Source organism: Streptomyces sp. NPDC087901 (genome assembly GCF_044742205.1).
GTDB lineage: Bacteria > Actinomycetota > Actinomycetes > Streptomycetales > Streptomycetaceae > Streptomyces.
Window position 1 is genome coordinate 453,211 of the sequence record NZ_JBIUUC010000005.1, and the last position, 57,671, is coordinate 510,881.

Genomic DNA, 57,671 nt, shown 5'->3' on the forward strand with positions numbered 1-57,671 from the left:
GAATCGCGACCACGGTCGACGGAGTCAACGGTCCGGACAAGGAAACCTGAGGATTCCTCAACTTCCCCGAACTCCCGTGCGGTTGAGGCTAGTTGAGGGCTGATCGCATGCCGAATAGACCGGCCGGCCGGCCGGGTCCGCCCGCCACCGTTCCGGACGGACGGCCCGGCCGTCCGGCTGTTCGTCAGGCCACGCCGCGGATGCGGTTGACGAGGAGACCGCCGATGAGGATGACCAGGGCCGCGGTGGCGTAGAGGCCGGTGTAACCGCCGAGGTGGGTGATGATCGGCGAGGCGAGGGCGGGGGCGAGGACCTGCGGGCCGGAGTTGGCGATGTTGATGACGCCGAGGTCCTTGGCACGGTCGGTGGCCTCTGGCAGGACCTGGGTGACCAGGGCCTGGTCGACGGCGAGGTATATGCCGTAGCCCGCGCCGAGGACGGCAGCGGCAGCGATGGTGGACGGCCAGGTATGAAGCAGGGACAGCAGCACTGCCGCTGCGGCCATGACCAGCGAACAGAGGACGACGAAGACCTTGCGGCGTCCCATGCGGTCGGACAGGACACCGGCGGGAACGGCCGTGAGTGCGGCGCAGAGCGTGTAGACCACCGTGAGGATCAGTACGCCGGTCCCGGGGTCGCCGTAGTGGACGGCGTCGGCGAGGAAGTAGAACAGATAGAGGGTGCCGAGGGCGTTGCCGAGGTTGATCAGGAAGCGGGTGAGCCAGGCCCAGCCGAAGTCGGGGTGCCGCCGGGGGCTCACCCAGAGCGAGCGGGTGAAGGCACGGGCGTCGAAGGCGGGGCGCAGCGCCCGGGTCAGAGGCGGCTCGGAGTGGCGCAGCACGAAGGGGAGGGCGAGTGCGACGGTGAGCACGGCGAGGGTGGCGTAGCCGGACCGTACGCCGGTGATCAACAGTGTGGTGATCAGCGCGCCGAGGACGAGGCCGAAAGACTGCGTGAGGCCGGTCCAGCCGGATACCTGAGCGCGTTGGGTGAGCGGCACACGGTCGGCGATCGGGGTGGTGACCCCGGCCAGCATCGCGTTCAGACCTGCCTGCGCGAGGCACCAGCCGACGGCGACCCCGGCCACTGTGTGCTGAGTGGCGGTGATCGACAACCCTCCTGCCCCGACGAGGGCACCGCCGAGTATCCAGGGCCGACGGCGGCCGAACCGGCTTGTGGTGCGGTCCGACCATGCCCCGGCGAGCGGGTTGGCGAGCACCGCGACAAGCGCGCCGAAGCCGGTGACGAGCGAGAGCGCATCGTTCTTGCCGTGCGGATCGATGTGCTCCAGCTGAAGTGGCAGCAGGATCTGAATGGGGGTCATGAACGCCATGAAGACGGCCAGCGTGGCCAGCGAGAGGTCCACCGTCCACACGGCCCCGACCGGGGAGGTGGGCTCGGCGTAGACGGCGGCGTCGTCCGCTGCGGGGGCGTGGGACATGACGGCTCCGTTACTCAGGACCGCTGGGAGGCGATCAGGTCGCGGTACCACTCGAAGCTCGCCCGGGGCGTGCGACGTCGGGTGGTGAAGTCGACCTCGACCAGGCCGAAGCGCTGGTGATAGCCCTCGGCCCACTCGAAGTTGTCGAGCAACGACCAGGTGAAGTAGCCGCGCACGTCCACCCCGCGGGACACGGCGTGGGCGATCGCGGTGATGTGTCCGGCGAGGTACTCGATGCGCGCCCGGTCGTCCAGCCCGGCCGGCTGCGAGCAGCCGTTCTCGGTGATCCACACCGGTGGGAGGGCGTTGCCGTAGCGGGCTTTGAGGCCGGTGAGCAGTTCCGTGAGCCCGTCGGGAACCACCGGCCAGTCGAACGCGGTTCGCTCGTACGGCTCCGCGGGCTCGGCCAGGTCGAAGGGCAGCGGGGAGGCAGGATCGGCCGGGGCGGTGACCCAGGTGGGGTTGTAGTAGTTGACGCCCAGCCCGTCCAGCGGTGCGGCGATCGTGGCGAGATCTCCCTCGCGCACCACCCCTCCCCAGCTCGGGTCGGCCATACCGTAAGCCGACAGGTCGGGATAACTCCCCAGCAGCAGCGCATCGTTGAAGAGTCGGTTGTGCAGGGCGTCGTAGGCGGAGGCCGCGGCCACGTCCTCGTCCCGCTGGGCGTCGTGGCGCAGGCGGACGGGCGTGCAGTTGTTGGCGAGCAGTATCTGCCCGCCCGGGACGGCGGCTCGCAGCGCCGCGGTGGCGAGGCCATGGCCGAGCAGCTGGTGATGTGCGACGGGCAGTGCGTCCAGCATCAGTGCGCGGCCCGGGGCGTGGACACCGAAGCCGTAGCCGAGAGACATGTGGACGAAGGGCTCGTTCAGGGTGATCCACCGCTTGACCCGGTCCCCCAGCCGTTCCGCGACCACGGCCGCGTACTCGGCGAACCGATGGGCGGTCCCGCGGTTCAGCCATCCGCCCTCGTCCTCCAGGGCCTGCGGCAGGTCCCAGTGGAACAGGGTTGGTGTGGGCTCGATCCCGGCGTCGAGCAGCGCGTCGACCAGGCGGTCGTAGAAGTCCAGTCCACGCGGTTCGATCCTGCCCGCGCCGGTGGGCAGGATGCGGGGCCAGGAGACCGAGAAGCGGTACGCGTCGAGCCCGAGTCGGCGCATCAGTGTGACGTCCTCGTCGAACCTGTGGTGGTGGTCGCAGGCGATGTCACCGGTGTGGCCGTCACGTACGGCTCCGGGGCGCCGTACGAAGGTGTCCCAGATGGACGCCCCCTTGCCGTCCTCGTCGGCGGCGCCCTCGATCTGGTACGCGGCGGTCGAGGCGCCCCAGGTGAAGTCGGCCGGGAGCCGGGGAAGTCGAGTGGCATCGGTGGAACTCGTCGTCACTGGCGCCTGCCTTCATCGGTGATGCGCGAGTCGCCCAGGCTCGGTCGCCCGCGCGCGGCTCCGGAATCCTGCCGAAGGCCGCGCTTCGACGCCCCAACGGCAGCCTGGAGGCGGCTGTTCGTGACCGGGGCACGCCGTCCGAGGTGGGCCGCAACATAACATGAACTCTCGTTCACGTTCTATGGGTCGGACCTGGCCACGATCTGGCCGGCGGGGAGGGGCGGGGAGCGGCTCGGGCAGTGGCAGCGCCGACCGGGATCCGGGGCGAGTGCCGAGGCCGAAAGCACGGTCCACAGCGGCGGGCCCCAGATGGCGGCAGAGCGGGGTGGCCGACTCTGCGAGCCCCGGAACCGGCCCCCGGCCAGAGGACCTCGGGCGGCCGGGCTCGGCGCGCGCGAGTGGCCGGGCAGGGCCTGGCCTGGATGACTGTCCGTGTCACGACGCCCAGGGTGCGAGCCGGTCAGCCGCGGTGCCGGCCGGCCCGGCAGTCCGGGCCCGCGGCCCGAAGCCCGGCGAGCCGCCGAGCGCCTCGGTTCACCCTTGAGCGGCCGTCAGCCGGCCTCGCAGGTCCTCCCAGTAGGCATTCAGCATCCGCTTGAGCTCGTCCACTGTCTCCAGGTCCGGCTCGCCCTCGCTCTTGAACACTTCGTGCAGCACCGCGTTGGCGGCCCACACCACCATCCGCGTCGCCCGTTGCGCCCGTTGGCCGCCGGGTCCGCCGGTCAGGTGTTCCACGATGCGCTGCAGGCCCTCGGCGATGTGCGTGTTGCTCGCCTCGTCCGCCCGGGCGAGCTCGGGACTGAGGTGCCGCCCTGCCCACAGAGCCATGCCGCCCGCCTGGGACCGGAACAGCTCGGCGTAGACACCGACCATCATGCCGACCGGGTCGGACAGTTCGCCCTCGACCGTACGCTCGACGAGTTCGTCGATGGCGGCCTTGAAGGCATCGAGGTACCGCTGACCCAGCGCGTCCACGACGGCGCTCTTGTCCGCGTAGAACTGGTAGATGCTCCCGACCGGCGTGCCCGCCTCCTCGGCGATCCGCCGCATCGTCAGCGCCTCGTACCCCTCCTGGGACAGGATCCGGTCGGCCGCGGCGAGGATGGCCTCGACCCGGGCCCGGCTGCGTGCCTGCTGAGGCTGCCGCCGTAGCCGCGCCCGCGATGCCGGCTGCTGCTCGCCTGCTTCCGTCACCACGTGCCCCCGGTCGTCCGATGCCGCGAACGTTACACGCGGCCACGGAGCGGGGGCCGGCCATGCTGCCGCCCGCCGGCCAGGACGCCCCGACCGGCTTCGGCACCACCACGTCACCCACATCACCCCCGTCACCGCCGCCCGCCCCGCACCGGACACAGACGCGGAGCCCGGCGAAGCGCTACTGGGCGGCGTCGTTCCGGCGGTGTCCTGCCGCTCCACGCCGAACCCGGAGCGCCGCGAGAGGATCTCGACGGTCTGCTCGATCTCCTGGGCCCGGCCGGGAAGCGGTCGAGCATCTCGCTGAAGGGGTCGGACGGACCGAAGGGCGAACCGAACGCCATCGAGGGCCCGCGCCGTAACGGCCCGGGCGACCGGAGACACCCGCGATCACGGCCGGGCAGGACGGCGGATCCTCACCGAGACCCCTGCCATTCAGGTTAGGCTAAGCTAACTTTTCGAACGGGGTGGGGTAGACATGAGACCGGTCCTCGCAGATCGAATGAACCCGGAAACGGATTCCTCGACCGGGGCCGCGGAACCACGGCACCGCGTGGTCGTCGTCAAGTTCGGCGGCAACGCCATGGTGGACGCGAACCTGCAACGCCTCTTCGCGCAGGACGTCGTGGAGCTGTGGCACGCGGGCCTGCGCCCGGTCGTCGTGCACGGCGGCGGGCCCCAGATCAGCGCGATGCTCGACCGCCTCGGCCTGGAGAGCCGCTTCGAGGCGGGCCTGCGCGTGACCACGGCGGAAACCATGGAAGTGGTGCGCATGGTGCTGTCCGGCCGCGTCCAGCGGGAGCTGGTCGGCCAGATCAATGCCCACGGGCCCTTCGCCGTGGGCATGACCGGCGAGGACGCGCACACGATGACGGCGGTACGGCGGCCGGCCTATGTGGACGGCCGCCCGGTGGACATCGGTCTCGTCGGGGACATCGTGGACGTGAACCCGGACATGGTGCGCACGCTCCTGGAACAGGGGCACATCCCGGTGGTCTCCCCCGTGGCCCGCGGCGAGGACGGCCAGGTCTACAACGTCAACGCCGACCTTGCCGCGTCCGCGCTTGCCGTGGCCCTCCGAGCGGAACGGCTGGTCATGCTCACCGATGTGGAGGGGCTGTACGCGGATTGGCCGCGCAGCACCGAGGTGATCAGCCATCTGCCGGCCGACGCACTGGCCGAGCTGCTGCCGGGGCTCGCGAGCGGGATGCTGCCGAAGATGGAGGGCTGCCTGCGGGCCGTCCGCGGCGGCGTGCCCCGGGCGCAGGTGCTCGACGGCCGGGTGCCGCACGCGGTGCTGCAAGGCGTACTCGGCGAGAACGGTCCCGGCACCACTGTGGTTCCAGGCACCGCCGTCGCACCCGGCACCGGCCCGGACCGCGACCTGAGCACCGTATGACCACACCGCCGGTGACGGCGCGCCGCGGACCGCCACTCGGCGTCAGGGGCGGGACAGTCACGGCACCCCGCCCCTGACGCCGCCACGCTGCACCGCCCTCTACACGGCCCTCGCGAGGATCCGCGCGTTGCGCCGCGGATCCAGCGACTCCGCCCAGGGCCGGGGCGCCAGACATGCGGCCGTCGAGGTGAACCCGTACCGCTGGAACAGCCGTCCGCCGCCGGTCGTCGCGGTGAACAGCGCACCGAGTGACAGGGCGCGCGCCCTCGTCAGCGCGGTGCGCAGCAGCACCGCTCCTACTCCGCACCCTTGCTGACGCCCTGCCACACAGAAGTTGTACAGAACGCCCGCGGGTGCACCGCACCCGGCCGGACCGGCCGGGTACACGCACAGGCCCACGCAGCCTTCGAGCCGGCCTCCGGGACCCACGGCCACCAGGAAGTCGGCCGCTTGGGCGGCGTAGAGCGAGACCGGCCGCTCCCGCAGGGCGCCCGAACGAACGAAGGGCCGGGAAAGCTGGGCGAGTTCGGCAGCATCCTCCGCAAGGCCGAAGCGCACGGAGGGCGCCGGCGCGCGGAGCACACGCGCCGGAGGGGCGGGGCTCGACGTGGCCGTGGTCAACGTGTCAGGCGTCCATGGACGCCGCGAGGGACCGCGGCCGCAGATCGGTCCAGTTGGTCTCGACGAAGTCCAGGCACGCCTCCCGGGTGTTCTCGTCGAAGGCGATCGTCCATCCTCCGGGCACCTCCGCGAAGGACGGCCACAGCGAGTGCTGGCCCTCACCGTTCACCAGGACCGTGAACCGGCCCTCGGGGTCGTCGAACGGGTTGGTGCTCATGCGTCAGTACCTCCTCGGTTCCGACGGGCCGGTGAAAGCCGCGTCGAGCGTGTGCGTCAGCCCGCCGGGCTGGAAGGAGCAGTCAAGCTTAGGTTAGGCTCCCCTAATTGATGCGAGCTTAGCCTTTCCTGCTTCCCTCTCACAAGGAGACGTTCATGCCCCCGGTGACCGAACGGATCCGCACCGAGAACGGCTTCGCCGCGTTCGGCCTGCCCGGCGCACCCGGTACCGACGCGTTCTGGGCGGCGGCGCGGGGGCCCGCTTCGGTACCGGCCGGCGACGGCGGCTGGACAACCCTGTTCCTCTGGCGCGGCTCCCCCGCGACCATCGGCTTCGAGAGCTGGTCGGAGCCGGTGCCCCTGCACCGGTGGGGCGACACCGACTGCTGGTACGCACAGGTGCCCATGCCCGCACGGCTGCGGGTGACGTACCAGTTCCTCGTCGCCGACGAGGCGTACGCCGACCCGTTCAACCCGGCCGGGGCCGGCGTCGACCGTTCCGTCGTCGCGACCCCGGACGCCCCGGCGCAGCCGCACTGGCCCGTCGTCGGCGCCGACGACGTCCTCCCCGTCCCCCGCACCCGGCTGCGCTGGAACAGCGAACGGCTCGGCGGACGGCGGACCGTGCGCGTCCACCCGGTGGGTGGCGGCGGACCGGTGGTCCTGCTGCTCGACGGCGACGACTGGCTGTACCTGCACCCGGCCATGAGCGCGTTCGACTCGGCCGCCGCGAGTGGCGAGATGCCGCCCGTCACGCTGGTCTTCCTGCCGGCCAAGGACCGGGCGGCCGAATTCGCGTACGGCACCGCGCTGTGGGAGGCGGTCCGGGACGAACTGCTGCCGCTGGTGGCGGAGTCCGGAGTGACCGCGGACCTGGACCGGCTGGTGGTCGCGGGCCAGAGCCTCGGCGGGCTGAGCGCGTTGAGCGCGGCACTCGAGTTCCCGGAGCTGGTCTCGCGCGTCGCCTGCCAGTCGGGGTCGTTCTGGTGGACACCCGGAGCGCTGGACGGGGACCCGCTGGGCGGCCCGCCCGGCGGCGCGATGGCCGCACGTCTGCGGGAACGCCCCGACCTGTCCGGTCTGCGGATCGCGTTCGACGCCGGGGAGCACGAGACGCGCATGCTGCCCCACTGCGAGCCGGTCGAGACCCTGACCGAACAGGCGGGCGCGACCGTACGGGTGTCACGGTCGGCGTCCGGCCACGACCGGGCCGGCTGGCGGCACGCCCTGCTCAGGGATGTCGCCTGGGCACTCGGCTGACGACCTCGTGCACGACAGGAACCGTCGCCGCATCCGTGCAGGTCAAAGGCTCAGGCGCCGCGAGGACGCAAGCCGCTGACCTGCGGCGACGCCTATCGTGCGGGAGGCCGTGAGAGCTGTCCCGCAGTTCCTGGTGGATCAGCGCGCGGCCTCGGATGCGGTACGTCGCAAGGCGGAGGGACGCCCGGACACCGGATGTGTTCGGGCGTTCCGGCAACGCGGCGAGGTGCCGTTGTTGTCGTCGCCCGCCCGCCCGCCCGCCCGTCAGGAATGGCGGGACAGCCCTGAGCGCCCTACCTGGCCACCGCCCGGCAGTAGGCCTCGTCCGTGGCGAGGAGGTTGCGATGGGTGTCCTCGGCCGTGATGACGCCGTCGTCCAGGACGAGGACCCGGTCGGCGGCGTCCAGTACGGCCGGGCTGCTGGTGATCACGACGGTGGTACGGCCCCGGCGCAGCTTCGCGAGGTTGCGCGCGATGAGCTGTTCGGTGACCGCGTCGACTGCCGTGGTCGGGTCGTGCAGGACCAGGACGTCGGTGTCGGCGGCCAGGGCGCGGGCGAGGGACAGCCGTTGGCGCTGCCCCCCGGACAGGTTCGCGCCGCGGTCGCGGACGCCGTGGTCGAGCCCTGCGCGGTGCAGGGCGACGACGTCGGTCAGCATCGACGCCTCGACGGCCTCGGGAACGGTCCGGCTGGTGCCCGACGGATCGATGTTCGTCCGGAGGGTGCCCGCGAAGATCTCGGCGTCGTACGGGTTGACCAGCATGTGCTCGCGGACCGCCTCGACCGACAGGTCCGCGAGCTCCCGCCCGCTGATCCGTACCGCTCCCTCGTAGTCCTGCGGCGGGACGTTCACCGCCAAAACCGAGGCGAAGTCGGCTGCGGCGCGCGGCTGGTAGGCGGCGATCGCGATGAACTCGCCGGCGGGAACCCGCAGCTTCAGCCCGCGCAGCGTCCCGTACCGGACGCCGTCGATCTCCAGGTCGCCGCCCTCGGAGGGGCGTTGCGGCCCCGGCTCCGCCACCGGCGGGGCGGACAGCACCAGCGCCATCCGTTCGGCCGAGGCCCGCGCCATCATCACGTACTTCGGCATCTCCGAGAACATCTTCAGCGGTTCCATGATGAACTGCGCGAGGCCCACCGCCATGACGAGTTCCCCGATGGTGATCTGACCGTCGAAGGCCAGCCAGCCCGCCGTCAGGGTCACGGCGGCGGCCAGGACCGCGTTGAGGGCCTGCGCGGCGCCGGCGTACACGCCGTTCACTCCGGCCACGGTGATCGCCTGGTGCCTGGCCTCCGTGCTGACCTTCCGGTAGGACACGAACGCCGCGTGGTTGCCGCCGAAGCCGTGCAGCGGGCGCAGGCCGGTGATCAGGTCGGCGACCTTCGCACCCGCCCGCGCCACCCGGGCCTGCTGCTCCTGGGTACTGGCGCCGATCCGCTTGGACATCACACTCAGGATCGACAGGATCACCACGGTTCCCATGATCACCAGCAGTCCGAGCCGGAGGTCCGCCAGGCCGAGTGCGACGGCGGCGACCAGCACCGCGACCAGCGAGCTGATCAGCAGCGGCACCACCTCGATGATGTCGGCGGTCGAGTCCGCGTCCTCGGTGGCTATGGTCAGCACCTCACCGGACTTCAGACCGATGTCCCTGTCCACCGGCTGGAGTCCGCACGCCGCGACTTGCACCCGCCACCGGTGTGCCTCGGTCGTGTTGGCCTTCTGCAGGACGCGCATCCCGAACCGCCACGACAGCGACACGGTCGTGATGATCACGGCCAGCGCGCCGATCGACAGCCCGAGCGAACCGGGGCTCCGGTTCTGCAGGGTGTGTTCGACGATCAGACCGAGGGCGATGGGGAAGGCGGTCTCGCCGGCCTGGTACAGGCCCATGAGAACCGTGCCCCAGGTCATGGCGCCGACATTGCGGCGCAGCGCGGTCCGCAGGATGTCGGCTCCCCGGAGGGTCCGGCGGGTGTCAGGAGTTGGCATCGAGGTGACCGGCAATCGCTTCGGGGGTTCGCAGGGTGAACAGATCACGGATCGTGATCACTGGACCGTACTCCCGGCGGAGCAGCCCGATCAGACGAACCGCCAGCATGGAGTGCCCGCCCAGGGACACGAAGTCACTGACCGCGCTCACCTCGTCGTCGTCCAGGTCCAGCGCCTCGGCGAAGAACTCGCACACCGTGATCTCGGTCCCGGTCTCCGGTGCGCGCTCGGCGCCGGTGGTCAGCACGCCCAGCGGCCTGGCCTCCGGCAGCGCCTTGGTGTCGGCCTTCCCGTTCACGGTCAGCGGGATGCCGGCGACCTCGGCGTAGTGCGTCGGCCGCAGGAAGTCGGGGAGAGCCGCGCCCACTTCGGCGGCGACGGTGGCCGTATCGGAACCGTCGAGCACCAGGTAGGCGGCCAGCCGGTAAGCGCCGTCGACCTGCGGGTCGGGCTGGGCGACCGCGGCGGCGAACCGCACCGCCGTATGGGCGGCGAACGCCGCCTCGACCTCGCCGAGTTCGACCCGGTGGCCCCGGATCTTGACCTGCTGGTCGGTGCGGCCCAGATACATCAGGTTTCCGTCGGGCCGCCGGATCACCAGGTCCCCGGTGCGGTACATGCGCTCACCGGGTTCGCCGAACGGGCACGCGATGAACCGGTGCGCCGTCTGCGCGGGCTGCCCGAGGTAGCCGCGCGCGATGCCGATGCCGGAGACGTACAGCTCGCCGGGAACCCCGTCCGGCAGCGGACGCAGCCACGGGTCCAGCACGTACACCTCGGTGTTGTCGATCGCGACGCCGACGACCGGGTCCTCGCACTCGAAGGTGCCGACACCAAGGGTGTTGATGGTGTACTCCGTGGGTCCGTACAGGTTGTAGCCGTCCGTCCCCCCGGTCTCCGCGAGCCGCTGCCACAGCGTCGGGGTGACGGCCTCACCTCCCAGCAGCACCAGCGCGGGCCGTCGTCCGGGCTGGTCGAGCAGTCCCTCGGCCACCAGTTGCTGCGCGTAGGTCGGGGTCACGTTGATGACGTCGATGCCGTGCTCCAGGCAGTACTCGACCAGCCTGGGCGCGTCACGGCGCAGTTCCTCGTCGCAGATGTGCACCTCGTGTCCGTCGGCGAGCCACAACAGCTCCTCCCACGACATGTCGAAGGCGAACGACACGGTGTGCGCGATCCTGAAGACCCGGTTGCCGTGCTGCGCCAGTACCGGTTCGAAGATGCGGCGCTGATGGTTGATCAGCATGTTGGTGAGCCCTGCGTACTCGGTCACCACGCCCTTGGGCTTCCCGGTCGATCCGGAGGTGAAGATCGTGTACGCGGGATGGCGCAGCCGGTCCGGGTCGTCGGGCGCGAACGTCACGTACGGCTCGGCCTCGGGCAGCGGGCGGTCGAGCTCTATCAGGTCGCCGGTCAGCCGGGGCGATACGGCGCTCACGGTGAGGGTCACGTCCGGGCGGGCGTCGTCGACGATCGCGGCGATCCGCTCGTCCGGGTGGTCGAGCTCCAGCGGTACGTACGCGGCGCCGACGCGCAGCACGGCGAACAGTGCCACGATCGACTCGAGCGAGCGCGGGATCGCGAGGGCCACGGTCCGCTCCGGTCCGATGCCGCGCCGGGCAAGCACCCCCGCCACCGCACGGCTCCGGTCCCGGAGTTGGGCGAAGGTCATGGCCGAGCCGTGGGCGACCAGGGCGACGCGCCGCGGGTCGCGGTCGGCCGCCCGGTCGAACCGGTCGACGACGGTGTCCGTCCCGATGTCCGTACGTCCGGCGTGCTCGGGAGCCGGGCCCGGGCCCGGCAGGGATCCGACCGGGCCGGTCGTCCTGGCCAGGTCCTCCAGCACACGCAGGTAGTCGTCGAGGAGGCGACGGGCGTTCGCGGGGTCGTCGTCGCGGTGCTCCAGCTTGACCGTGAGCCGGTCGCCGGGCGTGACGACCCAGGTGAACGGGTAGTGGGTGGAGTCGTCGGCCTGCACCGAAGTGATGCCGTGCCTGGTGTTCATGGCGGCGAAGGCATCCAGGTCCAGGAAGTTCTGGAGCACGAACAGGTTATCGAACAGGCTGTCGTGGCCGCCCGCCCGCTGGATCTCGCCGAGACCCAGGTGCTCGTGCTCCATCGCCTCGACCCGGGCCGTCTGAACGGCCGTCAGGTACTCCCGGACTGTGTCGCCTGGCCGGGCCCGTGTCCACATGGGCACGGTGTTGAGCAGTACGCCGACGATGCCGGACAGGCCCTCGCCCTCCCGGCCGGAGACGGTGACACCGAACACCGCGTCGCTCCGGCCGGTGTGCGCGCCCAGCAGGAGCCCGAACGCCCCGGTCAGCACCGAGTTCAGCGTGACGCCGTGCTCCTTGGCCGCGTCCCGCAGCAGGTCCGACAGTTCGGCGGACATCGTGTGCACGAGCGCACGCGGCAGCGCGTCCGAGACGGCCGGCCGGGGTCCGGCGAGCAGGGTCGGCCCGGTGAGACCGGCCAGGTGCTGCGACCAGAAGCGTTCCGAGTCGGCGGGGTCCTTGACGGCCAGTGTGCGGGCGTAGTCCTCGAAGCCCGGCGAGAGCGGGGTCGCGTCCAGCGGTTCTCCCGCGACGACGGCCCGGTAGGCGTCGAACAGGTCCCGCAGCAGGATCTCGCGGGACCAGCCGTCCCACAGCAGGAGGTGGTAGCTCAGCAGCAGGCCGTCCCGGTCGTCGGGCAGACGCACCACGGTCAGCCGGACCAGCGGCGGCGCACCCGGGTCGAAGCCGGTGTCGCGGTCCCTGGCCCGCAGGGCCTCGGCCTCCGCTTCCGTCTCCAGGGCGACGGTGCGGACATCGACGCGCCGGCCCGCCTTGAGGACCTGGACCGGGTTTCCGCGGTCGTCGGTGGTGAAGCCCGCGCCCACGACCGGGTGCCGTGCGATCACGTACGCCATCGCCTCGGCCAGCGCGTCGGTGTCCAGGCGGCGGTCGAAGGTGAAGTAGCTCTGCGCGACGTAGTGCCCGGCCGTACCCGCCATCTGAGCCTGGAAGTACAGGCCCCGTTGGAGGGGGGTGACCGGTGCGGTGCGCTCGGCCGTGGCGGAGGCGTCCGCGATGTGTTCCAGTGCGCTCCGCCAGTGCCCGGTGATCTCGTCGGGGATGCCGTCGGCGAGGGTGAATGCCGCGTGCAGGCTTCCGGTGGCGTCGTCGGTCCACGCGTTGACCTCGACGGCGTACGGGCTGCGCTGATCCGCGCCCGTGATGTGCAGCGCCTGCGACTCGCCGCCCCGGCCGAGGTAGTTGAACAGCACCTGCGGCTGGGCGGTCAGCAGCGGGGCCGTCTGCGGGTTGAGGTACCTGAGCCGGCCGTAGGCGACGTGCCCGTCCTCGTCCGGCTGACGTGCGGCGGCTTCGCGCGCCGCCTCGACGGGGTCGGTGTGCGCGGTGAGCCGGACGGGCGCGATGGCGGTGAACCAGCCGACCGTACGGGTGTAGTCGTGGTGTTCCAGGACGGGGACCCGGCCGTGCCGCTCCAGATCGATCGCGAGATCGGTGGGCGAGGGCTGGACCCGGGTCAGCGCGGCGCGGAGCGCGCCGCACAGCAGCTCCGTGAGACCGACGCCGAGCGCGGCGGGCGCGGTACGCGTCACCCGGTCGCTCGCCTCGGGCGTGAGCACGACGGTGGTCTCGCGCAGGCCCTCCACGGAGGGCAGCAGCACGGGCGCCCCGAGCGTGGTCAGCCAGTCCCCGAGCCCGGCCGTCCGGGCGGACCGGGCGCCCATCGCTTCCGCGTACTCGGCGTAGGACGTGGTGGGCGGTGCCAGGGGCGCGCCGCGCAGGGCCGTGGCCAGGTCGTCCAGCAGGACCAGCCAGGACACCGCGTCGACGGCGAGGTGGTGCACGGTGACGACGAGGGTCCTGCTCGCCGCGAGCCAGGAGAACGCGATGACGTCTCCGGACTCGGGGTCGAGGCGCCCGGCGGCTTCGTTCGCGGCGGTTGTCACGTCGGCCGTCTCCGCCTGGACGACGGTGACCTCATGGCCGGGTTCGGTACGCAGGGCCCATACTCCGTGCGTAACGTCCAGCCTCAGCCGGAGGACCGGGTGCGCGGCCACGACGGCGTTCACGGCGCGCCCGATGTCGGCGAGCCCGGCGTTCTCCGGGACCACCAGCGACCTGGCCTGGGCGAACCGGTCGAGCGAGCCGCCCAGTTCCCGTCGGCGCAGGATGACCGGTGTCGGGGCGAGCGGGCCGTCCGCACGGCGAACGGGTCCGACGGCGGCGGCCTGCGGCGTGCGTGTCTCCAGCTGCTCGGCGAGCGCGCGGGGGGTCTTGAACAGGAAGACGTCCCGCGGCGCGATCGACAGTCCGAGGGCCCTGGCCCGGTTGATGACGGTGATGGCGAGGATGCTGTCGCCGCCGGCCATGAAGAAGTCGGTGTCGGCGTCCACGCCCGAGCCCGGCAGCGTCTCGCCGAAGATGCCGGTCAGTGCGGCGAGCGCGGAGCCGGTCGCGGCCTCCGGGACGGCGTCCTGCGCGGCACGCGCGGTCAGAGCCTTCCGGTCCAGTTTGCCGTTGACCGTCAGGGGCAGCGCGTCGACCGTCAGTACCTGGCCCGGCACCATGTGCCCGGGCAGCGTCGCGGCCAGGAGGCCGGTGAGGTCACCCGGCGCCCGGCCCACGACGTGCGCGACCAGATGGTCGCCGCTGTCCGCCACGGTGACGGCCACGTCGGTCACTCCGTCGAGTTCCCTGATCGCGGACTCCACCTCGCCGAGCTCGATCCGGAATCCCTTGAGCTGGACCTGGTCGTCGGCCCGGCCGGCGAACTCCAGCTCGCCGTCGAGCGTCCGGCGGGCGAGGTCGCCCGTGTGGTACATGCGGGAGCCGTCGCCCGCGAACGGGTTCGCCACGAACCGGCCCGCGGTCAGCCCCGGCCTGCCGAGGTAGCCGAGCGACACCTGATCGCCCGCGACGTAGATGGCTCCCACCCGCCCGGGCGGCACCGGCCGGAGCCGGTCGTCGAGCAGATAGGTGTCCAGACCGGGGATCGGACCGCCGATCGGGCTGACGGCGGCGTCGGCACCGAAGTCCTCGTCGGTGAGCACTCGGTGGGTGACGTGGACGGTGGTCTCGGTGATGCCGTACATGTTGACCAGTTCGGGCGAGGCGGTGCCGTACCGCTCGGTCCAGCCGCGCAGCCGCGCGGGATCGAGTGCCTCGCCGCCGAAGATGATCCGGCGCAGAGCGGTGGCGGGTTCACCGGCATGCCGGTCGGCCTCGATGAACCGGTAGAACGCCGACGGGGTCTGGTTGAGCACGGTGACTCCACGCTCGCGGACCAGCCGGTGGAAGTCCACCGGGGAACGGGTCAGCGCGTAGTCCGGCACCAGCAGCTCGGCGCCGTGCGCCAGCGCGCCCCACAGCTCCCAGACGGCGAAGTCGAAGGAGTACGAGTGGAACTGGACCCACACGTCGTGCGGGCCGAATCCCATGTCGGGCCGGGTGTTCGCGAGGAGCGTCACCACGGCGGTGTGCGGGACGACGACGCCCTTGGGCCTGCCCGTCGATCCGGACGTGTAGATCACGTACGCGGGATCGTGCGGGCCGGGCCGTGCGGTCACCGGCACCGGCTCGTCCGCCTGCGGCAGTTCGTCCCCGAGCACGAGCACACGGGCCTGTACGCCCGCCCGGGTCAGCAGCCCGGTGAACCGCTCGCGCTGCTCACGGTCGACGAGGACGGCCTGCGGCGCGGCGTCGGCGAGGATGTACTCCAGCCGTTCGTCCGGGTAGGCCAGGTCCAGCGGTACGTACGCGCCGCCCGCGGTGACGATGGCGACCAGGGCGACGACCTGTTCCAGGGAGCGCGGGACGGCTACGGCGACGCGTCTGCCCGGTCCGACGCCGGCTGCCCGCAGAACCGCGGCCAACTCATCCTTCGCCGTGGCGAGTTCACCGTATGTGAGCGAATCGGTGCCACCGTCGAGGGCGCACTGGGTCACAGCGACGGCGGTCGGGTCGCGGTGTGCGGAGGCGTCGAACAGCGCGTCCAGTGTCGTCGGGGCGACCGGTGCGGGGCGCCGGGTGTCCTCGGCTGCGAAATCCTCGATCAGGGTGTCCGGCCGGGTGAGCAGGCCGGTGAGGGTGCGGGTGAACGTACGCAGGATCGTCTGGGCGGTCGGATCCCGGAGCAGTTCCCCATCGTAGATCAGGTTGAAGCGCGGGCGTCCGTCGAGGGCGCGTTCCACGACCAGCGTCAGCGGGTAGTGCGGGGCTCCCTCGTTCACGATGCCGGTGATGACCAGTTCGTCGCCGGGCACGCGCAGGGAGGTCACGTCGGTCGCCACGTCGAACACCACCAGGGTGTCGAAGCGTGCGCCGGCGCCTGCCTGCCGGCCGATCCTCGCCAGCGAGACGTGCTGGTGCGGCAGCACGGCGCTCTGGTGCTCCCGCACCGAGGCGAGCAGGCCGGACGCCGTCGTGTCCGCACCCCACCGGGCGCGTACGGGAATCGTGTTGATGAACAGGCCCACCATCTCCGCGATGCCGGGCACCTCCGCGTCACGTCCGGACACGGTGGAGCCGAACACCACGTCCCTGCCGTGCAGGAGGCCGCCGAGTGTCACCGCCCAGGCGCTGTGCACGGCGACGCTCAGCGGCACGCCGGCCGACCTGGCGGCCACGTCGATGTCGTCGGCCGGCTCCACGGCCGTGTCGGCGAAACGGTCGGACGGGGTGTGGTCCTCGGCGACCAGTGAGGGGCCGGGCAGTCCGGCGAGCTGGTCGCGCCAGACGCGGTCGCTCTCGTCGTCGTCCCGTGCGGCGAGCCAGTGCACGTAGTCGGGGAAGCCGCCGACCTGGTAGGCGGTCCCCGGCCGGTGGTACTCGGCCAGCAGCGTGCGGAGCATCGGCGGTACCGACCAGCCGTCGGCGATGATGTGGTGCACGGTCTGCACCAGCACGTTGCGGCCGGGGCCCTGGCGGATGAGCGTGTAGCGCATCAGCGGTCCGGTGGCCAGGTCGAACCCCGCGCGACGGTCCCGCTCGGCGTAGTCGTGGATCTCGGTGTCGGAGATGCCGGGACGGTCCAGCGTGGTGAAGGGTGCCTCGGCTCCGCTTTCCAGCACGGAGACGACGCGGCCGTCGGCGAGGGCCACGAACCGGGCGGCCAGGTTCGGGTACAGGGTGAGCAGGCGGGTGGCGGCCGCCGCGAGGCGTCCGGCGTCCACCTCGCCGTCCAGCGTCAGCAGCTGCTGCTCCACGTAGCTGCCCGCCGAGTCGTCGTCGAAGACCGAGTGGAAGTACAGGCCCTCCTGCAACGGGGTCAGCGGCAGGATGTCGCGCAGTCCGGGGCCGTCCAACGCGTCGACGTCGGTCTGGGTGAGCGGCACCAGGCCGAAGTCGCTGGGCGAGTGGCCGCCCTCGTCGAGTGCGGCCAGGCCGGCCAGGGCCTCCCGCAGGTACTCCCCGACCGTCGTGATGTCCTCGTCGGTGAACATGCCGTCGGGCCAGGAGATGGTGGTGACCAGTTCGTACGCGCCGGTCGCCGCCGGTTCCGCGATGAGGTTGAACTCCAGGGCACGCGGCAGGCGCATCCTCGGGTCGCGCTTCTCTCCCAGCTGCCCCGCGGTTCCCGCGAGCTGCCAGTCCCCGGAGGTGTCCGAGTCGAAGCGGCCCAGGTAGTTGAACAGCACCTGGGGTGCCGGTGCGTCGAACCGGGTGTCGTTCAGGTACCGCAGGGCGCCGTAGGAGAGACCGTTGCCCGGCACTCGGGCGAGGTCTTCCTTGACCGCCTTGAGCGCGGCCGCCAGGTAGGCGGGTGAGGTGGGACCGGCCGCGGCGCCGGGGTCGACGGTCACCGGGAAGAGAGTGGTGAACCAGCCCACGGTCCGCGACAGTTCCGGCTCGAAGCCGGCGGCGTCCGCGACGAACCGTCCTTCGCGGCCGTGGCCCTCCAGTTCGATGTGTGCGAATGTCTGGTCCTGGCCGAGGTCGCGGCGCCACCGAGCCAGGGCGACGGCGAGCGCGGTCAGGAGTACGTCGTTGACACCCGCGTGGAACTTCGCGGGGATCTCGCTGAGCAGCGCGGCGGTGACCTCGGGCCCGACCGCAACGGTCCGCTCCCGTTCCCGGGCGACGGTGTCGGCCTCGGACAGCGGGCGCCTGCCCAGCGGTCCGTCCGCTCCCGGCAGGGGGCGCCCGAAGTAGGCACGGTCCGCGTCGAACGGGGTACGCCCGAGCAGCTCCGTCCAGCGCCGGAACGAGGTCCCCACCGGGGGCAGCTCGACCGGTGCACCCGAGGTGAGCTGACGCCATGCCGTGGCCAGGTCCTCCATCAGGACCCGCCAGGACACACCGTCGACCACCACGTGATGGACGACCACGACCAGTTGCCGTGCTTCGCTGCGCCAGACGGCGCGCAGCATCACACCGTTGTCCGGGTCGAGGCCGTCGGTGGCGAGCTCGACGCATGCGTCGAGCGGCCGGCCGCTCTCCTGCCACCCGGCGACGGCGCCGTCCGCCTCCGGTATGTCGAAGCCCCAGCGGTCACCGCGCACCAGCCTGGCCCGCAGCATGTCGTGCCGCCGGACCACGGCGGTGAGGATCTCGTCGAGGGCACCGGCGGTCAGGTCCGCCGGGGTGTTGAGCACCACCGACTGCACGAAGCCGTCGACCGCGTCCGTGGTCCCGCCGAGCCACTGGACGATGGGCGATCCCACGACGGACCCGGTGGCCACGTCGTCGTCCTCCACCGGGGACACGTCCTCCCGGCTCGCCACCGCGGCGAGCGCGCCCACGACGCCGTGGGTGAAGATCTGCCGTGCCGTGACGTAGAGACCCGCGTCACGCAACGCACTCAGCAGGGAGATCGCCAGAATGCTGTCTCCGCCGAGCCGGAAGAAGTCCTGGTCGACACCGACTTCGTCCAGCCGCAGCACCGCGGCGACCGCCTCGCAGACCAGGCGCTCGTTCTCGGTGGCGGGCGCGGCGACCGGCCCGTCCGAGATCACGGGCTCCGGCAGCGCGGCCCGGTCGAGCTTGCCGTTGGCGGTGAGCGGGAACTCCTTCATCACGACGGTGTGGGCGGGCACCATGTACTCCACCATGTGCTCGACGGCCCACGCCCTGACCTCGTCGGCGTGCAGGCCCTCGCTCCCGGCGGCAGGGATCACGTAGCCGATCAGGTAGGTACCGCCCGCCGAGTTCTTCCTGGCGACGACGCAACTGTGCCGTACCCCGGGGTGTTCCGCGAGACCTGCCTCGACGTCCTCGATCTCCAGCCGCATGCCGCGGATCTTGATCTGGTTGTCGGCCCGGCCGAGGAAGTCCAGCGAGCCGTCCGGGGCGAACCGGGCGAGGTCGCCGGTCCGGTACAGCCGGGAACCGTCCCCGGCGAACGGGTTGGCCACGAAGCGGGAGGCGGTCAGGCCGGGTGCGTTGACGTAGCCGCGCCCCAGGAGGAACCCGCCCACGTACAGCTCGCCGCCGACGCCGACCGGGACGGGCCGCAGTTCGTCGTCCAGTACGTAGAGCTGGGTGTTGGGATTGGCTTTGCCGATGGATGTCGACAGTCGCTCCGCCGCGCCCCGGTAGATGACGTGCGAGACGCCGATCGTCGTCTCGGCGGGGCCGTAGCCGTGGTACATGGGGATGTCGAGCCGGGTGCGGAAGCGCTCGTAGAGCTCCGGGGTCAGCACCTCGCCGCCGCACCACACGTGCCGCAAGCTGTCCAGCCGTCCGGAGTCCCCCGCCATCTCCAGCAGGACGTCCAGCATGGACGACACCAGGTAGGTGAAGGTGACGCGCTGTTCGGAGATCACGCTGAGCAGGTGGTGCGGGTCGCGTTCACCGCCCGGCCGCAGGACCACCAGCCGGCCACCGCACACGAGCGGCAGGAAGATCTCGTTGATGGAGATGTCGAAGGACAGTGGCGCCTTGAACAGCGACGCGTCGTCGTGGCCGAAGTGCAGGATCTCGTCGACCTGCCACAACAGGCGTTCACTGATCGCCTCGTGACGGATCATCGCGCCCTTGGGCCGGCCTGTCGAACCGGACGTGAAGATCACGTAGGCCAGGGCGGGGCCGGGCACGGCCACCCCGGTCCCCTCGGCGGGGTGGGAGGCGAACCCCCAGTCGTCGAGGTCGACAGCGACGGCCTCCGGCTCGCCCTGACCTTGCTCGCCCGAGCGGTTGAGCTGGAGCACGACCCGGGCGTCCTCGACGACGACGGCCCGGCGCGCGGCGGGCCACACCGGATCGAGCGGGACGAACGCGCATCCCGCCTGGAGCACACCGAGCAGACCGATGACCATGTCGGCGGAACGGGCCAGCGAGATACCGACGACCTGTTCGGCTGCGAGTCCGCGTTCGATCAGGTGGTGCGCCAACTGGCTCGCAAGTTCTGCTGCTTGACGGTAGGTCAGGGAGCGGTCTCCGTCCACGATCGCGACGGCGTCGGGCCGCGCCCGCGCCTGCTCGCGGAACATCTCCACGATGGTCGGGCGGACCCGGCCGGCCTCGGTATCGTTCCACTCGGCCAGGGCCTCGATCCGCCCGGCGATCCCGGAGGGGCCGATGGTCCCGAGGGGCCGGTCGGGGAAGTCCGCGAGGTCGTCCAGGGCGAGCTGCGCGTCGGCCGGCGCGACACCTTCGGGTACGGCGATGCTGCGACCGTCCGCACCGACCTCCCAACCACCCTTTGACGAACCGCCGTTGTCGACCCACCCGAGGACGTCGGCGAACAGGGTGGCGGGGGTGAGGTCGATTCCGTCGGGGCTCCAGCCGGTCGCCCAGTAGGACAGACCGACAGCGCATGCCGTGGTGACGGTCCAGTCGCTGTAATCGCCGGTTCGCCGGCGCAGGCCCGCCAGGGCCGCGTCAGAAAGCAGTACGGGACGAGCGCCCGGTTCCATCATCGAAGACTCCGCTTCCCATCCGAGATATGCGACTGAGCCTAGCCTAACTAAGGCTTACCTAACTACCCTCTCGCCAGGCCCGCCACAGTCGTGCGTACCGGCCGCCCAGAGCCACCAACTCCTCGTGCGTCCCCTGCTCCACGACCCGTCCCGCGTCCAGCACGGCGATCCGGTCCGCGGCCATCGCCTGGGTCAGCCGGTGCGCCACGAACAGCGTGGTCCGGCCCGCGCAAGCGGCGAGCACGCCCCGCTCCAGCTCGGCGGCACCCTCACTGCCGGCCTCCGCCGTCGACTCGTCCAGGACCACCACCGGAGACCGGGCCAACACCAGCCGGGCCAGGGCGATCTGGGCGACCTTGGTGACGTCCAGGCGCTCGCCGCCCTCGCCGACCATGGTCCGCAGCCCGTCCGGCAGCGCGTCGGCCCACACTCCCGCTCCGACCGTCCGCAGCGCGTCCGTCAGCTCCGCGTCGGTCGCCTCCGGCGCGGCCAGCCGCAGATCGTCGGCGAGCGGACCGGAGAACACGTGCGTCTCCTGCGTCAGGATGCTGACCAGGGCCCGGGCTCCGGCCTCGTCCAGACCGGCGAGGTCATTCGATCCGATCCGCACCGAGCCGGACTGCGGGGTCCCGATACCCGCGATCAGCGCGGCGAGGGTCGACTTGCCCGCACCCGTCGCCCCCACCAGAGCGAGGGAACCACCGGCCGGAATCGTCAGACTGACGTCTCTCAGGACCGGATCCTCGGCATCGGGATAACTGAACGTCAGCCCCTCCACCGTCACTTGGTACGGAACGGAGTCCGCGGGCGCCACGGTGGCATCGCCCACCAGGCGGTCCTGCGCGCCCTCCCCCAGCACCCCGACCAGCCGGGTCAGGCTCGCGCCCGACTTCTGCGCCTCGTCGAACGTGAACATGATGGCGCCGAGCGGCGTGAACAGCCGGTGGAACATCAGCGGAGCGGCCGACACCTCGCCGAGCGTGGCCGCATCACCTTCCAGCAGGGCATATCCGACCAGAAGGATGAGGACCAGCCCGATGAACTCGGCACGGTTCTCCCTGCCGACGAAGCGGCCGAAGAACCGGAACACCTTGATGCCGAGTTCGCGCACCCGCCACGACTCGCTCGTGACCTTCTCGCGGAACGCACCCTCCAGGCGGTAGGCCCGGACCGTGTCGATCCCGTTCAGCCCGCTGATCAACGCCTGCGCCCGGTCGGCCTGGGCCGCCCGCTGCTTCCGGTAGAGCGGCGCCGACCGGGGAAGGTACCAGCGCAGGGCAAGTGCGTACGCGGGCAGCGCGCCCGCGCCGGCCAGGCCGAGCCGCCAGTCCAGCCCGAACATGCCGGCTGTGGCGATGACGACCAGCATCCCTGCCGTGAACACGGTAGGGATGGCCGAGCGGATGCCCCGGGACAGGACAGCCACGTCGTCACCGACCCGGGAGAGCACGTCTCCCCGGCCGACCTGCTCGATCCGCGCGCTCGGCATCCCCAGCACCGCGCGGACGGCGCTTTCCCGCAGCCGGGCGAGCAGGTCCGCGCCCAGTCGCCCGATCAGGTACGTCGATCCCGCGGTGGCCGCCGCCCCGAGCAGCGCGGCGGCCACCATCAGCACCCCGATCCTGACGAGGAGCGAACGCGATTCGCCCTCGACCACCCCGTCGACCACCTGGCCGAGCAGAAGTACCGGGAGTACCTGGAGCGCCGCCCCGGCGACCGTGGTGAGCACGGTGGCGGTGGCCAGCCACGGCACCTCACGGCAGTGTGCCGTGATCCATCGGGTGGCCTCACCCCCGGTCGCCGTGCGCAGGGTTGCCGGGGCGGAGTGGGTTCCGGTGGCGCTCACACGCACGCCGGTGCGAGCCGGCCGGGAGTGTCGGCCGACGTCACTGGTCGACCGACTTCACGAGCTCGTCGATCGCGTACGGCAGGGACAGCAGGGTTCCCTGGGACATGGCCGCGCCGACCGCCGGACCCTCGCTGTCGAGCATGTACGACACCCGGCCCTCCTTGACGGCCTTCAGGTTGCCGAACAGCTCGGACTTCTTCATGGCTTCCTGGTCGGCCTTGTCATTGATGACGAAGATGCGGTCGACGTCGACGAGGTCCATGCGCTCCGGGGAGAGCTTTGTGTAGAACGAGCCGCCCGCGATCTTGTCGATCTCCGTCGCGCCCTTGTAGCCGATGCCCGTCACCAGCCGCCCGCGCACGTCGGTGGTGGTGAACGGCGCCACGGACTTCTCGTACCAGGACAGCGCGACGGCGGTCTGCTTCGCGAACTCCGGGTGGGCCTTGGCGGCCGCGTCGAGCCTGTCCTGGATGCCCTTGACCAGCGCGGTGCCCTCGCTCTCCTTGCCGAGCGCCTTGGCGATGTGGACGGCGTTGTCCTGCCACGGCCCGCTGAAGGGCTCCTTCTCGGCCTTGGTACGGCCCACCGTCGGAGCGATCTTCGAGAGCTTGTCGTACGCGGCCTGGTCGACCTCGGAGTAGACCGCGATGATCAGGTCCGGCCGAAGGGCGGCGATCTTCTCGTAGTTGGGGCCCTGGTCACCGTTCTTCATGATGACCTCGGGCCGGGTGTCGCCCCACTTGTCCTTCACCCAGGGCCACTGGGTGTTGATGTCGGGGGACTTGCCGGCGGGGTTCTCGTACTGGTCGACCATCCCGACCGGCTTGATGCCGAGCGCCAGGATGGCCTGGTCGTCCGTGTAGCCGACGGAGACGACCCGCTGGGGGGCCTTGGTGATCTTCGTGGATCCGAACGCGTGCTCCACGGTGACCGGGAACGCACCGGAGGCCGCAGCCGGAGCCTTGCCGCTCGCCTTGTCCGTGTCGTCCGTCGAGTCTGAACCGCATCCCGCCAGGAGGCCGATGCCGAGGGCCGCGGCGGACACCGTCGCCGCCAGCCGCCGCCAGGGCTTCGTGAGCATCGTTCTATGGGTGAGCATCCGGAATCCCTTGCTTTCGCACTGTCCACTGACCCCGTGTAAGGGCAGCCAAACCTTACCCCGACCGAGTGAGGGCAGCCTAGCCTAACTGGCGTATCTCCCCTGTCCGAAACCTAGTTGAGATGTACGTGGGTGCGGCCGATCGGCACGATGAGAGGCCGGTCGCCGACCGGGTCGTCGATCACCATGGCGCGCAGCCCGAACGCCTCGTGCAGCAGCTCGGCGGTGATGACGTCCCGCGGGTGCCCCTGCGCCAGGATCGCCCCCTCCCGCATCACGACGAGGTTGTCGCTGTACCGCGTGGCCAGATTGAGGTCGTGCAACACCATGACCACGGTGCATCCCGACTCGTGCAGGTCGTCCACCAGGTCGAGCACATCGATCGCGTGCGCCAGGTCCAGATAGGTGGTCGGTTCGTCCAGCAGCAGCAGGTCGGTGCCCTGAGCCAAAGTCATCGATATCCAGACGCGCTGGCGCTGTCCGCCTGACAGCGAGTCGACGGGACGGTCGGCCAGATCGGACACCCCCGTCATGGCCAGAGCCTTCTCCACGACGCCGGCGTCGTCCGACGACCACTGCCGCAGCCAGCTCTGGTGCGGATGGCGCCCCCTGGCGACCAGGTCGGCCACCGTCAGCCCCTCCGGGGCGACAGGGGCCTGCGGAAGCAGGCCGAGCTTCTTCGCCACATCCCTGGTCCTGAGCGCGGCGATGTCCTCCCCGTCCAGCACCACCGCACCCTTGGCCGGCCTGAGCAGACGCGTCAGGGTGCGCAACAGGGTGGACTTCCCACAGCCGTTGGGGCCGATGATCGTGGTGATCACCCCTGGCGGGATCGCGACGTCCAGATCGTCGATGACCGTCCGGCCCCCGTATCCGACCGTGACACCTCTGGCGGCCAGCCGTGAAGTGTCCCTGCCCACCGACTCGACCTCGGTGGTGGTGTGGTGAACGGCCACAGGCCCCCCTTTCTCCGGGTAGTCCAACTCGTCTGTCATCTATCTGAGGTTCGCCCGCACCAGCAGATACACAAGGAAGGGGCCGCCGATCGCGGCGGTGACCACACCGACCGGGAGCGAGATCGGCAGCGCCGAGCGCGCGACCAGGTCGGATCCGGTCAGCAGCAGTGCGCCGACCAGTCCGGAGGCCACCATCGGCGGTGTGGGGCATCTCGCCAGACGCATCGCCACCTGCGGCGCCACCAGCGCGACGAACGGGACCGGGCCCGCCGCGCTCACCGCCACCGCGGCCAGCAGCACCGCGCACAGCAGCAGGACGGCCCGGACCATCGTGTACCGGACACCGAGGCCCGCGGCGACCTCGTCCCCGAGGTGCATCGGCTTGAACTGGAACGCGACGCAGGCCACGACGACCATCAGGACGAGCGAACACCAGAGCGCCACCCGGACCTCGTCCCACGACCGGTTGTCCAGCGAGCCGACCAGCCACGCCTGCGCCCGGGCCACGTCCCTGATGTCCGCGGAGACCAGCAGCCATGTCGTGACCGCCTCCGCCATGGCGCTCACCGAAATGCCGATGAGGATGAGCCGGAAGCCGTCGATCCCCCGTCGCCACGCCAGGAAGTACACCAGCAGCCCTGCCCCGAGACCGCCCGCGAGCGCCGCAGCCGACACCCCCACGGCGCTGACGACCGCCGCGGCCGTCCCGCCCGACACCGTCACCAGGAAGACCGCGACCACGCTCGCGCCCCCGGTGATCCCGAGAATGTCCGGGCTGGCCAGGGGGTTGCGCGCGACGGACTGGGTGATCGCCCCGGACACGCCGAGCGCGATCCCGACCACGAGCCCGGCCATGGCGCGCGGCATACGCAGATCCATGATCACGAACTCGTCGATCTGCTCGCCCCGGCCGAGGATCGTGGCGATCACCCGGGGGAGGCCGATGGGGAAGTCCCCGACCCCGATGGAAAGGCAGAACACCAGAAAGACCGCGACCGCCAGCACCAGGGTGACCAGCACGATCCAGGGCCGCCATACGAACGACACCTGGCCGAGCCGTACGCCGGGCGCCAACGAGGGCTTCGTCTCTGTCACGTTCATGCGCTCCTGAACTTTCCACGCCACACCAGAGCCGCGAAGAACGGCGCGCCGAGGACGGAGACGACGACACCCGCGTCCAACTCGCCCGGTCGCACCACCAGTCGGCCCACGATGTCGCAGACCAGGAGGACGACGGCACCGAGGAGTCCCGCGTACGGAACCAGCCAGCGGTAGTCCGGTCCGGTCAGATAGCGGGCCACATGAGCGACCATGAGCCCGAGAAACGCGATGGGACCGCACGCCGCAGTCGCCGCGCCCGCCAGCAGGGTGATGGCGAGAATGCCGACCGTCCGGCTCAGCGCGATGTTCACGCCCAGTCCCCGCGCCACGTCGTCACCCAGGTTCAGCAGGTTGAGCGAGGGCAGCATGGCGAGCGCGAACACCAGGCCTACGGCGACGAACGCGGTCACCGGCCAGATCACCTCGAAGCCGACGCCCGCGACGGAGCCGGCGTTCCAGAACCGCAGCGCGTTCAGCGCCTTCTGGTCCGACAGCGCGACCGCGGTCGTCATGGCGGCGAGGAACACGGTGATCCCCTGACCGGCCAGTGCGAGCGTCAGCGGGTTGCCGGCGCCCCTGCCGATACTCGCCAGGCCGAACACGACGACACCGGCGACCGCCGCCCCCAGGAAGGCGAACCAGACGTACTGGAACGGGCTGGTGAACCCGAACACGGCGATCACCGACACCACGGCGAACGAGGCGCCCGCGTTCACCCCCAGCAGCCCCGTGTCCGCGATCGGGTTCCGCGTGTAGCCCTGGATCAGCGAGCCACCGACTCCCAGGGCGATGCCCGCGACGACGGCGAGCACCGTCCGGGGCACCCGCACGGTCCGCACGATGAGCCGGATCTCGGTGAGCCGCTGGTCGGATTCCGGCGCCGCGAACAGCCCGTGCCACACCTCGGCGGGACTCAGCGCACGCGCGCCCACGGCCAGGGACACCGCTCCCGCGGCCAGGAGGATCGCCAGAAGCACCCCGAAACCCACAACCCGCCTCCGGCGGGCCGTCGTTGTCCCCCTGGCCACGGGGCGCTCAACTGCAGTCGTGCTCATGTCGACGTACGCTATCCCTTTGATCCACTCGGACGGCACGGCGGTCCGGAGCCGGTGGCCGGTCCGCGCCGTGTCGTCGCATCGTCTAGCGGGGCGTGCTGCCCGTTCCGCCGGCGACCGGCCGCGCCTCGTCGGAAGCGGGAACGACGCCCCGGTCGAGCAGCGAGTCCAGGATCTCTCCGACCCGAATCGCGGTGTTGGACAGCAGCGCCGACGTGATGCCGTGCGTGTGCTCCGTACCTCCCTGGAGGTAGATGCCGCAGCGCAGGCCGGAGTCCGTCGCGATGCGGTAGTCCCGCTCGACGCGGACGCGGCCCTGGTCGTCCCGCAGGCACCGGTCCGCGACGTCGCCCAGGAGTCCGAGGGGGTCGGCGGGTCTGTAGCCGGTGGCGAGCACCACGACGTCGGCGTCCAGGACCGTCTCCTCACCCGTGACGAGGGACCTCACACTGGCCCGGACGTGGTCCGGTGTCTCCTTGACCTCTTCGAGCCGCGACACGTTGAGGAAACGCAGCCGCTCGGTGCCGAGCACCTTCTCCTGGTACATCTGGCGGTACAGGTCGTCGATCAGGTCGATGTCCACCACGGAGTAGTTGGTGTTGCCGTGGTAGTCCATCAGTTTGCGCTTGACGCCCTCGGGGGCGGCGAAGTACTCGTCGACCGCCCCGGGGTCGAAGATCTTGTTGGCGAAGCTGCTGTCGTCGGCGGGGCTGTAGCCGTAGCGGGAGAAGACCGCGCAGATCTCGGCCCCGGGGAAGCGGCGGTGCAGATAGGCCACATTCTCGGCGGCGCTCTGTCCGGCACCCACGACCACGAACCGCGAGGGCGAGGTGCCCTCCAACGTATCGACCTTCGCCAGCAGTTCGGAGTTGTGCCAGATCCGGTCACCGCGCTCCACGCCCTCCGGCACGAGGGGGCGCAGCCCGGTCCCGATGACGAGGTTGCGGGCGCGGTGAACCGTGAGCCCCTCCCCCGACCGGACCGTCACGTCCATGTACTCCACGGCTCCGTCGTGGACGACGGGCGTGACACCGACGACCTCGTGATCGTAGGAGACCATGCTGTCGACCTGCGCCGCGGCCCACTCGAAGTAGTCGTGGAACTCCACCCTCAGCGGGAAGAGGTTCTTGTGGTTGATGAAGTCGACCAGCCGCCCCTTGCTCTGCAGATAGCAGAGGAAGCTGAACTCGCTGGAGGGGTTCCGGAGCGTCACCAGGTCCTTGAGGAAGGACACCTGCATGGTCGCGTCGTCGATGAGCATGCCGCGGTGCCAGCCGAATCGCGGCTGCTGCTCGAAGAAGTGAGCACTGACCGCCTCCTGGGTGGCGCTGCGTGCGTTGTGCTCGCTGATCGCGATCGCCATCGCCACATTGGACGGGCCGAAGCCGATGCCAATGAGGTCGTGGACCGGTGGTGCGTCGCCAGGACGAACCTGTGACATGTCACTCCCATCGTGCGGGGAAGCCGCCTGTCAGGTGGGGGAACTGCGAAAGACGGGCACGCCGACGGAGTGGCCCGATTGAACTTAGGTGAGCCTAAGCTAATCCAGGGAAGCTGTCGATAGGCCCGAAACGGACAAGCGGGGCATCGGGGGCGGTCAACTTGGTTTCGACTCACGCCCGTTGCCAGATTAGGTAAGCCTTGCTTTACTGGCTGTCGCTCCATTCCTACGCTGAGGAGGAACCCCATGCGGGTCGTCATGTTCGGTTACCAGACCTGGGGGCACCGCACCCTGCAAGCCCTCCTGGACTCCGAGCACGACGTGGTGCTGGTCGTGACGCACCCGAAGAGCGACCACGCGTACGAGAAGATCTGGAGCGACTCCGTCGCCGACCTCGCCGAGAAGCACGGCGTTCCGGTGCTGATCCGCAACCGCCCCGACGACGAGGAACTGTTCGAGCGCCTCAAGGAGGCCGCCCCGGACATCATCGTGGCCAACAACTGGCGGACGTGGATCCCGCCGCGCATCTTCGCCCTCCCGCGCCGCGGCACGCTGAACATCCACGACTCACTGCTGCCGAAGTACGCCGGCTTCTCGCCGCTGATCTGGGCCCTGATCAACGGCGAGCGCGAAGTGGGCGTCACCGCGCACATGATGAACGACGAACTCGACGCCGGTGACATCGTCCGGCAGGAAGCGGTCCCGGTCGGACCGGCGGACACCACCACCGACCTCTTCCACAAGACCGTCGACCTCATCGCCCCGGTCACCACGGCCGCACTCGACCTCATCGCCTCCGGGCAGACCGAGTTCACCAAGCAGGACCGCTCCCGGGCAAGCTTCTTCCACAAGCGATCCGCCGAGGACATCCGCATCGACTGGACCTGGCCGGCACAGGATCTCGAACGCCTGGTGCGCGCCCAGTCCGCGCCGTACCCCAGCGCCTTCGCCTTCCACAAGGGCAAGCGCCTGGAGGTCCTCGACGCCGTGGTGTCCCAGGCCCGTTACGGCGGAACGCCCGGCCGGATCTTCTACCGCGAGGGCGAGGGCGTGGTCATCGTCGCCGGCGCGGACGCCCGTACCGGCCGCAACCACGGTCTGGCCCTGACGCGCGTACGCACCGAGGACGGCCGGGAGATGCCGGCGACGGAGTACTTCACCTCCATGGGCGGCTACCTGACCAGCCGTCCCTGAAGCACGACGGACCGGCGCCCTCGTTCACGCGGTTCCGTCACCGCTCCTGGCGATGCGCGGCGAAGCGGGACGGGGGCATGCCGAAGGCGCGTGTGAAGGCGGCGGTGAACGCGGCCGGAGTGGCATAGCCGATCCGGGCACCGACCTCACTGACCGACGCGGTGCGCAGCAACGGTACGGCCGCGAGCAGGCGGGCGCGCGTCCGCCAGACGGCGGGGCTTTCACCCGCTTCCGCACGGAAGCGCCGGGTGAAAGCCCGTTCGCTCATGGCCACTTCCGCCGCCCATCCGGCGTTGTCGACGCCGACGTCAGGGGCGGCAAGGTACGCCCGGCAGAGCCTTGCGAAGTCTACGGAGGCGGGGATGCCCACGTGGAACGGCAGCGGGGCCAACGCGGCGATCTCGCACAGCAGAAGCGCGGCGATGCTTCCCTCGCGTCCGGACAGGCTGTAGTCGGCCTCGAACTCGGCTGCGGCCAGCAGTAGTTCGCGTAGCAGGGCGGGGACGTCCACGACCGTGCAGGTCCGGGGCCACCAGGGGACGGCGTCCGGCTCGATGTACAGACTCCGGGTACTCACTTCCAGCATGCGGACCCGGTGCAGGGTGACGGCGGGGATCAGCACGGCACGCTCGGGCGGAACGGTCCAGGTCCCGTCGGCGGTATCGACGACCATGACCCCGGTGGCGCCGTAGAGGAATTGCGCGCGCCGGTGTTCGTGCCAGTCCAGCACGTGGCCGGGCGGGTAGTCGGTGCCGATCGGCAGGACGGTCCGGTCGACATGGTCGACATCGGCCAGTGGAACGTTCTTCACCCCTCCACTCTAGTGGCTGACACTCGAAAGAAATGTGCCGACCATCGCATGCGGGCCCTCGCTCGCGCCTGGTGGAGTGGGCGGATGGACATGGTGATGCTGATCGGGGTCGGGCTCCTCACCGGGGCGACGACGGTGCTGTTCGGGTTCGGTGGCGGGTTCGTCGCGGTGCCGGTCGTGGTGTGGGTGGACGCCGCACTCGGCGCCGACGCGATGCGGGTGGCCACGGCCACCTCGGCCCTGGTGATGGTGGTGAACGCGGGGTTCGCGACGGCCGTCACCCCGCGGCGGGTACTCGTCGCGCTGCGCGGCAGCGGCAGGCTCCTGATCCTGCTGGCCGCCGGGGCCTGGGCCGGCGCGCTCGCCACACGCGTTGCGCCGGCCGGCCTGGCCCGATGGGCGTTCGTCGCGTACGTCGCTCTCACCATCGCCGACGTGCTCCTGCGTCCTGGCTTCCTGCGCCCGCGAACCCGGGTCACGGAAGTCTCAGGCGCCCTGCGTCCGCTGCCGGCCCTTCTCGGCGCGCCGGTCGGTGCGGTCGCCGCCTTCCTCGGCGTGGGCGGCAGCGTCATGACCGTGCCCGCCATGCGCCGGGCCGGGCACACGATGCCGATGGCGACCGCACTGGCCAACCCCCTCACCCTCGCCATCGCGCTCCCGGCCGCCGCGGTCTCCCTGGGCGGCGCCACGGGCCCCGCCGTGGATGCCCCCGCGCATCTGGTGGGCCTCATCGACCTCCCCGCCGCCTCGGCGCTTCTCATCGGAGCCCTGCCCGTCATCGCCGTGCTGCGACGGCGCCCGCCTCGGATACCCGACCGCGCCTACGCCTGGTCCTACATCGGGCTCCTTGCCGTGGTGACGGGCGCGATGCTGGTCCCGGTATAACGCACCAGGTTCCCGTCCTGCTGGGGGCCGGCCGCCCCCATTTCCACAGCCTGCCCACGCACATCGGGCTGCGCCTGCTGGAAACGTTCATGGCGCCCGGCGTGACCCACCTCCACTACGAGGTCGTCAGATGACCGCCGCCGCAGGCGAGGCCGGGCTGAACACACGGAAACCGGCGAAGCCGGCTGTGAGCCGGCCGGACATCGTACGCCTCACTTGGCCAGGTCGACCCGGACCAGCGCAGCCGCAAGCCTCGGCAGATCATCGTCGACGACGAGGCGGGCCAGCCCTTCGGGCGTCTTCGGGAGCCCCAGCCCGGCGGCAGCACGGCGGGCCCTGGCGTCGAACGCCGGGCGCAGCTCGGGCCACACACCCTGCGCCTCACGGCTGAAGATATCCGCTCCCACGGGCCCGATCCTGGGAAACTCCTGCAACAGCCCGCGAATCCGCTCCGGATCTCCGCCGGCCTCCTCGCGCAGCCGCCGCAGGTCCCCGCGGTACCGGTCCAGCAAGAGTTCCGCCCCGTCTCCGAGTGCGGTGGCCGTGCTCTCGTCGTAACGACGATAGTGCGCGCGACCCAGGGCATCCACCCGGCCCTGCCAGGAGGATTTCACCATCGCCTGCGGCGTGCGCATCCCCGCTCCGGACAGCTCCCGGGCCGCTGTCACCGCAATGTCGGCTTTGATGCGAACCGACAACAGCACGCACAGGGTCAGCAGCCGGTACAGCGGGGCGGGTGTGTTGCGGAGCTGGATCCCGGCTTCCTCGGCATATGTGCGCCCGTACTCCTCCAGCAGCCGCTTCGCTGTCGCAGGGCGGGACATGGAGCACCTCCCGTGAAGCCACCCGGCGCCGCGGGGCGGCATCGTTCTCGTTGGCCACCGCGTGTCGCAATCCGCCACTGTGTTGTGTTGTGCGCAGGGGCCACCGACCGGCGTTCATTCTACTCGTCCGGTTGAGGGCGGGGGCTTGTGAGAACCCGGGTACCCCGCCGAACGAGCCCTTCGCCCGGGGTCACACGAGCGCACGGCCCGATGGGCGCAGTCATGGCGGCGGTGCCATGTTTCGGACGTGGACCAGTGGCAACCCGGATGTAGGCGGCGCGCATCACTGTCTGCCGTGCGGGCCGCGTGCCCTCAGGCAGAGACCCTATGAGTATGAGGAGGAGAACGCCATGCCGGCAGGATCCAGCCGCAAGCGAGAGCGCCAGTACGAGCACGTGAAGGAGAGCGCCGAGAATCGCGGCGAGTCCACGTACGGCTGCCGCGCAACGCCTACTTCGCCGCCACCGAGGACGTGCCCGTCGAGCAGGCCGCCGGACGGACCGCCGCGCAGATGATCACCCCGTACCCTCCCGGCTTCCCCATGGTGCTGCCCGGCGAAAAGCTGGCCGAGCCCGTGCTGCGCTACCTCCGCACCGGGCCCGACGCGGGCATGGCCCCCCGACCCGGCGGATCCGGAGCTGCACACCGTACGGGTCTGCGCGGACGGGGGCGGTGCCTGAAGGGCGGGGCACCTTCCGGCCCCCTCCGCCGTTCGTGGGGCGGGGCCGCCGCGGTGTCAGCCACGGGTCCTGGACACGCACTCGGCCACCACGGCATGAAGACTGCCCGTGCGCGCGAGTACGTCCCGCTGTGTCCGTGCCCCTGTCCCGCGCTCCAGTACGCGCCCGACCGCGTCCTCTGCGGCAGTGAAGTCTCCATTGTCCTCCAACGCATCGTGGACATGCGCGAGCAGAGCGCCCACCACGTCGGACGCGGGCTCGGGACGCATGGTCGCAGGATGGAGCAACTGCCCATGCAGCCCTGAGCGGCCGGCCTGCCAGGCGGCCATACGCAGGAGGCCTACCCCGACCGGGTCGGGAGGATCCCCCGCGCTCCAGCTGCGCGCCGCCGTCTCGACCAGACCGCGCACCAGCGTGGCGAGCAGCACCGCGTCGGCCGGGTCCAGGCACACGTCCGCGACTCTGACCTCTGCCGTCGGGTACCGGTGCGAGAGCCTCGCGTCGAAATAGATCATTCCCTTGTCGCGCAGTACGCCTGTGTCGACAAGCGCCTGAACTTCTTCGTGGTAGCGGCGCGCGGAGCCGAAGGTCTCGACCGGCCCGGCCGAGGGCCAGCGTCCCCAGATCCTGCTCCGGTAACTGTCATACGCGGTGTCCTGCCCCTGCCAGAAAGGTGAGTTCGCGCTCAGTGCGAGCACAACCGGCAGCCACGGACGTACGCGGTCCAGCACTCCGACGCCCTCCTCGTCCGAGTCCACGGAAACGTGTATGTGGCATCCGCAGGTCAGCTGCTCCTGAGTGGTCAGGCCGAACTTCTCGGCCAGCCAGCGGTACCGTTCCCCCTCCCCGATCGAGGGGCTGACGGGCAGCGGCGCCGTCGCCAGGGCCACCACGTCGGCGCCGGCCTGCGCGGCGCTCTCCGCGGCCTCGGCCCGCCAGCGCATGATCTCGTCCCCGAGCTCGCGCATATCGCGGCACGGCTTGGTGGCGAACTCCAGCTGCTGACGATGGAGTTCCGACTCGAAGGCCGAGTCGCCCTCCGCGCGGCCTTCCGCGAGGGCCAGCACGGCCGTCGACAGGGCCCGGGGCTCACGGCTCTGTGCGTCGACGAGCAGCAGCTCCTCCTCGACACCCACAGTCCGCACCATCGCGTCCTCCCGCTCAGACGCCCTCGGGCGCGCCTTGTCATGTGCTGTCGCACAGCACCCCTGCCGCACGCACGCGCGGGTGCGGTTGTGCCCCACCTGCGTGTCCACTCGGCGCCCTTAAAGGTTCCCCCACAATGCCGTGAGACACCTCCCGGGCACCGGTCCGGAGAGGGCCGGCGTCCCCGGCACCGTGTCGGCCGCTGGGCGAAGCACATCGCTCATCAGCTGTGGACAGGTGATGCACCACGCCAGTCGGAGAGCAGCCGTGCGGCGAGCCGGTCCTCCAGGCGCCCTGTTGCGTCGATGCCGGACACGACGTCCGCCTCCAGGGCCGGTTCCTCGTCCAGCAGGCCTCGGACGACGTCGTGGCGGACGGTCTGTTCGTGGACCGCGTCCGCCTCGACGTGTTCGGTGTAGAAGTGCTCTGCGGCCGGCCCCGCCTCCGCCCGCCGCATCGCGAGGGCCGGGCGCCGTGACGAGGGCGACGAGGTGATCTCCACGGCGGCGAAGTGTCCGGCCGGAGCGCCACGCAGCCGACTGTGCAGGCCGAAGAGGGACATGAGGTTGACCAGGGCGAGCACCTCGGCATGGCCCTCGTCCACGTAGTGGCCGTACGACGTCTCCAGGCCCAGATCCGCCACGAGATCGGCGAACAGCCGGGCGTGCACCCGTCCCGCCCGGCAGGCAGGCAGGCACCGAACTCGTAGTACTCGACTGCGGCCATGCCCGCCTTGGCGCGGCCGCAGTACCCAGGCGTGCGGATCCGCTTCCTTCAGGTGGCACGGGAGCGCTGCGTAGGCGCGGAGCTGGTTCAGCGTGCCGCTCTCCTGGAGAAAATGCGAGACTCCTGTGCCCCGGACCAACTCGACGAGCGGCGCCTCGAAGGTCTCGGTCAGGCCCGCGCCGGGCGGGGCGTCACGACGCAGGGCCGCCTCGAAGCGACGCTTCAGCGCGGCCCGGACCTCCAGCAGGGCCGGATCCCATTCGCTCGCCGGATCCACTCCCGCGAGTGGCGGCGTCGCTCGGGCGGGGGCCGCGCCCCCACCGGGCCGGGGCGCGGCCCCCGTCCCCCCCGTTACGCGGTTCGGATGACGTGCGGTTGCGGGAACCGCGGCACAAACGCAGGCTGCCGGGACCGGGCGGACCATGGGAATGACCGCCGCGATGAGGGGAACCCCGAGGCTGCGGCCCCGGAGGAACGGGATCAGGTACTCCCCGCACGCAGACAGAAAGGGCGACAGCTGATGAGTGACCAAGACGTGAGCAAGCGGAAGGTCCTGGCCATCGTCACCAACTACGGCGTGGAGCAGGACGAGCTCGTCGTACCGGTCGATCACCTGCGCGGATGGGGTGCTCAGGTCGATGTCGCCGCAGTGACGATGGACGCGGTCGAGACCCTCGTCGGCGACAAGGAGCCCGGCAGGACCCTGCACCCCGACCTCACTCTGGACGACGTCGATCCGACGGGTTACGACCTTCTGCTCGTCCCGGGAGGCACGTTGAACGCCGACACGCTGCGCATGCAGGGCTCCGCCGGCCGGATCGTGCGCGCGTTCTCCGGATCCGGCCGACCGGTCGCGGCCATCTGCCACGGGCCCTGGGTCCTGGTGGAGGCCGGCGCCGTCTCGGGGAAGCGGCTCACCTCCTACGCCTCGCTGCAGACCGACATCCGCAACGCGGGTGGCGACTGGGCCGATCAGCCGGTCGTCACGGACGATTCGGGCGGCTGGAAGCTCATCACCTCACGCAACCCGGGTGACCTGGAACCGTTCGTGCGGGAGATCGACGCAGCACTGGCCGTCCCGGGCCTGTCCGGCACCTGAACCGCCGGGCAGGCGGGCGGCCCGCGGCAGACCGGTGGTCGGCCCGCAAGGGGCCGGGCGTGACACGGTTCGGGTACTAGACGGCCTCGGGTACGAAGGGGAGGAAGTGGTCAGCGCCCGCCTCGATGACTCCGTAACTGCTCTCCGGCACTTCGTTCCACTCGCCGGGCAGTCCGCCCAGGGGCTCCGAGACCACGAGGCGGGTGCCTTCGGATACCCCCCTCAGGAAATCCAGGTCCGGGTGCAGGGCCCGCACCGTTTCGACCCTGGTGCTACAGAACAGCGATCTGGACGCACGCAGACTCGAATAGCGGAAAGCCCACAGCCGTTCACCGTCGGCCACCGCCACCGTCATCTGGAGTGGATGCTCCACTCCTTGCTCGTGTCCCAGGCGTTCGATCAGTCCGGCCATGCGCGCCACGGCGCCCGGCACGTCCTGGTCGAGGCCGAAGGTGATGGCCAGGTAGAACATCACCTCCGAGTCCGTGGATCCTTCCAGGGCGGAGAACAACACCGGATCCACGGCCAGGGAAAGCGCGCGACGCAGGCGGTGGAAGTCCGCGACGGCTCCGTTGTGCATCCACATCCAGCGGCCGTGCCGGAACGGATGGCAATTGGTCTCCTGAATCGCCGTTCCCGTGGACGCCCGGACATGCGCGAAGAACATCGGTGACCGTATGTGGTCGGCGAGCTCCCGCAGATTGCGGTTGTTCCAGGCAGGTCCCGTGTCTCGAATGATCGCAGGCGTGTCCCTTTCGGGCCCGTACCATCCGACACCGAATCCGTCGCCGTTGGTCGTCTCGACACCCAGACGCGAGTGCAGGCTCTGGTCGATGAGCGAATGCTCCGGCTTGTAGAGAAGATCACCGAGCACGGCGCTCGTGCCCGAGTAGGCCAGCCATCTGCACATGAGCGACGCCCCTTCCAGATGTGGGCGTGAAGAAACGGACCGCCGTACCGGGGCCACGTCTTCGTCCACCACGCGTCCGGCTGTCGTTGTTCTGACCACGCTACCCACTCCGTGAACCCGTCGCCCGACCGCCCGGCCGGCTCGTCCGCGTACTCAAGGGCGTCACGCCCTGCCCGGACCCTCGCTGAGGGGAGAATCCGGTGGTGCGCCTCGGTGCCGGGGTCGAGAATCGCCGGACGCATGAAGTGGAACTGTCCGACGGGATCGTCACTCTGTCCCCACTGCGCCTGGACGATGCGGAAGCGCACCTCACAGGGGAGGACGAACTGCTTGCTCGCTGACTCAACGGCGGTCCGGGGACACGCGAAGGCGTCGAAGCGTACTTCCGGCACTGCCGGGAACAGGGCGGTGATCCAGGCGGAACCGGAGATTCCCGGATCCGGCGCCGTCGCCCGGCGGGCAGGGTTCATCACCGCCGGGCGGACACACACGAAGGACGGCACACGGTTCGACCGGTACATCCCGGACCTACGCGTCGGCACCCCTGCCGCGGAACAGGCTCAACCGACCTGATCCGTGCGAAGTCGGCCGCCCGGATACGCCGTCCGCGGGCCGCGCTACGCCGGGGTGGTGAGGTGTTGTTCCGCTGCCAGCACCGCCTCGTGCACGCCGGTTCTGCCCAGAAGCACGCACAACGTGTACGCGGCGTCATCCAGTGCCTGCCGCGCCCGCATGTCGGACGGGGCGGCAGTCAGCCGGGACTGGCAATGGCGGAACTCCGCCAGCACCTCCGCCGTCCGAGCCCGGCTCGGCATCAGTCCGACGCACACCGCCCGATGCGACACGGTGCGTGCCATGGCCACAGCCCGGTGCAGCGCCCGCTCCACATGCGCGGGCATCGCGACGCCACGTGCGTCGGCGGCCATGGCGGCAGCCACCTCGGCCGACGTGATGCCCGCCGCCTTCGCCGCCGCGCCCAGTACCCGCCTCGCGTCCCGTGCCGAGCACGGAGTCACAGCCATGACCGTGCCCACCGCCCACGCGGCTCTGGGCTCGTCGATGGGGGGCTGCGCTGCGGACACCACCCCTGCGGTCGAGGGGCTTCTGCCGCCGGACTCGGGGTTGCGGGGGAGGCGAGCAGTCATCATCAGGGCCATTTCTCGACGAGGCGACGGAGGAGTTCCGCGACGACCAATGGGGGACATGCCAGTCTTCGCCCGCCCCCATGTGCTCACAGTTCCGAAACATGACATCCAGGAGAGAAGTGCGCCTGTGGGCCAAGCCGCTCGGGTGACCCCGGGCCACGACCCTTGCTACGGCGGGCGCCGCCCGCACGGACCAGGAGATGGGGTGGCACTGCTCCGTACCCGGCATGAGGAATGCGCGGAGCGCGTTGCGCGGTCCGGGTGCGGCGAAGTCCCGGTCGTGAGCACAGTAGAGGCGGGACCAAGCGGTCAGGTTCGCTGCGGTAGAGGAGAGCGAGGGCGGTTTACGAGTCCGCAGCACGGGGGTCTGTAGTCACGCCCGAGGAGGGTTCTTTCCTGGCTCCGGCGGCGCCGCTGAGCGGGCGGGCCGTCGAGGACCGAATCTGAGCTGGCAGGTCCCCCTCACACAAGGAGTTTTCGATGCCGGCCCTCGGAACGACGATGCCGGTGACCGGCGCGCCCTGCTGGGTGAGCCTGGTGACGCCTGATCCGCACGCGGCCCGGTCCTTCTATACACGGGTGATGGGGTGGGGATTCTGCGACAGCTCCCTCGGGCGCGACTTCTCGGTCGCCATGGCGCACGGGGAACCTGTCGCGGGGATGGGGTACTGCCACGGTCGCGGGCTCCCCGCCCGCTGGACGCCGTACTTCGCTGTGGCGGACGCCGATGAGACTGCGGACCGTGTCAGGGAGCGGGGGGCCACGCTCGCTGTCGGGCCCACGCGGCTGGGGGAAGGACGTGCCGCCCTCGCAGCAGACCGGGACGGTGCCGCTTTCGGTTTCTGGGAGGGGCCGGCACTCGCCTGGACAGTGGGGCAGGGAAGCGCGCCCGCCCGGCTTGACCTCATGACGCGCCACGCCTTCGAGGCGGCCATCTTCTACGCCGGGATCTTCGACTGGGCGAAGCCGGGCAGCGGCTGCACGGTGGACTACGCGCAGGACCACGTCGTGGTTCAGGTCGCGGGCCACACGGTCGCCACGTTGCGCGGCGGAGGCGTCGAGTCCGCCCCTGACCCTAAGACGCGGCCGAGGTGGGTGGTGGACTTCCACGTGGCGGACAGCCGGGCGACCGCAGCGGCAGCCACGGCGGCTGGCGGCCAGTCCTCACCGGCTCCTCCCCCGCTCGGCTGTTCGAACGACGCCTTCGTCATCTGTGACCCCACCGGCGCACTGTTCACGGTCTCAGGCCCCAGCGGGGCATGACGCCGCAGACCCACCGAATTGCGAGGGCCCCCGACGCCTACGACCCCATGCACGTCGCACCGCCTGCCCGTCACGCCAGGCGTCGCACCGATCGAGCGGCGGGCGTGCGACGGCCCACGGTTGTCGGCCGGGGTCCTCGTCAGTTGCAGCGGGGGTCAGGGACTTCCGGTAGCAGCGGGGGTCAGTGACTGGTGAGCTCTCCGGTGAGCTTCCCGTGGAGATCGGCGCTCTGATCGTTGAGGCCGATGATCTCGACGGTCTTGCCGCGCTGGGCGTACTTGGTCTCGATGGCGTCGAGGGCGGCCACGGAGGAGGCGTCCCAGATGTGGGCGGCGGACAGATCGATGACGACCCTGTGGGGGTCGCCGGCGTAGTCGAACCGGCCGACGAGATCATTGGAGGAGGCGAAGAACAGCTCTCCGTTCACGGAGTACACCACGCTGGTGCCGTCGGGGTCCGTGACGGCGGTGACGTCGGCGAGGCGGGCGACGCGCTTGGCGAAGATGACCATCGCGGTGACGGAGCCGACGACGACACCGATGGCGAGGTTGTGGGTGGCGACCACCACGGCCACGGTGATGACCATGACTGCGATCTCCCCCGCCGGCATCCGCTTGAGGGTCTTCGGGGCGATGGAGTGCCAGTCGAAGGTCGCGAACGACACCATGACCATGACGGCGACCAGCGCGGCCATGGGAATGTCTGAGACCACCGGGCCGAAGACGATGCACAGCACCATCAGGAAGGAACCGGCGAGGAAGGTGGACAACCGCGTGCGGGCGCCGGAGACCTTCACGTTGATCATCGTCTGGCCGATCATCGCGCAGCCGCCCATGCCGCCGAAGAACCCGGTGACGATGTTGGCGATGCCCTGACCGATGGACTCGCGAGTCTTGGAGGAATGGGTGTCGGTGATCTCGTCGACCAGCTTCGCGGTCATCAGCGACTCCATCAGCCCGACCAGCGCCATCGCGAGCGCGTAGGGGGCGATCGTCGTCAGGGTGTCCATGGTGAAGGGGACGTCCGGCAGGCCCGGTACCGGCAGCGAGGACGGCAGGGCTCCCTTGTCCCCCACGGTCGGCACGGCGATCCCCGCCGCGATCGTGATGACGGTGAGGACGACGATGGAGACCAGCGGCGCCGGGATCACCCGGGTGACCTTCGGGAAGAACACCATGAGCGCGAGACCGCCGATGATCAGCGGGTACACCGCCCAGGGCACGTCATGCATCTCGGGTACCTGCGCCATGAAGATCAGGATCGCCAGAGCGTTGACGAAGCCGACCATCACCGAGCGGGGTACGAACCGCATGAGTTTCGCCACCCCCATCGCCCCGAGCGCGATCTGGAAGATCCCGGCCAGGATGACGGCGGCGATCAGGTAGCCGAGGCCGTGTTCCCGGTTCAGCGGTGCGATCACGAGCGCGACGGCGCCCGTGGCGGCGGAGATCATGGCCCGGCGGCCGCCGACGACCGAGATGACCACAGCCATGGTGAACGAGGCGAACAGGCCTATCGCCGGGTCGACTCCCGCGATGATCGAGAACGAGATGGCCTCGGGGATCAGCGCGAGCCCGACGACGAGGCCGGCCAGGATCTCGGTGCGCCAGACCTTCGGGTCGGACAGCCAGTCGGGCTTCAGGCCGCGCAGAACAGCGGCGGGCGTCATGACGGAGGAAGACAAGGAGGCGAGTACCTGTCGTGTTCGGGCAGTCCCCCGCCGAGGGGCCGGGAGCATGCGGGAAGGGCGGCGCGAATGGGCCGGGCCGGCACTCCGCGGGCGGCTGCCCCGACGGGCCGGAAGTCAATGGGAGGGACGAAGCGCGGGCGCGCGGCCGGGCAGCTCACATCCGGGGGCGAGGAGTCACGGCGGGCAGGTGGTGGACATCAGCACCATCTGCTCGCGCACGCTCACTCCTGCAAGAATCGGGGCTTCGCCGGGGGCGCCATCGGCCCCGGCGGTGTAGGGGTGAGGCAGCCGGGCCGCCCTCACCGCCAGCAACTCTACCCTAACGTTAGGGTAGAGGTCGGTCGAGGCCGTCCGGGATGCGGCCCGCCACGAGGAGAAGGGGCACAGGACCACCGGCGTGGACGACAGGCACATGCAGATCGGCGAGGTCGCCGCGCGGACCGAACTGTCCCTGCGCACCATCCGCCATTACGAGGAGACGGGGCTCGTCGTCCCTTCCGCTCGTTCACAGGGCGGCTTCCGGCTCTATACCGAGAGTGACGTTCAGCGGCTCATGGTCATCCGCCGGATGAAGCCGCTCGGCTTCACCCTCGACCAGATGCGCGACCTGCTCGACGCGACGGACCGCCTCGACGCCGACGACGGCCTGGACGCCGGCGAACGCGACCGTCTGTTGGACCGTGTACGCGTGTACGAGCAGGCCGCCACGGAACAGGTCGCCAGGCTCCGGATCCAGCTCGCCCGGGCCGAGGACTTCGCCGACGCCCTGCGCACGCGCCTGCCCCGGGAGACCCCGCCCCCCTCTGCCGTACGGCCCTGATCGACTGCACCGGCTTCGCGGGGACAGCACCTGGCCGGGGCACGCGCGCAGGCACCTGTCCGACCGCGCAAGCACCTGTCCGACAAGGCGGGGCAACCTCGGCTCCCGGCTCCTGCGTTCGCGGACAGGGCGTGCTTCCGGGCGGCCCGATAGCGACCCCATGGGCCGTCGCAGACCAACTGGCGTGATCTAAGGGAGTCGTTCGCGCCCGAGGTCCCATCCATCGGGTGCGCCATAGATGTGGGCCTCCCGGCATTGAGCCGCTCGCGCTCCCGGGCCGCTCCTCCTCGGCTCCGGGACGCCGCGGTGTTGCACCGGCCGCCCGTACGCCACGCGCTCCCGAAGCCCGTCGGGGTGCCCCCCGGCTCAGGTGGCGGAACGGCTCGCCAGGTACTCGGTCATGCCCTCGCCGGTGAGCGGGTAGTAGTCGGAGAGGCGCCCGCCCTGGTCGAGGCGGCGGCGGGCGAACGCCTCGCGGTCCTGGTGGAGCAGGGAGTCCTCGGCGAGCGGGATCGCGTTCTGCTGCGGTACGACGACGGCACCGTCCTCGTCGGCGACGATCAGGTCGCCGGGCGTCACCAGAGAGCCGCCGACACCGACGGGCACATTGAAGGCGGACGGGAACAATTCGGTCTGCGAGGCGTAGTGCGGGGTGACGCCGGTGCACCAGATGGGCACGCCGAGCGCGCGCACCCGGGCGGCGTCCCGCACTCGTCCGTCGACCACGATCCCGGCGCCGCCGCGCAGTTTGAAGTAGCGCACGAGCATGTCGCCGAGGCAGCCGGTGAAGTGACTTCCATGGGCCGAGATGACCAGTACATCCCCGGGCTGGATCGATTCGAGAACGCCCCACAGTGGCGTCTTCCGCTCGATGTCCTCCTGCTCCGCGCCGTTGAAGACGTCTTCACGCTGCGGAAGGAACTGCAGCGTGACAGCGCCGCCGGTGACCTTGACGTCCGGTTCGCGGTGCAACGGCACGGGACCGTCGATGAACGTCCGGGTGATGCCCATCTGATGCAGCTTCGCGCAGGCCGTCGCCGCGCTCACGTCCCGGAGAGCGTCCACCATCTGAGAGGTGGGTCGTACGTAGGCGGAGGTGTGGACCGGCGCTCGCATCGATTCGTAGGCCCGGCTCCCCTCCGACGCGCTGATGCCGGGCTCCCCCGTCGACTTGATGCGGGACTCCCCCGTCGACGCCGCTTCCTGGTCCCCAATCGGGTGCATGCACGTGCCTCTCCGCGCGCTCATCGCACGCAACGCCAGTGACATCATCGCCTATCGATGGTAGATAACAGCTAATCGATTAGTGCTGTCAATGCGTCAGGAGCCTCCCATGAACGGTGCCGCCACAGATTCCCCTGATCCCGTCGAAGCCACCGAGTGGTTCGAGGTGGCACGCTTCGGGCTCTTCGTCCACTTCGGTCTCTACAGCCTGGCAGCGCGGCACGAGTGGGTCCGCAGCCGGGAGGCCATGTCCCAGCAGGAGTACGACCGTTATCTGACCAGGTTCGATCCCGATCTGTTCGATGCACGCCAACTCGCGCGTACAGCGCGGGAGTCCGGAATGCGGTATGCCGTGCTTACGGCCAAGCACCATGACGGTTTCTGCCTGTTCGACTCGGCGCTGACCGGCTACACATCGGTGCGTGCGACAGGCCGCGACCTGGTCCGCGAGTTCGTGGACGCGATGCGCGCCGAGGGCCTGCGCGTCGGCCTGTACTACTCGCTGCTCGACTGGCACCACCCCGACTTCACCGTCGACGAGCACCACCCGCTGCGCGGCACCGCGGCCGAGCGGGAGCCCCGCGACATGGAGCGCTACCGCGCCTACATGGAGGGGCAGATACGCGAACTCCTCACCGGATACGGCCCGATCGACACCCTGTTCTTCGACTTCACGTATCCGGAGAAGGGCCCCGAGGAGTGGGGTGCGGAGCAGCTCCTGGCCACCGTCAAGGAACTGCAGCCGGGCATCCTCGTCAACGACAGGCTCGGCATCCCCGGCGACTTCGTCACGCCCGAGCAGTACCAGCCCGACCGACCGCTGGAGCGCCGTGGCGAGCGGGTGACATGGGAGGCCTGCCACACGCTCAACGGCTCATGGGGGTACGACCGCGACAACCACGACTACAAGGACCCTGAGCTGCTGGTCCGCATGCTGGTGCAGTCCGTCGCCTGCGGCGGCAACCTCATCCTGAACGTCGGGCCCACCGGCCGCGGCTCCCTGGATCCGCAGGCCCGCGCCACGCTCCGGGCCATCGGCGAGTGGACCGGGCTGCACGCACGGTCCGTGCACGGCGCGGGGCCGAGCGCGTTCGAGCCGCCCTCGCACACCATGTACACACAGTCCGGCAACCGCCTCTACCTGCACCTGCCGGTCTGGCCGCTCAAGCACCTTCATCTGCCTGGACTTGCCGGGCGCGTGCGCTACGCCCAACTCCTGCACGACGGTTCGGAGATCCGCTTCCACGAGACGGACGGCACGTCGCACGAGCACAACAACCTCGCACCGCCGAGCCAGCCGTCAGGGACCCTGACTCTGACCCTGCCGATCGGCCGGCCCGACGTACTCCTCCCGGTGATCGAGCTGGAGCTGGACGTACGGCAGTGAACCCGCCGGCCGGGCCGCGTCCGAGCAGGGGACGTTCGCGTCGGACTCCGTCCCGGAACGACCGAGACGACCGAGACGACCGAGACGACCGACGAGATCGAACGGATCGGCCGGCCATGCGGCGAAAGCAGAACTCAGAGGTTGCGGCAGCACCCTTGAAGAAGCAAGAAGCCGGCTTTAGCATCAACAATCGATAGACGATAGGTGTGTTGGAGGCGAAGGCCCCGCCCCGCCTCCAACACATCGCACCACTCGCCGGGCGGCACGCACCCTCGCCGGCCCGCACCCCCTCGCACCGCTGCCCCACCGGGGACTCTGCGGCTGACCAGCAGCTATCGATTATTCACGACTACGCAACGGAGCGTGTCCCGATGAGAACAATGTGGCGCCGCACTTGCGGGCTCGCCGTGGCTCCCCTGGTGATGGCGTCGGCCGTCGCCTGCGGAGGCGGGTCCGACCAGGCGTCGGAGGGGACGACCCTCCGCGTCATCGTGAACATCACCCCGAACCTGACGGAGAAGTACTGGAACGATCTCTTCGCCACGTACGAGAAGTCTCACCCCGGCGTGAACGTCGAGCTCGAACTGACCGGCACGATCTCGGCGGACGCGAAGCTGAGGCAGGACCTGGCGGCCGGCGATCCGCCGGATGTCGCCCAGCAGATCGTTCCGACCGCCCACACCGCCTCCCTCTTCGCCGACCTCTCCGACCAGCCCTGGACCGCCAAGACACCGCTGGCCGACCAGTACGCCGTCGGCGGCAAGCACTACGTGGTCGGCGTGGGTGAGCAGATCCAGTCGCTCGTGTTCTACAACAAGGCCGCCTTCGAGAAGGCGGGGCTCGACGCCTCAAAGATCCGGACGATGAATCAATTCACCATGGCCATGGGTGAGTTGAAGGACGCGGGCTACAAGCCGTTGCAGGCCGCCGGTCAGTGGGTCACCGGATCACAGTTCTCGATGATGGCCGACGCGGGGGTGCTCACCGCCGACCCCGAGTGGACGGCCAAGCGCAACAACGGCAAGGCCTCCTTCGCGAAGAGCGGCTACCTGCCCTACCTCGAGGGGTACAAGGGCTGGATCGACAAGGGCTACCTGGAGAAGAGCGCGCTGGGTCTCACCTACGCGGACGGTCAGACGGCCTTCCTGAACGGCAAGTCCGCGATGTACATCATGGGTTCGTTCTTCGTGCCCGCCGCGGACGCCGCGAAGAAGAGCGACGGCATCGGGGTGTTCACCATGCCGACCGACGGGGCCTACCCGTCCGGTCAGTTCGGCAACATCTCGAACCCGTACGTCGTGGTGAACAGGTCGCGGCACAAGGCCGAGGCACTCGAGTTCGTGAAGTGGGCGACCACCGACCCGGAGGCCATCAAGAGCCAGCTCGCCTCCGACGCGAACCTGCGGGAGGGCTTCACTTACCCGATGTCCAGCCTCGGCACCTCCGTACAGCAGATCCTGGACAAGGCCCCGTCGGTGATCGTGAAGTCCGGCGACAGCCAGCCGATCGCCGGCTTCAGCGACGAGCTCAACAAGCAGGTCCAGTCCCTGTACACGGGCTCGTCCGCCTCGGGTGCGGCCGACGGATTGGACAAGTGGTGGAACTCGCAGAGCTGAACGCGGGGCTGGACCTCCGGGCACGGCGCCGGGCACGGCTCCGCGAAACGGCCGTCTCCTTCGGGATGATGGGTCCGGCCGTGCTGCTCTACACGGTGATGACCGTCGTTCCGGTGGGAGTCGCGGTCTACCTCAGCCTGACCGACTGGGACGGGTTCTCCACCGCCACGTTCACCGGGCTCGACAACTACAAGCATCTGTTCGACGACCCGAGTTCGACGGACGCCTGGTACGTGACGGCGCTGATCGCCGCGGCCGGCACGGTCCTCATGGTGGGCCTGGGGCTCGTGTACGCGCTCGCCCTCAAGGGCCGTTCGCGCACGAACTCCTTCTTCCGGGCCGTCGCCTACTTCCCGCACGTCATCAGCGCACTGATCCTGGGCTATCTGTGGGCGGCGATCCTCGGCACCAACGGTGCCATCAACAACACGCTCGCCAAGTTCGGGATCGAACCACTCGGCTTCCTCTTCGACGAGCAGTTCGCGCTGATCTCGCTGATCGCCGTGATCGTCTGGGCCGGATTCGGCTTCAACGTCGTCCTGTTCGTGGCCGCCCTGCAGACGGTGCCCGCCGAGCTGCTCGAGGCCGCGGCGCTCGACGGCGCCTCCAGACGGCAGATCAACCTACGGATCGTGATCCCCATGATCGCGCCCGTGGTGACCGTTGCGACGGTGCTGAACCTGGTGGGGCTCATCCGGGCGTACGACATCGTGGTCAGCCTCACCGGAGGCGGTCCGGCCGGGTCGACGCAGACGTTCACCTATCTCATTCTCGCCCGGTCCTTCGAGGGCACCAAGGTCGGCTACGCGACCGCGCAGGCGGTGTTCCTGATGGTGGTGTCCGCAGTGTTCGCCCTCCTGGTGACGGCACTGCGCAACCGTCAGGACCAGGCCGCGACAGGAAGTTAGGAGCCGGTGGTGGTTGTACTGGAAGCAGAGGTCCGCGACAGGCCGAAGTCCGCACCGGCCAGGACGGACGAAGCACGGCGGGCGGAAGGCGAGGAGTCCCGGTCGCCCGTTCGGTGGGCCATGCTCGGTGTGCTCCTCGTGGTCATGATCGTGCCGGTCTACCTGCTCGTGGTGAACGCCTTCAAGTCGCAGCAGGACATCCTCGACAACCCGTTCTCCATCCCGCTGGACGGGCTGACCTTCGAAAACATGTCAGCTGCGATCAGCAGCCCGCAGTTCAACGTCATCGACGGCTACGGCTTCACGCTGTTCCTCGTCGTGCTCGTGGACGTGCTGTGCATCCTGCTCGCCGGCCCCGCCGCCTACGCGATAGCGCGCAGCCTCAAACGGCGTACGCAACTGGTGCTGCTGTACTTCCTGGCCGGTACGTTCATCCCGGGCGCAGCCGTGATCATCCCGGTGATCTACGTGCTGCGCGAGATCGGCCTGGCCAACACCGTGACCGGCCTGGTCGCGCACGATGTGTCCTCGACGCTGCCGGTGAGCATCTTCCTGTTCGTCGGCTTCATCCGCACCATCCCGGTGGACATCGACCACGCGGCGACCATCGACGGCGCGGGCCGCTACCGGACGTTCTGGTCCATCATCTTCCCGCTCATGCGTCCCGCGGTGGTCACAGTGCTCATCCTCAACTCGATCGGGATCTGGAACGACTTCATCTCCCCGCAGATCCTGCTCAGCCCGTCCTCCGGGCACTACACGGTCACGACGGCGGTCTACGCCGGCATCAGCCAGTACTCGACCGATCTGACGAAGGTGTTCCCCAACCTTCTGCTCGCCGTCGCACCCGTCGTCATCTTCTTCATCTACATGCAGCGCCACATCATCAGCGGTCTCACCGTGGGCGCCGTGAAGGGATGACCGGGTTCGTCATGCCCCGTCCGGAAAGAAAGCCGAGAGTAGAGAAAGGAGCATGAAGTGCTGAGGAGTTGGAAACCACGGTCCCGCAGAGGGCCGTGGTCCGCAGCCGCCCTGCTCGCATCGCTGGCCATGGTGACGGTCGGCCATCCGGCCGCCGCCCATCCCGTCAGACCCCAGGCGGGCACGGTCTATTACGTGTCGCCCTCCGGCCGGGACGCGGCCGGCGGCAAGACCGCCGAGTCCCCCTTCCGGCACATCCAGAAGTGCGCCGATGTGATGGTGCCGGGCGACACCTGTCTGGTCCTGTCCGGCACCTACGAGGAGACCGTGGTGCCGGCTCGTTCCGGCAGCGCCGGACTGCCCATCGCCTATCGCGCCGCGCCGGGTGCGAAGGTGACGGTGAGCGGTGCGTCGAGGATCGGCGGCTTCGAGCCTGTCACCGCCGCCGATGTCACCGAGATCGCCGCCGCCGACCCGTTCGCCGCCGACTCACAGTTCAGCGCCGCGGTGGCGGACGGGCACATATACAGCACGGACGTCGACCTGGGACCTGACGTGACCACCGTGCAGGTGTTCACCGACAAGAGGATGGGCATCGAGGCCCAATGGCCCTATCCGGGCCTCGACCTGCTGGCCCCCTCGCTCCAGTACGCAGGCGAGGGCAGCGCGGACGCCACCGTCGCCGACGCGGATCTGACCCGCCCGGCGGGGTACTGGGATGGCGCGCGCGCCCTCACCGGGTACTGGTACGTCTCGGCCACCACCACGGTCAAGAGCTCCACCGCCGGCTCGGTGACGCTGGACGCGGCGCCGCCGTGCGTCCACAAGGTCGTGCCGAAGGAGACCCGGTACGCCCTGTCCGGAAAGATCGGTGAACTCGCCCACCCGGGTGAGTGGTTCTACGACCCGGTCGCGAAGCGTCTGTACATGTACGGCACCGACTACCCGGACACCCATGCCGTCGAGGCCAAGCGCCGCACCCTCGGCATCGACCTGACGAACACCTCTCACACGACGGTCGACGGCATCGGCCTGTTCGCCACCACGATCGCCACGGGCCCCTCCAGCACAGGCATCACGCTGGAGGGCATCCAGGGCCGGTACCTCTCGCACTACACGGACATCACCCGGGGCGCCACGGACTGCGGCAGCACGGTGACCCGGGGCGTCGGCGACAGCGGAATCATCCTCGACGGCACCCACAACAAGATCGTGAACAGTGATCTCTCGCTGAGCGCCGGGAACGGCATCGCGCTCCGCGGGCAGAACAACACCGCCACGGACAACGTGATCCACGACGTCGACTACATGGGCACCTACGCGGCGGGGATCGCCGTGCAGGGCAACAGCCAGACGGTCACACACAACACGATCTCCCGGGTCGGCCGCAGCGGGATCAATCTCCAGTGGAACGAGGTGCCCGGCCTCACCCCGGGCAAGGACCTGATCGCGTACAACGACATCTCCGGGTACGCCCGGATGAGCCTCGACGTCGCCGCCGTCTACACCTGCTGCAGTGCCTGGATGATGGGCACCTCCATCGACCACAACGTGCTGCACGACCCCGCGCCGGCCACGACCTCCACCACGTTCGGAATCTCGGGGATCTACGCGGACAACGGCCAGAGCGATCTCGTGATCGCGAACAACGTGGGCTGGGGCAACCGGGAGGGCACCGTGATGCTCAACGGCCTGGGGACCGGATCGCACGACAACGGCGTCTACAACAACACCGGCGGAATGACGCTGTTCTATGTGAAGGAACCGGGGCAGTCGACCGGCACCAGGATCTACAACAACCTCGGTACGATCCGGGGCCTGAGCGGTGCCACCGATGGCGGGCTCGTCCTCTCCGACAACCTCCCCCCGGAGACCGATCCGCTGTTCGTCGACGCGGCGAACCACGACTACCGGCTCACCGCCGGCTCGCCGGCACGCAATCGGGCGATCGCGCTTCCGGGGATCAACGACGGGTCCGTGGATCCGGCCCCGAGCCTGGGCGCCTACCAGTACGGGGCTCCCGAGTGGACCGCAGGCGCCCGCCGCTAGTCCGCACACGACATGGCATGGACCCGACCCGGAGATTCCGGATCGGGCCCATGCCATGTCGATCGATCAATTCGACTCAGTCGCGGTCTTCCTGGGAGTCGTCCGCTTCGTCGCGGCGGCCCTCTTGCGCGGCTGCTTCGTCCCCCGCGCGTCCGGAACGGGCCCGCGACCCGCGGCGTGGTCGGCGAACGCCTGGGCGGCCTTGCCGGGCTCCCCTTCCCTCAACAGGGCGACCAGACGGCCGTGTTCATCCGCCATCGCTCGCCTGTCACCGTCGAAGAGCGGGTCGGAGATGGCACGAAGGGTGCGCAGACTCGGCTCGATGACCTCCCACATACGGGCGAGGAACGGATTGCCCGCGAACTGGCTGACCAAGCTGTGGAACTCGATGTCGGCGTCGCGGAAGCTGCTGACGTCGTTCGTGGAGACCGCCTCGCGCATCCGCTCGACCTGCGCATCGAGCTCGGCAAGCTGCTCCTCCGTGATGTGCTCCGTGGCCAGCTGCGCGGCGAGGCTCTCCAGCGGCTCACGCACCTGTCGTGCGTACTCCGCGTCCTGCGAGGAGACCTCGACGACGAAGTGGCCACGCCGCGGCACATGCGTGAACAGGCCCTCACGGGCGAGCCTCTTGACTGCCTCGCGCACCGGGGCCTGGCTCACGCCGAGCCGCCGCGCGATCTCGGACTCGACCACGCGGTCGTTCGGCGCGAGATCGCCTTCGACAACGGCCTGGCGGAGCAGGTCGTACACCTGGTCCGAGATCAGGGTCTTGCGGAACCGGTCCTTGTTGGTGGCCAGCGTGGAGACGAATCCACCGGAAGCATTTGATGCCATGAATTCCCAATCCTGCACTGGGGCACGTCAGTTGCGACATATTACGTGCCCGTCTTCCCTCGATGGAGTCACACCGAGGTTTCCAGCTGATCGGCCAGCCACTCCAATTTGACTACCTCATGGGCGGGCCCGCCGCCTTCGTGATCGTTGAAGGGATACACCCGTATCTGCTTGTCGGACTGATCAACATTCCGCTGGGCGCCGTAATGGTTGAACGCCGCGTACACCGTGGAGGGCGGGCAGATGCGGTCCATCAGGCCGACCGAGAACAGCGTCGGCACATTCGCCCGCCGGGCCAGGGTGGCAGCGTCGAAGTAGGACATGGTGCGGGCCACCGTGGCCGCGTGCTCGCGGTGCCGCTTCACGAACCTGGTGACCTCGTCGTACGGCGGCATGTCGGTGATCGTCGTCGCGCGCGGGAAGTGGCACAGGAACGGCACGTCCGGCATGGCGGCCACGAGGTCGGGGACGAGGCCCGCGGCGGCGAGCGCGATGCCGCCCCCCTGGCTGGTGCCGGTGACCACGACGCGGGCCGGGTCGACGTCCGGGTGCGTGCGCGCCGCAGCGACGGCACGCACCGCGTCGGTGTACAGGCGCCGGTAGTAGTAGCGGAGCGGGTCGAGCACACCGCGGGTGAGGAAGCCGGGCGCCGCGATGTCGCCACTGGCCGGGTCCGGATCAGGGGTCTCGGCCCCCTGCCCGCGGGTGTCCATGACGAAGTGCGCGTAGCCCGCGTCGGCCCACAGCCGTATCTCGTGCGGCGCTCCCCGGCCGCTGCCGTAGCCCAGGAACTCCACGACGACCGGCAGTGGACCGGTGCGGGTCACCGGGAGATGGAACCAGCCGCGCACGGGGTGGCCGCCGTAGCCGGCGAAGGCCACGTCGAAGGTGTCAATCGTGGCGAGCCCGTTGGGCACCGGATCGAACGTCGCGGCGAGGCCGAACCCCTCCTGCTGTGCAAGGGTCTCCTGCCAGAAGGCGTCGAAGTCGTCCGGCTCGGGAAGAGCCGGGCGGTAGTTCTCCAGCTCGTCCAGGGGAAAGTCGAAATGTGCCATGAGCATCTCCGCGGAGTTCGGGGCCGACTCTCGGCAAGGCGGAGCCGGTCACTGATCATCGCCTATCGATCATCGAGGGAATCGAATCAGGGGCGTTCGAGCACTGTCAACCACGCGGACGGTCAACCACGTGGACGGTCACCGCCGAGGTCGTACACGCGGACCGGGGTCGTGTGCAGTACCCGCTCGCGTTGATCGCCCGTCAGGTGCGCCAGTCCGGGCCGGGACATCGCGAGCGAGTCGGCCCGTGACCCACGGGGCAGGCAGATCGGCCAGTCGGAGCCGATGAGGCAGCGGTCCGGGCCGAGCGTGTCCACCACGTGCCGCACCATGTGTGCGACGCGCCCCGGCGGAGTCCCGTACTGCTGGGTGAGCAGCCCGGAGATCTTCACGACCACGTTCGGGGTGGCCGCAGCCCGCTCGATGTCGCGGTACCACTGGTCCGCCGCCGGCAGGCGCAGGTCCGGCGGGTTGCCCAGGTGGTCGACGACAACCGTCAGCTCGGGGTGCCGAGCGGCGACACCGGCCGCCGCCGTCAACGCCCCCTGACGCAGATTGAGCTCAAGCACCAGGCCCTCCTCGGCCAGTACGGGGACGAGAGCGCGGGCCGGCTCCGGGGTGTCCGTCCACGAGGCGCCGCCGAGCCTCATCCCGTTGGGGCGTGAGGCGCCCCACTCGTGCAGGAGGAGGCGGAACGGGCCGGGCCCGTCGCCGCCGTGGACGTGCAGGTTCGCCACGTAACCGGCCACCAGGTCCGGGCGGCGCAGCCGCAGTCCGCGCAGGGCATGCGTCTCTCCCGCATCACCGCGCGACGCCTCGACCAGCACCGCTCCGGTCAGGTCCAGGCCGGCGCCCGACCGCTCCAAGTCACCCTCACCGAAGGTGTGATGGTGCTCACCGCCTGGCCTGATCCATGGGAATCCCTCAGCCGGATCCCACAGGTGAACATGACAGTCGATCACGATGCGCCTCCTCCTCGCGGCGTGCGGGGCGGCTCCCGAGTCTTGACACGTCGACTCCCCGCCGGTGAGTCTAACCATCGGCTATCGATGGGCGATTATTCAATGCTTACGTGACGAGGGAGCAGGTGTTCTCGATGCTCAGGCCTGAGCGGACCGGCACACACACAGGGGCAGCGGCCCACGGACCACTACTGACCGCCACCCGGAGCGTCACGGACCTCCCCCGATGGGCAGAACTGGAAAGGCAGTTGTTCGCCCTCCAGAACAAGGCATGGCGGCTCTTCGCCGACCGCTACACCGAGGGGGACGGCCGCCTCGTCTTCAGGGACACACTCGGCAGGGGGCTGGACGGCCGGGACGGCGTGGACGACTTCTACGAGCCGTTCTTCAACTGGCCGACGCTGTACCTGCTGGGCGGCAGCGCGGATCTGCTGACCGCCACGCGGCGGCACTGGAGCGGCGTCACCGCACAGCTCACCGAGATGGGCATGCTCCGCGACGGCCTGGAGCGGGGCTACGACTGGTTCCACCAGGGCGAGGGGCTGCTCCTCTTCTACGGTCTGTGTCTCGCCGACCCGGACGACAAGGAGCTGCGGGAACTCGCCCTCCGCTTCGCCGACTTCTACCTTCCCGGCGGCCCCAACTACGACCGCGAGCACCGGGTGGTCCGTGCCCCGCACAACGGCTCGGCGGGACCACGGTTCGGCTTCAGCGACGAGGAACCGTACTTCCCGTGGAGCCCGGCTCTGCGCCCGTACGGCCTGCCGCTGGACGGATTCGACGACGACGCCTCGTTCGGCGACCTGGAGGCGTCGCCCGAGCGTGCCCGCGCCTACGGCCGCGCGATGTGGGACCGGATGGGCCGTGGTGACACGATCGCCAACCTGGCCGCCACCGGCCTCGCGACGCAGGCCTTCCTGCTCAGCGGCGAGCAGCACTACGCGGACTGGGTCGCCGAGTACGTCGGTGTGTGGCAGGAGCGGCTCGCGGGCCGCGACGTCGTGCCCGACAACGCGGGCCTGAACGGTGTGGTGGGCGAGTATCTGGACGGCCGCTGGTACGGCGGCCACTACGGATGGTCCTGGCCGCACGGCCTGTCCCCCGTCGGCAGCGCCACCGTCGTCGGCGCGGCCAACGCGACACTCCTCACCGGCGACCGGGGCTTCCTGGACCTCGCCCGCAACCCCCTCGACGTGGTGCTCTCCCACGCCGAACAGCGCGGCATCGGCGAGATGGGGACGCTCGGCGAGCGCTGGGAGCCGCACCTGCGCGCGATGACGGCCGAGCGCACGCTCATGGTGCCCCAGCGGCACAACGACTCCGGGTGGTTCGACTACACCGTCATGCCGGGGCAACTTCCGGTCGCCCTTTGGCACTTCAGCCGCGACGAGGCCGATCGCGAGCGGATCGAGCGGCTTCGTTCGGCTTCCCGCTGGGACTGGGCCGCCGTACACACCCAGCGCATCAAGGACGAGGCCGGGCACGAGGAGCCCTGGTACGAGTTCCTGCACGGGCGGAACCCGCAGTATCCCGAACGGATGCTGCGCAGCGCCCTGGCGAGTTGCGCCGAGCGGGTCGAGGCCATCGAGAACGACACCGTGGACCCGGACACCGGCCCGGACGCGCTGGACATCCACCACTGGCAGCACCTCAACCCAGTGGTGACCGAGGCCCTGTTGCAGCTGACCACCGGCTCCCCGCAGGTTCTCTACAACGGCGGCCTCGTCCACCTGCACGTGCGCTACCACGACGCGGACGTCCGCCGCCCCGGCCTTCCGCCGGAGGTCGCCGCGCTCGTCTCCGACATCCGCCCGGACAACACCGTCGTGGAGCTGGTCAACCTGGGCGGTGCCGCACGCTCCCTGCTGGTGCAGGCGGGTTCGTTCGCCGAGCACCACGTCGCCTCGGTCCGCGTGGACGACGGCCCCGAGCAGCCGGTCGACGGACCGTACTGCCGTGTCGGCCTCCCCGGGAACTCACGGATCCGGCTGACCCTGACCATGACACTGCGCGCAGGCCGCGCGGCCTGCGCCTCACCGTGGGAGACGGCATGACCGGACGGCCGGCAGCGAAACGGCTGCCCTTCACCCTGCCCCGCCTCGGTCTGGGCACCGCTCCCCTGGGCGGTCTCTTCGAGGCCGTCGGTGACGAGGACGCCGCCGCGACCATCGAGGCGGCGGGCGCCGCCGGGATGACGTACTTCGACACCGCGCCCCGCTACGGACACGGCCTCGCCGAGCGGCGCCTGGGCCGGCTGCTCGCCCCCGCCGGTGTCACCGACCCGGTGATCTCCACCAAGACGGGCTGGCTGCTGCGCCCCCGTCCGGACGGCTCCCCCGGCGAGGTGATCACCGACTGGACGGAGCGCGGCATCCGGGAGTCCCTGGAGTCGAGCCTGACCCGCCTGGGCCGCTCCAGCATCGACATCCTGTATCTGCACGACCCGGACGACTACCCGGACGAGATCCGCCGCACCGCCTATCCGGCGGTGCGCAGACTGCGCGACGAAGGACTGGTCCGGGCCATCGGGTTCGGCATGAACCACAGCGGCCCGCTCGCCTCGTACGTGGCGGATTTCGAGGTCGACGTCGTACTCATCGCGGGCCGCCTCACCCTCCTCGACCACGAGGCGCTCACCACGCTGCTGCCGCTGTGCGCCAGGACGGGCACCGCTGTGGTCGTCGGCGGCGTCTTCAACACCGGCCTCCTGGCCGACCCGGCTCCCGGCGCCATGTTCAACTACCGGCAGGCTCCCGCGGAGGCGCTGGAGCGGGCGCGGCAGTGCCGGGCCCTGTGCGACGCGTACCGGGTGCCGATCCACGCCGTTGCGGTCCAGTTCCCCCTGCTGCATCCCGCCGTCGACTCGGTCGTCCTCGGCTGCCGTTCCGCTGCCGAGGTGACGGCGAACGCGGCGGCCGCCCGTTTCCCGGTCCCGGACGAGCTCTGGCAGCGACTCGCGAAAGCCGGGTTCGTTCCCGAGCAGTTGCTGGAGCAGCGCGTCGGGTAGTAGCCGAGAACTCCTGCGGTGCTGCGGGCCCCGCTCGCAGCACCGCAGGCCCTGCCGGCAGGCACCGCGGCGGTCATCCCCACAATCTCCGCCCCCACGGCGGCGGTTGCAGGGGCCGGACACCCCTGGCCCGGGCCTGTCCGAAGTTCACGACCGCGCCCCTGCCTCCATGAATCGTTTCACCCGATCCCGGCCCCGGCCCCTCCGCGGCCGCCTCCCTGCCCCTGCACGACCCCACCGTGTTCGTGGGGCTCAGAACTTGAACTGATCGATGTTGGCCTTGTCGAAGACGGTCGGCTTGCCGAGCAGGACGACGCTGTCCTTCCCGATCGTGAACGATCCCAGGTCGCCTGCCTTGAAGGTCTCCCCCTCGGCGCCGGTGATCTGGCCGGACTCCAGGGCGACGGCCGTGTGGGCGGCGAGGGCGCCGAGCTTGGCCGGGTCCCACAACTCGAAGCCCTCGACGGTGCCGTTCTTGACGTAGGCGCGCATGTCGTTCGGGGTTCCGAGACCGGTCAGCTTGACCTTGCCCTTGTACTTGGAGCCGGACAGGTACTGGGCGGCCGCCTTGATCCCGACGGTGGTCGGGGAGACGATGCCCTTGAGGTTGGGGTGTTCCTGGAGCAGGCCCTGGGTCTGCTGGAAGGACTTCTGGGCGTCGTCGTCGCCGTAGGCGGTCTTGACGAGCTTGATGTCCTTGTACTCGGGCTTCTTCAGCTCGTCCTTCATGAAGTCGATCCAGGTGTTCTGGTTGGTGGCCGTCTGGGCCGCCGAGAGGATCGCGATCTCGCCCTTGCCCCCGATCTGCTTGGCCAGCAGCTGGATCTGGGTGCGGCCGAGGTCCTCGGCGCCGGCCTGGGAGACGAAGACCTGGCGGCAGTCGGTCTGCGTGTCGGAGTCGTACGTGACGACGCTGACACCGTTCTTCATGGCCTGCTTCAGGGACGTGCACAGGGCACCCGGGTCCTGCGCGGAGACAGCGATGGCGTCGACCTGCTGCTGGGTGAGGGTGTTGACGTAGGAGACCTGTCCGGACGTGTCGGTGCCGCTGCTGGTGCCGACTTCCTTGTACGTGGAGCCGAGTTGCTCCAGGGCCTTCTTGCCGCCGTTGTCCGAGGTGGTGAAGTAGGGGTTGTTGACCTGCTTGGGCAGGAAGGCGACCGTGAGGCCCTTCTTGGTGGCCTTGTTCGGGTCGGCCTTGCCGGTGGCGGCAGCCGGACCGGCCTCCTTGTTCGCGGAGTCCTTGGTGGTGCCGGAGCAGGCGGTGGCGCCGAGGGCGAGGACGGCGGTGACTGCGAGAGCTGCGGTCAGCCTGGCGCTTCGGGCGGTGGGGCCGTACATGACGGTTTCCTTTCGCTGCCGCGAGCGGCAGGGGCTGGCGGGCGGATGCCCGGACGGTGACGGAATACGTGCAGGGATGTGCACGGCTCCACGGTGGTGCGGCGGGCGGAGCCTACGGGTCGGACGGTGACGGTGGGTCAGAAGGTTGAGGTCGAGGGTGAGATGACCGTGGCAGCGGTTCTTCTGCGGGCCCGCGCTCGGGAAACCTGGCGGCCGACGCGGGGGGCGAGGACGGAGATCACCAGCAGGACACCGGTGACGACGATCTGGGACTGGGCGGACACGTTGATCAGGCTCATGACGTTCTGCAGGGTCCCGAGCAGCAGTACGCCGGCGACGGCGCCGCCCAGGGTCCCCTTCCCGCCGTCGAAGTCGATTCCTCCGAGCAGCACCGCGGCGATGACGGACAGTTCGAGGCCGGTGGCGTTGTCGTAGCGGGCGCTTGCGTAGTGCAGTGCCCAGAAGACGCCGGTGAGCGCGGAGACGGCGCCGGTGGCGACGAACATGGAGAGCTTGAGCCGCTTGACGCGGATGCCCGAGAATCGCGCCGCCTCCTCACTGGCGCCGGTGGCGAACAGGGAGCGGCCGGTCGGTGTGGCGTGCAGGACCACGACGGCCACGGCGAGGAGCACGGTGAAGGGGATGGCGGCGTACGGGACGAAGGTGTCGCCGATCCGGCCGGCGCCGAAGTCGAGGTACTGGGTGGGGAAGTCGGTGACGGAGTCGGAGCCGAGGACGATCTGCGCGATGCCGCGGTAGGCCGCCATGGTGCCGATGGTCACGGCGAGCGAGGGCAGGCCGAGCCGGGTGACGAGCAATCCGTTGACGAGACCGCAGATGACACCGAGCAGCAGGCAGAGCGGGATGATCGTCTCGATCGTCATGCCGGCGTTCCACAGCGCGCCCATCACCGCTCCGGACAGGCCTGCCGTGGAGCCGACGGAGAGGTCGACCTCTCCGGAGACCACCAGCATGGTCATGGGCAGGGCGATCAGGGCGATCGGCAGGGTGTTGCCGATCAGGAAGGAGAGGTTCAGCGCGTTGCCGAAATTGTCGACGAAGGAGAACGAACAGACCAGGAGGGTCAGCAGCAGGGCGCCGACCGCGGTGTCCCAGCGGACCGCTCCCCCGAGGCGCACGAGGACCGGTGGCTGAGCGGCGGGGGACGTCGGCTTGGTGATGTCAGGCATGGCGGGCGCTCCTCATCTGTGCGGCCTTCTTGCGCAGCGTCGCGGCCACCCGCAGGGCCAGGATCCGGTCGGCGGCGATGGCGAGCAGCAGCAGGAAGCC

Annotated in this window: 41 protein-coding genes and 1 pseudogene (1 of these 42 running past the window's edge); 15 read left to right on the plus strand and 27 right to left on the minus strand. The window is 70.1% G+C overall.

What is annotated here, in order from left to right:
* Positions 1-184: 184 nt before the first annotated feature.
* From ACIOEW_RS19190 to ACIOEW_RS19200, 3 genes are all read right to left on the minus strand, one after another.
* Complete coding sequence (locus ACIOEW_RS19190; RefSeq protein ID WP_401964802.1) at positions 185-1,441, minus strand: MFS transporter; 1,257 nt, start codon at positions 1,439-1,441, stop codon at positions 185-187.
* A gap of 14 nt (positions 1,442-1,455) precedes the next feature.
* Positions 1,456-2,823, minus strand: a complete 1,368-nt coding sequence (locus ACIOEW_RS19195; protein WP_401964804.1) for a GH1 family beta-glucosidase — start codon at positions 2,821-2,823, stop codon at positions 1,456-1,458.
* Positions 2,824-3,357: 534 nt separating this feature from the next.
* Positions 3,358-4,020, minus strand: a complete 663-nt coding sequence (locus ACIOEW_RS19200; protein ID WP_401964805.1) for a TetR/AcrR family transcriptional regulator — start codon at positions 4,018-4,020, stop codon at positions 3,358-3,360.
* Between the two features lie 499 nt (positions 4,021-4,519).
* Between ACIOEW_RS19200 and argB the strand changes: the two genes are divergently transcribed.
* Positions 4,520-5,416, plus strand: a complete 897-nt coding sequence (gene argB, locus ACIOEW_RS19205) for an acetylglutamate kinase (protein WP_401964807.1) — start codon at positions 4,520-4,522, stop codon at positions 5,414-5,416.
* A 99-nt stretch (positions 5,417-5,515) separates the two neighbouring features.
* Here the strand turns inward: argB and ACIOEW_RS19210 are convergent, their stop codons facing one another.
* Entirely contained in the window at positions 5,516-6,037 is a 522-nt protein-coding gene (locus ACIOEW_RS19210; protein WP_401964809.1) for a GNAT family N-acetyltransferase, read from the minus strand.
* Positions 6,038-6,041: 4 nt separating this feature from the next.
* Positions 6,042-6,254 carry an MbtH family protein gene (locus ACIOEW_RS19215; protein ID WP_401964810.1) on the minus strand — a complete coding sequence of 71 codons (213 nt, stop codon included), beginning with the start codon at positions 6,252-6,254 and terminating at the stop codon, positions 6,042-6,044.
* A 155-nt stretch (positions 6,255-6,409) separates the two neighbouring features.
* Between ACIOEW_RS19215 and ACIOEW_RS19220 the strand changes: the two genes are divergently transcribed.
* A complete protein-coding gene (locus ACIOEW_RS19220; protein WP_401964811.1) occupies positions 6,410-7,513 on the plus strand; it encodes an alpha/beta hydrolase-fold protein in 1,104 nt (367 codons plus the stop codon).
* A 293-nt stretch (positions 7,514-7,806) separates the two neighbouring features.
* On the opposite strand, the gene ACIOEW_RS19225 is transcribed toward ACIOEW_RS19220, so the two are convergent.
* The 8 genes from ACIOEW_RS19225 to ACIOEW_RS19260 form a co-directional block, all read right to left on the minus strand.
* On the minus strand, positions 7,807-9,507 hold the full coding sequence (locus tag ACIOEW_RS19225) for an ABC transporter ATP-binding protein (RefSeq protein WP_362550567.1): 1,701 nt from the start codon (positions 9,505-9,507) through the stop codon (positions 7,807-7,809).
* On the minus strand, positions 9,494-20,383 hold the full coding sequence (locus ACIOEW_RS19230; RefSeq protein ID WP_401964812.1) for an amino acid adenylation domain-containing protein: 10,890 nt from the start codon (positions 20,381-20,383) through the stop codon (positions 9,494-9,496). The genes ACIOEW_RS19225 and ACIOEW_RS19230 overlap by 14 nt, the downstream gene beginning before the upstream one ends.
* Before the next feature lie 58 nt (positions 20,384-20,441).
* Positions 20,442-22,229, minus strand: a complete 1,788-nt coding sequence (locus ACIOEW_RS19235; protein ID WP_401964814.1) for an ABC transporter ATP-binding protein — start codon at positions 22,227-22,229, stop codon at positions 20,442-20,444.
* A gap of 40 nt (positions 22,230-22,269) precedes the next feature.
* Complete coding sequence (locus ACIOEW_RS19240) at positions 22,270-23,331, minus strand: iron-siderophore ABC transporter substrate-binding protein (protein WP_401964816.1); 1,062 nt, start codon at positions 23,329-23,331, stop codon at positions 22,270-22,272.
* 113 nt (positions 23,332-23,444) lie between these two features.
* Positions 23,445-24,326 (minus strand): ABC transporter ATP-binding protein, encoded by an 882-nt coding sequence (locus ACIOEW_RS19245; RefSeq protein WP_401964817.1) that lies wholly within the window; start codon positions 24,324-24,326, stop codon positions 23,445-23,447.
* Complete coding sequence (locus tag ACIOEW_RS19250; protein ID WP_401964818.1) at positions 24,327-25,388, minus strand: FecCD family ABC transporter permease; 1,062 nt, start codon at positions 25,386-25,388, stop codon at positions 24,327-24,329.
* Complete coding sequence (locus ACIOEW_RS19255; RefSeq protein ID WP_401964820.1) at positions 25,385-26,443, minus strand: FecCD family ABC transporter permease; 1,059 nt, start codon at positions 26,441-26,443, stop codon at positions 25,385-25,387. Before ACIOEW_RS19255 ends, ACIOEW_RS19250 begins: the two co-directional genes overlap by 4 nt.
* Before the next feature lie 85 nt (positions 26,444-26,528).
* The gene (locus ACIOEW_RS19260; RefSeq protein WP_401964822.1) at positions 26,529-27,884 is read right to left on the minus strand and encodes a lysine N(6)-hydroxylase/L-ornithine N(5)-oxygenase family protein; all 1,356 of its coding nucleotides are present in this window, start codon (positions 27,882-27,884) and stop codon (positions 26,529-26,531) included.
* Positions 27,885-28,130: 246 nt separating this feature from the next.
* Between ACIOEW_RS19260 and ACIOEW_RS19265 the strand changes: the two genes are divergently transcribed.
* Positions 28,131-29,078: a methionyl-tRNA formyltransferase gene (locus ACIOEW_RS19265; protein ID WP_362550586.1), complete on the plus strand. Its 948-nt coding sequence runs from the start codon at positions 28,131-28,133 to the stop codon at positions 29,076-29,078.
* 37 nt (positions 29,079-29,115) lie between these two features.
* Here the strand turns inward: ACIOEW_RS19265 and ACIOEW_RS19270 are convergent, their stop codons facing one another.
* A complete protein-coding gene (locus ACIOEW_RS19270) occupies positions 29,116-29,889 on the minus strand; it encodes an AraC family transcriptional regulator (RefSeq protein WP_401964824.1) in 774 nt (257 codons plus the stop codon).
* 84 nt (positions 29,890-29,973) lie between these two features.
* Here ACIOEW_RS19270 and ACIOEW_RS19275 point away from each other — a divergent pair, with 84 nt between their 5' ends.
* Positions 29,974-30,774, plus strand: a complete 801-nt coding sequence (locus ACIOEW_RS19275) for a TSUP family transporter (RefSeq protein ID WP_401964826.1) — start codon at positions 29,974-29,976, stop codon at positions 30,772-30,774.
* Between the two features lie 212 nt (positions 30,775-30,986).
* On the opposite strand, the gene ACIOEW_RS19280 is transcribed toward ACIOEW_RS19275, so the two are convergent.
* The gene (locus tag ACIOEW_RS19280; protein ID WP_362550593.1) at positions 30,987-31,598 is read right to left on the minus strand and encodes an endonuclease; all 612 of its coding nucleotides are present in this window, start codon (positions 31,596-31,598) and stop codon (positions 30,987-30,989) included.
* 427 nt (positions 31,599-32,025) lie between these two features.
* On the opposite strand from ACIOEW_RS19280, the pseudogene ACIOEW_RS19285 reads away from it, so the two are divergent.
* Positions 32,026-32,278, plus strand: a pseudogene (locus ACIOEW_RS19285) (ornithine decarboxylase); the annotation flags it as partial.
* A gap of 56 nt (positions 32,279-32,334) precedes the next feature.
* Here ACIOEW_RS19285 and ACIOEW_RS19290 read toward each other — a convergent pair.
* On the minus strand, positions 32,335-33,426 hold the full coding sequence (locus ACIOEW_RS19290) for a glutamate--cysteine ligase (protein WP_401964827.1): 1,092 nt from the start codon (positions 33,424-33,426) through the stop codon (positions 32,335-32,337).
* A 221-nt stretch (positions 33,427-33,647) separates the two neighbouring features.
* On the minus strand, positions 33,648-34,427 hold the full coding sequence (locus ACIOEW_RS19295) for an iron-containing redox enzyme family protein (RefSeq protein ID WP_401964828.1): 780 nt from the start codon (positions 34,425-34,427) through the stop codon (positions 33,648-33,650).
* Positions 34,428-34,670: 243 nt separating this feature from the next.
* Between ACIOEW_RS19295 and ACIOEW_RS19300 the strand changes: the two genes are divergently transcribed.
* Entirely contained in the window at positions 34,671-35,249 is a 579-nt protein-coding gene (locus ACIOEW_RS19300; RefSeq protein ID WP_362550599.1) for a type 1 glutamine amidotransferase domain-containing protein, read from the plus strand.
* A 76-nt stretch (positions 35,250-35,325) separates the two neighbouring features.
* Here the strand turns inward: ACIOEW_RS19300 and ACIOEW_RS19305 are convergent, their stop codons facing one another.
* Both ACIOEW_RS19305 and ACIOEW_RS19310 read right to left on the minus strand, forming a co-directional pair.
* Complete coding sequence (locus ACIOEW_RS19305) at positions 35,326-36,159, minus strand: class II glutamine amidotransferase (protein ID WP_362550602.1); 834 nt, start codon at positions 36,157-36,159, stop codon at positions 35,326-35,328.
* A gap of 617 nt (positions 36,160-36,776) precedes the next feature.
* Entirely contained in the window at positions 36,777-37,181 is a 405-nt protein-coding gene (locus tag ACIOEW_RS19310; protein ID WP_401964831.1) for a DUF5133 domain-containing protein, read from the minus strand.
* Between the two features lie 603 nt (positions 37,182-37,784).
* Here ACIOEW_RS19310 and ACIOEW_RS19315 point away from each other — a divergent pair.
* On the plus strand, positions 37,785-38,567 hold the full coding sequence (locus tag ACIOEW_RS19315; protein WP_401964832.1) for a VOC family protein: 783 nt from the start codon (positions 37,785-37,787) through the stop codon (positions 38,565-38,567).
* Positions 38,568-38,748: 181 nt separating this feature from the next.
* Here the strand turns inward: ACIOEW_RS19315 and ACIOEW_RS19320 are convergent, their stop codons facing one another.
* Positions 38,749-40,236, minus strand: a complete 1,488-nt coding sequence (locus tag ACIOEW_RS19320) for a SulP family inorganic anion transporter (protein WP_401964976.1) — start codon at positions 40,234-40,236, stop codon at positions 38,749-38,751.
* 418 nt (positions 40,237-40,654) lie between these two features.
* On the opposite strand from ACIOEW_RS19320, the gene ACIOEW_RS19325 reads away from it, so the two are divergent.
* Positions 40,655-41,077 (plus strand): MerR family transcriptional regulator, encoded by a 423-nt coding sequence (locus ACIOEW_RS19325; RefSeq protein ID WP_401964834.1) that lies wholly within the window; start codon positions 40,655-40,657, stop codon positions 41,075-41,077.
* Positions 41,078-41,443: 366 nt separating this feature from the next.
* Here ACIOEW_RS19325 and ACIOEW_RS19330 read toward each other — a convergent pair whose 3' ends face one another.
* Complete coding sequence (locus ACIOEW_RS19330; RefSeq protein ID WP_401964835.1) at positions 41,444-42,301, minus strand: ribonuclease activity regulator RraA; 858 nt, start codon at positions 42,299-42,301, stop codon at positions 41,444-41,446.
* Positions 42,302-42,410: 109 nt separating this feature from the next.
* Between ACIOEW_RS19330 and ACIOEW_RS19335 the strand changes: the two genes are divergently transcribed.
* From ACIOEW_RS19335 to ACIOEW_RS19355, 5 genes are all read left to right on the plus strand, one after another.
* A complete protein-coding gene (locus ACIOEW_RS19335; RefSeq protein WP_362550616.1) occupies positions 42,411-43,688 on the plus strand; it encodes an alpha-L-fucosidase in 1,278 nt (425 codons plus the stop codon).
* Between the two features lie 371 nt (positions 43,689-44,059).
* Positions 44,060-45,304: an ABC transporter substrate-binding protein gene (locus ACIOEW_RS19340; RefSeq protein WP_401964837.1), complete on the plus strand. Its 1,245-nt coding sequence runs from the start codon at positions 44,060-44,062 to the stop codon at positions 45,302-45,304.
* Positions 45,283-46,212 (plus strand): carbohydrate ABC transporter permease, encoded by a 930-nt coding sequence (locus ACIOEW_RS19345; protein ID WP_401964838.1) that lies wholly within the window; start codon positions 45,283-45,285, stop codon positions 46,210-46,212. Before ACIOEW_RS19340 ends, ACIOEW_RS19345 begins: the two co-directional genes overlap by 22 nt.
* Positions 46,213-46,221: 9 nt before the next feature.
* Complete coding sequence (locus ACIOEW_RS19350) at positions 46,222-47,133, plus strand: carbohydrate ABC transporter permease (protein WP_401964840.1); 912 nt, start codon at positions 46,222-46,224, stop codon at positions 47,131-47,133.
* Positions 47,134-47,190: 57 nt separating this feature from the next.
* Positions 47,191-49,182 (plus strand): right-handed parallel beta-helix repeat-containing protein, encoded by a 1,992-nt coding sequence (locus tag ACIOEW_RS19355; protein WP_401964842.1) that lies wholly within the window; start codon positions 47,191-47,193, stop codon positions 49,180-49,182.
* Between the two features lie 66 nt (positions 49,183-49,248).
* Here the strand turns inward: ACIOEW_RS19355 and ACIOEW_RS19360 are convergent, their stop codons facing one another.
* From ACIOEW_RS19360 to ACIOEW_RS19370, 3 genes are all read right to left on the minus strand, one after another.
* A complete protein-coding gene (locus ACIOEW_RS19360) occupies positions 49,249-50,016 on the minus strand; it encodes a GntR family transcriptional regulator (protein ID WP_362550631.1) in 768 nt (255 codons plus the stop codon).
* A gap of 68 nt (positions 50,017-50,084) precedes the next feature.
* A complete protein-coding gene (locus ACIOEW_RS19365) occupies positions 50,085-51,071 on the minus strand; it encodes an acetylxylan esterase (RefSeq protein WP_401964843.1) in 987 nt (328 codons plus the stop codon).
* 122 nt (positions 51,072-51,193) lie between these two features.
* Entirely contained in the window at positions 51,194-52,033 is an 840-nt protein-coding gene (locus ACIOEW_RS19370) for an amidohydrolase family protein (RefSeq protein ID WP_401964844.1), read from the minus strand.
* A 110-nt stretch (positions 52,034-52,143) separates the two neighbouring features.
* On the opposite strand from ACIOEW_RS19370, the gene ACIOEW_RS19375 reads away from it, so the two are divergent.
* Positions 52,144-54,087 carry a hypothetical protein gene (locus ACIOEW_RS19375; RefSeq protein WP_401964846.1) on the plus strand — a complete coding sequence of 648 codons (1,944 nt, stop codon included), beginning with the start codon at positions 52,144-52,146 and terminating at the stop codon, positions 54,085-54,087.
* Positions 54,084-55,040, plus strand: coding sequence for an aldo/keto reductase (locus ACIOEW_RS19380; protein WP_401964847.1), 957 nt, complete (start codon positions 54,084-54,086; stop codon positions 55,038-55,040). The genes ACIOEW_RS19375 and ACIOEW_RS19380 overlap by 4 nt, the downstream gene beginning before the upstream one ends.
* A gap of 252 nt (positions 55,041-55,292) precedes the next feature.
* Here the strand turns inward: ACIOEW_RS19380 and rhaS are convergent, their stop codons facing one another.
* The 3 genes from rhaS to ACIOEW_RS19395 all read right to left on the minus strand — a co-directional run.
* Entirely contained in the window at positions 55,293-56,381 is a 1,089-nt protein-coding gene (gene rhaS, locus ACIOEW_RS19385; protein ID WP_362550646.1) for a rhamnose ABC transporter substrate-binding protein, read from the minus strand.
* Between the two features lie 137 nt (positions 56,382-56,518).
* Positions 56,519-57,571, minus strand: coding sequence for an ABC transporter permease (locus ACIOEW_RS19390; protein WP_401964849.1), 1,053 nt, complete (start codon positions 57,569-57,571; stop codon positions 56,519-56,521).
* Positions 57,564-57,671, minus strand: partial view of an ABC transporter permease gene (locus tag ACIOEW_RS19395; RefSeq protein ID WP_362550652.1) — the 3' end only. 948 nt of this gene lie beyond the right edge of the window; 108 of the gene's 1,056 nt are visible here — the last part of the coding sequence; the start codon falls outside the window, past its right edge; it ends in the stop codon at positions 57,564-57,566. The genes ACIOEW_RS19390 and ACIOEW_RS19395 overlap by 8 nt, the downstream gene beginning before the upstream one ends.

Excerpts from the sequence above, each read along its gene's own strand:
- ACIOEW_RS19310 (WP_401964831.1), bottom strand. The coding sequence starts at position 37,181 with ATGGCTGTGACTCCGTGCTCGGCACGGGACGCGAGGCGGGTACTGGGC.
- ACIOEW_RS19215 (WP_401964810.1), bottom strand. The coding sequence starts at position 6,254 with ATGAGCACCAACCCGTTCGACGACCCCGAGGGCCGGTTCACGGTCCTG.
- ACIOEW_RS19255 (WP_401964820.1), bottom strand. The coding sequence starts at position 26,443 with ATGAGCACGACTGCAGTTGAGCGCCCCGTGGCCAGGGGGACAACGACG.
- ACIOEW_RS19240 (WP_401964816.1), bottom strand. The coding sequence starts at position 23,331 with ATGCTCACCCATAGAACGATGCTCACGAAGCCCTGGCGGCGGCTGGCG.
- ACIOEW_RS19300 (WP_362550599.1), top strand. The coding sequence starts at position 34,671 with ATGAGTGACCAAGACGTGAGCAAGCGGAAGGTCCTGGCCATCGTCACC.
- ACIOEW_RS19335 (WP_362550616.1), top strand. The coding sequence starts at position 42,411 with ATGAACGGTGCCGCCACAGATTCCCCTGATCCCGTCGAAGCCACCGAG.
- ACIOEW_RS19360 (WP_362550631.1), bottom strand. The coding sequence starts at position 50,016 with ATGGCATCAAATGCTTCCGGTGGATTCGTCTCCACGCTGGCCACCAAC.
- ACIOEW_RS19290 (WP_401964827.1), bottom strand. The coding sequence starts at position 33,426 with ATGGTGCGGACTGTGGGTGTCGAGGAGGAGCTGCTGCTCGTCGACGCA.
- ACIOEW_RS19190 (WP_401964802.1), bottom strand. The coding sequence starts at position 1,441 with ATGTCCCACGCCCCCGCAGCGGACGACGCCGCCGTCTACGCCGAGCCC.
- ACIOEW_RS19315 (WP_401964832.1), top strand. The coding sequence starts at position 37,785 with ATGCCGGCCCTCGGAACGACGATGCCGGTGACCGGCGCGCCCTGCTGG.
- argB (WP_401964807.1), top strand. The coding sequence starts at position 4,520 with ATGAACCCGGAAACGGATTCCTCGACCGGGGCCGCGGAACCACGGCAC.
- ACIOEW_RS19245 (WP_401964817.1), bottom strand. The coding sequence starts at position 24,326 with ATGACAGACGAGTTGGACTACCCGGAGAAAGGGGGGCCTGTGGCCGTT.
- ACIOEW_RS19265 (WP_362550586.1), top strand. The coding sequence starts at position 28,131 with ATGCGGGTCGTCATGTTCGGTTACCAGACCTGGGGGCACCGCACCCTG.
- ACIOEW_RS19250 (WP_401964818.1), bottom strand. The coding sequence starts at position 25,388 with ATGAACGTGACAGAGACGAAGCCCTCGTTGGCGCCCGGCGTACGGCTC.
- ACIOEW_RS19320 (WP_401964976.1), bottom strand. The coding sequence starts at position 40,236 with ATGACGCCCGCCGCTGTTCTGCGCGGCCTGAAGCCCGACTGGCTGTCC.
- ACIOEW_RS19390 (WP_401964849.1), bottom strand. The coding sequence starts at position 57,571 with ATGCCTGACATCACCAAGCCGACGTCCCCCGCCGCTCAGCCACCGGTC.
- ACIOEW_RS19230 (WP_401964812.1), bottom strand. The coding sequence starts at position 20,383 with ATGATGGAACCGGGCGCTCGTCCCGTACTGCTTTCTGACGCGGCCCTG.
- ACIOEW_RS19260 (WP_401964822.1), bottom strand. The coding sequence starts at position 27,884 with ATGTCACAGGTTCGTCCTGGCGACGCACCACCGGTCCACGACCTCATT.
- ACIOEW_RS19220 (WP_401964811.1), top strand. The coding sequence starts at position 6,410 with ATGCCCCCGGTGACCGAACGGATCCGCACCGAGAACGGCTTCGCCGCG.
- ACIOEW_RS19305 (WP_362550602.1), bottom strand. The coding sequence starts at position 36,159 with ATGTGCAGATGGCTGGCCTACTCGGGCACGAGCGCCGTGCTCGGTGAT.
- ACIOEW_RS19365 (WP_401964843.1), bottom strand. The coding sequence starts at position 51,071 with ATGGCACATTTCGACTTTCCCCTGGACGAGCTGGAGAACTACCGCCCG.
- ACIOEW_RS19225 (WP_362550567.1), bottom strand. The coding sequence starts at position 9,507 with ATGCCAACTCCTGACACCCGCCGGACCCTCCGGGGAGCCGACATCCTG.
- ACIOEW_RS19275 (WP_401964826.1), top strand. The coding sequence starts at position 29,974 with ATGGACATGGTGATGCTGATCGGGGTCGGGCTCCTCACCGGGGCGACG.
- ACIOEW_RS19330 (WP_401964835.1), bottom strand. The coding sequence starts at position 42,301 with ATGCACCCGATTGGGGACCAGGAAGCGGCGTCGACGGGGGAGTCCCGC.
- ACIOEW_RS19340 (WP_401964837.1), top strand. The coding sequence starts at position 44,060 with ATGAGAACAATGTGGCGCCGCACTTGCGGGCTCGCCGTGGCTCCCCTG.
- ACIOEW_RS19380 (WP_401964847.1), top strand. The coding sequence starts at position 54,084 with ATGACCGGACGGCCGGCAGCGAAACGGCTGCCCTTCACCCTGCCCCGC.
- ACIOEW_RS19280 (WP_362550593.1), bottom strand. The coding sequence starts at position 31,598 with ATGTCCCGCCCTGCGACAGCGAAGCGGCTGCTGGAGGAGTACGGGCGC.
- rhaS (WP_362550646.1), bottom strand. The coding sequence starts at position 56,381 with ATGTACGGCCCCACCGCCCGAAGCGCCAGGCTGACCGCAGCTCTCGCA.